This window comes from Rhodococcus ruber NBRC 15591, from assembly GCF_001894945.1.
In the GTDB taxonomy this organism is placed as follows: Bacteria; Actinomycetota; Actinomycetes; order Mycobacteriales; family Mycobacteriaceae; genus Rhodococcus; species Rhodococcus ruber.
The window spans coordinates 1-55,326 of the sequence record NZ_BCXE01000010.1; the positions used below are offsets into that span (position 1 = coordinate 1).

General features: G+C 71.1%; 57 protein-coding genes and 2 pseudogenes (1 of these 59 only partly in view). 35 read left to right on the top strand and 24 right to left on the bottom strand.

Going from position 1 to position 55,326, the window contains the following annotated elements; translation table 11 throughout:
* The first annotated feature begins 282 nt into the window (after positions 1–282).
* The 3 genes and pseudogenes from RR3_RS06655 to RR3_RS25115 all read left to right on the top strand — a co-directional run bounded on the left by RR3_RS06655 (position 283) and on the right by RR3_RS25115 (position 2,333).
* Positions 283–1,581 carry a citrate synthase gene (locus tag RR3_RS06655; RefSeq protein WP_040274279.1) on the top strand — a complete coding sequence of 433 codons (1,299 nt, stop codon included), beginning with the start codon at positions 283–285 and terminating at the stop codon, positions 1,579–1,581.
* Positions 1,582–1,607: 26 nt separating this feature from the next.
* Positions 1,608–1,958 (top strand): annotated as a pseudogene (locus RR3_RS25110) (FKBP-type peptidyl-prolyl cis-trans isomerase); the annotation flags it as partial.
* A gap of 21 nt (positions 1,959–1,979) precedes the next feature.
* Positions 1,980–2,333: an FKBP-type peptidyl-prolyl cis-trans isomerase gene (locus tag RR3_RS25115; protein ID WP_371851027.1), complete on the top strand. Its 354-nt coding sequence runs from the start codon at positions 1,980–1,982 to the stop codon at positions 2,331–2,333.
* 73 nt (positions 2,334–2,406) lie between these two features.
* On the opposite strand, the gene RR3_RS06665 is transcribed toward RR3_RS25115, so the two are convergent.
* The 4 genes from RR3_RS06665 to RR3_RS06680 form a co-directional block, all read right to left on the bottom strand.
* Positions 2,407–2,694, bottom strand: a complete 288-nt coding sequence (locus RR3_RS06665) for a hypothetical protein (RefSeq protein WP_010593137.1) — start codon at positions 2,692–2,694, stop codon at positions 2,407–2,409.
* An 88-nt stretch (positions 2,695–2,782) separates the two neighbouring features.
* The gene (locus RR3_RS06670; protein ID WP_010593136.1) at positions 2,783–4,105 is read right to left on the bottom strand and encodes a sensor histidine kinase; all 1,323 of its coding nucleotides are present in this window, start codon (positions 4,103–4,105) and stop codon (positions 2,783–2,785) included.
* Positions 4,102–4,797, bottom strand: coding sequence for a response regulator transcription factor (locus RR3_RS06675; protein ID WP_017679378.1), 696 nt, complete (start codon positions 4,795–4,797; stop codon positions 4,102–4,104). Before RR3_RS06675 ends, RR3_RS06670 begins: the two co-directional genes overlap by 4 nt.
* A complete protein-coding gene (locus RR3_RS06680) occupies positions 4,794–5,423 on the bottom strand; it encodes a TetR/AcrR family transcriptional regulator (protein WP_048772333.1) in 630 nt (209 codons plus the stop codon). Before RR3_RS06680 ends, RR3_RS06675 begins: the two co-directional genes overlap by 4 nt.
* A 104-nt stretch (positions 5,424–5,527) precedes the next feature.
* Here RR3_RS06680 and RR3_RS06685 point away from each other — a divergent pair, with 104 nt between their 5' ends.
* On the top strand, positions 5,528–7,327 hold the full coding sequence (locus RR3_RS06685) for an acyl-CoA dehydrogenase (RefSeq protein ID WP_017679380.1): 1,800 nt from the start codon (positions 5,528–5,530) through the stop codon (positions 7,325–7,327).
* 35 nt (positions 7,328–7,362) lie between these two features.
* Here RR3_RS06685 and RR3_RS06690 read toward each other — a convergent pair whose 3' ends face one another.
* Positions 7,363–7,950 (bottom strand): dihydrofolate reductase family protein, encoded by a 588-nt coding sequence (locus RR3_RS06690; protein WP_017679381.1) that lies wholly within the window; start codon positions 7,948–7,950, stop codon positions 7,363–7,365.
* 81 nt (positions 7,951–8,031) lie between these two features.
* Between RR3_RS06690 and RR3_RS06695 the strand changes: the two genes are divergently transcribed.
* The gene (locus RR3_RS06695; RefSeq protein WP_010593131.1) at positions 8,032–8,646 is read left to right on the top strand and encodes a TetR/AcrR family transcriptional regulator; all 615 of its coding nucleotides are present in this window, start codon (positions 8,032–8,034) and stop codon (positions 8,644–8,646) included.
* Here the strand turns inward: RR3_RS06695 and RR3_RS06700 are convergent.
* Positions 8,615–9,103 (bottom strand): CinA family protein, encoded by a 489-nt coding sequence (locus tag RR3_RS06700; protein WP_064065845.1) that lies wholly within the window; start codon positions 9,101–9,103, stop codon positions 8,615–8,617. The two genes, RR3_RS06695 and RR3_RS06700, sit on opposite strands and share 32 nt — an antisense overlap.
* An 80-nt stretch (positions 9,104–9,183) precedes the next feature.
* Here RR3_RS06700 and RR3_RS06705 point away from each other — a divergent pair, with 80 nt between their 5' ends.
* Entirely contained in the window at positions 9,184–10,224 is a 1,041-nt protein-coding gene (locus tag RR3_RS06705; RefSeq protein WP_010593129.1) for a carboxylate-amine ligase, read from the top strand.
* Here RR3_RS06705 and RR3_RS06710 read toward each other — a convergent pair.
* Complete coding sequence (locus RR3_RS06710) at positions 10,199–10,951, bottom strand: pyrimidine reductase family protein (protein WP_010593128.1); 753 nt, start codon at positions 10,949–10,951, stop codon at positions 10,199–10,201. The two genes, RR3_RS06705 and RR3_RS06710, sit on opposite strands and share 26 nt — an antisense overlap.
* A gap of 114 nt (positions 10,952–11,065) precedes the next feature.
* Here RR3_RS06710 and RR3_RS06715 point away from each other — a divergent pair, with 114 nt between their 5' ends.
* The 3 genes from RR3_RS06715 (at position 11,066) to RR3_RS06725 (ending at position 13,897) form a co-directional block, all read left to right on the top strand.
* Positions 11,066–12,610: a YhjD/YihY/BrkB family envelope integrity protein gene (locus RR3_RS06715; RefSeq protein WP_064065844.1), complete on the top strand. Its 1,545-nt coding sequence runs from the start codon at positions 11,066–11,068 to the stop codon at positions 12,608–12,610.
* Complete coding sequence (locus RR3_RS06720) at positions 12,607–12,846, top strand: DUF3618 domain-containing protein (protein ID WP_010593126.1); 240 nt, start codon at positions 12,607–12,609, stop codon at positions 12,844–12,846. Before RR3_RS06715 ends, RR3_RS06720 begins: the two co-directional genes overlap by 4 nt.
* A 157-nt stretch (positions 12,847–13,003) precedes the next feature.
* A complete protein-coding gene (locus RR3_RS06725) occupies positions 13,004–13,897 on the top strand; it encodes a hypothetical protein (protein ID WP_043822065.1) in 894 nt (297 codons plus the stop codon).
* A gap of 34 nt (positions 13,898–13,931) precedes the next feature.
* On the opposite strand, the gene RR3_RS06730 is transcribed toward RR3_RS06725, so the two are convergent.
* The 8 genes from RR3_RS06730 to RR3_RS06765 form a co-directional block, all read right to left on the bottom strand.
* Positions 13,932–15,824: a propionyl-CoA synthetase gene (locus tag RR3_RS06730; RefSeq protein ID WP_064065843.1), complete on the bottom strand. Its 1,893-nt coding sequence runs from the start codon at positions 15,822–15,824 to the stop codon at positions 13,932–13,934.
* Positions 15,825–15,951: 127 nt separating this feature from the next.
* Positions 15,952–17,454: a carboxyl transferase domain-containing protein gene (locus RR3_RS06735; protein WP_017679386.1), complete on the bottom strand. Its 1,503-nt coding sequence runs from the start codon at positions 17,452–17,454 to the stop codon at positions 15,952–15,954.
* A gap of 60 nt (positions 17,455–17,514) precedes the next feature.
* Entirely contained in the window at positions 17,515–18,705 is a 1,191-nt protein-coding gene (locus tag RR3_RS06740) for an ABC transporter permease (protein ID WP_010593122.1), read from the bottom strand.
* Positions 18,702–19,592 carry an ABC transporter ATP-binding protein gene (locus RR3_RS06745; RefSeq protein WP_017679387.1) on the bottom strand — a complete coding sequence of 297 codons (891 nt, stop codon included), beginning with the start codon at positions 19,590–19,592 and terminating at the stop codon, positions 18,702–18,704. The genes RR3_RS06740 and RR3_RS06745 overlap by 4 nt, the downstream gene beginning before the upstream one ends.
* A 33-nt stretch (positions 19,593–19,625) precedes the next feature.
* A complete protein-coding gene (locus tag RR3_RS06750) occupies positions 19,626–20,171 on the bottom strand; it encodes a hypothetical protein (RefSeq protein ID WP_082900278.1) in 546 nt (181 codons plus the stop codon).
* On the bottom strand, positions 20,168–20,458 hold the full coding sequence (locus RR3_RS06755) for a helix-turn-helix transcriptional regulator (protein ID WP_010593119.1): 291 nt from the start codon (positions 20,456–20,458) through the stop codon (positions 20,168–20,170). The genes RR3_RS06750 and RR3_RS06755 overlap by 4 nt, the downstream gene beginning before the upstream one ends.
* A gap of 112 nt (positions 20,459–20,570) precedes the next feature.
* On the bottom strand, positions 20,571–20,945 hold the full coding sequence (locus tag RR3_RS06760; protein WP_010593118.1) for an RNA-binding S4 domain-containing protein: 375 nt from the start codon (positions 20,943–20,945) through the stop codon (positions 20,571–20,573).
* Positions 20,942–22,579, bottom strand: coding sequence for an ABC-F family ATP-binding cassette domain-containing protein (locus tag RR3_RS06765; protein WP_064065842.1), 1,638 nt, complete (start codon positions 22,577–22,579; stop codon positions 20,942–20,944). Before RR3_RS06765 ends, RR3_RS06760 begins: the two co-directional genes overlap by 4 nt.
* Before the next feature lie 86 nt (positions 22,580–22,665).
* Here RR3_RS06765 and RR3_RS06770 point away from each other — a divergent pair, with 86 nt between their 5' ends.
* Together RR3_RS06770 and RR3_RS06775 are read left to right on the top strand one after the other, a co-directional pair.
* Positions 22,666–23,490 (top strand): aldo/keto reductase, encoded by an 825-nt coding sequence (locus RR3_RS06770; protein ID WP_017679389.1) that lies wholly within the window; start codon positions 22,666–22,668, stop codon positions 23,488–23,490.
* Between the two features lie 180 nt (positions 23,491–23,670).
* Positions 23,671–24,177, top strand: a complete 507-nt coding sequence (locus tag RR3_RS06775; protein WP_010593115.1) for a pyridoxamine 5'-phosphate oxidase family protein — start codon at positions 23,671–23,673, stop codon at positions 24,175–24,177.
* Between the two features lie 76 nt (positions 24,178–24,253).
* On the opposite strand, the gene RR3_RS06780 is transcribed toward RR3_RS06775, so the two are convergent.
* Both RR3_RS06780 and RR3_RS06785 read right to left on the bottom strand, forming a co-directional pair.
* A complete protein-coding gene (locus RR3_RS06780; RefSeq protein WP_017679390.1) occupies positions 24,254–25,318 on the bottom strand; it encodes a S1C family serine protease in 1,065 nt (354 codons plus the stop codon).
* Positions 25,315–26,415: an NAD(P)-binding domain-containing protein gene (locus RR3_RS06785; protein WP_017679391.1), complete on the bottom strand. Its 1,101-nt coding sequence runs from the start codon at positions 26,413–26,415 to the stop codon at positions 25,315–25,317. Before RR3_RS06785 ends, RR3_RS06780 begins: the two co-directional genes overlap by 4 nt.
* A 247-nt stretch (positions 26,416–26,662) precedes the next feature.
* Here RR3_RS06785 and RR3_RS06790 point away from each other — a divergent pair, with 247 nt between their 5' ends.
* The 5 genes from RR3_RS06790 to RR3_RS06810 all read left to right on the top strand — a co-directional run bounded on the left by RR3_RS06790 (position 26,663) and on the right by RR3_RS06810 (position 30,641).
* Positions 26,663–27,550, top strand: a complete 888-nt coding sequence (locus RR3_RS06790) for an SPFH domain-containing protein (RefSeq protein WP_010593112.1) — start codon at positions 26,663–26,665, stop codon at positions 27,548–27,550.
* 15 nt (positions 27,551–27,565) lie between these two features.
* Positions 27,566–27,766 carry a type II toxin-antitoxin system antitoxin gene (locus tag RR3_RS06795; protein ID WP_003936370.1) on the top strand — a complete coding sequence of 67 codons (201 nt, stop codon included), beginning with the start codon at positions 27,566–27,568 and terminating at the stop codon, positions 27,764–27,766.
* A gap of 70 nt (positions 27,767–27,836) precedes the next feature.
* Entirely contained in the window at positions 27,837–28,568 is a 732-nt protein-coding gene (locus RR3_RS06800; protein ID WP_010593111.1) for an enoyl-CoA hydratase, read from the top strand.
* Positions 28,569–28,667: 99 nt separating this feature from the next.
* A complete protein-coding gene (locus tag RR3_RS06805; RefSeq protein WP_010593110.1) occupies positions 28,668–29,783 on the top strand; it encodes an MBL fold metallo-hydrolase in 1,116 nt (371 codons plus the stop codon).
* Between the two features lie 93 nt (positions 29,784–29,876).
* Positions 29,877–30,641: a ZIP family metal transporter gene (locus RR3_RS06810; protein ID WP_017679394.1), complete on the top strand. Its 765-nt coding sequence runs from the start codon at positions 29,877–29,879 to the stop codon at positions 30,639–30,641.
* A gap of 6 nt (positions 30,642–30,647) precedes the next feature.
* Here the strand turns inward: RR3_RS06810 and RR3_RS06815 are convergent, their stop codons facing one another.
* Together RR3_RS06815 and RR3_RS06820 are read right to left on the bottom strand one after the other, a co-directional pair.
* Positions 30,648–30,992, bottom strand: coding sequence for a sporulation protein (locus RR3_RS06815; protein ID WP_010593107.1), 345 nt, complete (start codon positions 30,990–30,992; stop codon positions 30,648–30,650).
* A 51-nt stretch (positions 30,993–31,043) separates the two neighbouring features.
* Positions 31,044–31,967, bottom strand: a complete 924-nt coding sequence (locus RR3_RS06820) for a LysR family transcriptional regulator (RefSeq protein ID WP_017679395.1) — start codon at positions 31,965–31,967, stop codon at positions 31,044–31,046.
* A gap of 98 nt (positions 31,968–32,065) precedes the next feature.
* On the opposite strand from RR3_RS06820, the gene RR3_RS06825 reads away from it, so the two are divergent.
* The 7 genes from RR3_RS06825 to RR3_RS06855 all read left to right on the top strand — a co-directional run bounded on the left by RR3_RS06825 (position 32,066) and on the right by RR3_RS06855 (position 38,598).
* A complete protein-coding gene (locus RR3_RS06825) occupies positions 32,066–32,431 on the top strand; it encodes a YybH family protein (protein WP_048774094.1) in 366 nt (121 codons plus the stop codon).
* Positions 32,432–32,495: 64 nt separating this feature from the next.
* Positions 32,496–34,973 (top strand): HAD-IC family P-type ATPase, encoded by a 2,478-nt coding sequence (locus tag RR3_RS06830; protein ID WP_010593104.1) that lies wholly within the window; start codon positions 32,496–32,498, stop codon positions 34,971–34,973.
* Positions 34,974–35,098: 125 nt separating this feature from the next.
* A complete protein-coding gene (locus RR3_RS06835) occupies positions 35,099–35,383 on the top strand; it encodes an antitoxin (RefSeq protein WP_048774092.1) in 285 nt (94 codons plus the stop codon).
* 155 nt (positions 35,384–35,538) lie between these two features.
* The gene (locus RR3_RS06840) at positions 35,539–35,757 is read left to right on the top strand and encodes an antitoxin (RefSeq protein ID WP_225222245.1); all 219 of its coding nucleotides are present in this window, start codon (positions 35,539–35,541) and stop codon (positions 35,755–35,757) included.
* 89 nt (positions 35,758–35,846) lie between these two features.
* Positions 35,847–36,035 carry an antitoxin gene (locus tag RR3_RS06845; protein ID WP_010593101.1) on the top strand — a complete coding sequence of 63 codons (189 nt, stop codon included), beginning with the start codon at positions 35,847–35,849 and terminating at the stop codon, positions 36,033–36,035.
* Positions 36,036–36,200: 165 nt separating this feature from the next.
* Entirely contained in the window at positions 36,201–36,866 is a 666-nt protein-coding gene (locus RR3_RS06850; protein ID WP_225222247.1) for a universal stress protein, read from the top strand.
* 94 nt (positions 36,867–36,960) lie between these two features.
* Positions 36,961–38,598: a Na+/H+ antiporter gene (locus RR3_RS06855; RefSeq protein WP_010593099.1), complete on the top strand. Its 1,638-nt coding sequence runs from the start codon at positions 36,961–36,963 to the stop codon at positions 38,596–38,598.
* A 25-nt stretch (positions 38,599–38,623) separates the two neighbouring features.
* Here the strand turns inward: RR3_RS06855 and RR3_RS06860 are convergent, their stop codons facing one another.
* Entirely contained in the window at positions 38,624–39,133 is a 510-nt protein-coding gene (locus RR3_RS06860) for a DUF4385 domain-containing protein (RefSeq protein ID WP_064065841.1), read from the bottom strand.
* A 174-nt stretch (positions 39,134–39,307) separates the two neighbouring features.
* Here RR3_RS06860 and RR3_RS06865 point away from each other — a divergent pair, with 174 nt between their 5' ends.
* The 8 genes and pseudogenes from RR3_RS06865 (at position 39,308) to RR3_RS06900 (ending at position 48,719) form a co-directional block, all read left to right on the top strand.
* Positions 39,308–40,525 carry a sensor histidine kinase gene (locus tag RR3_RS06865; protein WP_064065874.1) on the top strand — a complete coding sequence of 406 codons (1,218 nt, stop codon included), beginning with the start codon at positions 39,308–39,310 and terminating at the stop codon, positions 40,523–40,525.
* An 88-nt stretch (positions 40,526–40,613) separates the two neighbouring features.
* A pseudogene (locus RR3_RS06870) lies at positions 40,614–41,428 on the top strand (LytR/AlgR family response regulator transcription factor).
* Between the two features lie 122 nt (positions 41,429–41,550).
* Positions 41,551–41,856 (top strand): hypothetical protein, encoded by a 306-nt coding sequence (locus tag RR3_RS06875; protein ID WP_225222349.1) that lies wholly within the window; start codon positions 41,551–41,553, stop codon positions 41,854–41,856.
* A 7-nt stretch (positions 41,857–41,863) separates the two neighbouring features.
* The gene (locus RR3_RS06880) at positions 41,864–43,675 is read left to right on the top strand and encodes a sodium/solute symporter (RefSeq protein WP_010593094.1); all 1,812 of its coding nucleotides are present in this window, start codon (positions 41,864–41,866) and stop codon (positions 43,673–43,675) included.
* Positions 43,676–43,835: 160 nt separating this feature from the next.
* Positions 43,836–44,198: a DUF485 domain-containing protein gene (locus RR3_RS06885; protein WP_010593093.1), complete on the top strand. Its 363-nt coding sequence runs from the start codon at positions 43,836–43,838 to the stop codon at positions 44,196–44,198.
* 20 nt (positions 44,199–44,218) lie between these two features.
* On the top strand, positions 44,219–45,853 hold the full coding sequence (locus RR3_RS06890; protein ID WP_010593092.1) for a monocarboxylic acid transporter: 1,635 nt from the start codon (positions 44,219–44,221) through the stop codon (positions 45,851–45,853).
* Positions 45,854–45,924: 71 nt separating this feature from the next.
* Positions 45,925–46,356 carry a type II toxin-antitoxin system Rv0910 family toxin gene (locus RR3_RS06895; RefSeq protein WP_010593091.1) on the top strand — a complete coding sequence of 144 codons (432 nt, stop codon included), beginning with the start codon at positions 45,925–45,927 and terminating at the stop codon, positions 46,354–46,356.
* A gap of 101 nt (positions 46,357–46,457) precedes the next feature.
* Entirely contained in the window at positions 46,458–48,719 is a 2,262-nt protein-coding gene (locus RR3_RS06900; RefSeq protein ID WP_064065840.1) for an ATP-dependent DNA ligase, read from the top strand.
* 32 nt (positions 48,720–48,751) lie between these two features.
* Here the strand turns inward: RR3_RS06900 and RR3_RS06905 are convergent, their stop codons facing one another.
* Positions 48,752–49,456 carry a MerR family transcriptional regulator gene (locus tag RR3_RS06905; RefSeq protein WP_010593089.1) on the bottom strand — a complete coding sequence of 235 codons (705 nt, stop codon included), beginning with the start codon at positions 49,454–49,456 and terminating at the stop codon, positions 48,752–48,754.
* 113 nt (positions 49,457–49,569) lie between these two features.
* Between RR3_RS06905 and RR3_RS06910 the strand changes: the two genes are divergently transcribed.
* From RR3_RS06910 to RR3_RS06920, 3 genes are all read left to right on the top strand, one after another.
* The gene (locus RR3_RS06910) at positions 49,570–50,787 is read left to right on the top strand and encodes an erythromycin esterase family protein (protein WP_064065839.1); all 1,218 of its coding nucleotides are present in this window, start codon (positions 49,570–49,572) and stop codon (positions 50,785–50,787) included.
* A gap of 297 nt (positions 50,788–51,084) precedes the next feature.
* Positions 51,085–51,852, top strand: a complete 768-nt coding sequence (gene mddA / locus RR3_RS06915) for a methanethiol S-methyltransferase (RefSeq protein WP_082900277.1) — start codon at positions 51,085–51,087, stop codon at positions 51,850–51,852.
* 69 nt (positions 51,853–51,921) lie between these two features.
* Positions 51,922–52,251: a YnfA family protein gene (locus tag RR3_RS06920; protein ID WP_010593086.1), complete on the top strand. Its 330-nt coding sequence runs from the start codon at positions 51,922–51,924 to the stop codon at positions 52,249–52,251.
* Between the two features lie 12 nt (positions 52,252–52,263).
* Here the strand turns inward: RR3_RS06920 and RR3_RS06925 are convergent, their stop codons facing one another.
* The 3 genes from RR3_RS06925 to RR3_RS06935 form a co-directional block, all read right to left on the bottom strand.
* Positions 52,264–52,722 (bottom strand): hypothetical protein, encoded by a 459-nt coding sequence (locus RR3_RS06925; RefSeq protein ID WP_010593085.1) that lies wholly within the window; start codon positions 52,720–52,722, stop codon positions 52,264–52,266.
* 149 nt (positions 52,723–52,871) lie between these two features.
* Positions 52,872–53,636: an amidohydrolase family protein gene (locus tag RR3_RS06930; RefSeq protein ID WP_017679401.1), complete on the bottom strand. Its 765-nt coding sequence runs from the start codon at positions 53,634–53,636 to the stop codon at positions 52,872–52,874.
* Positions 53,633–54,928 (bottom strand): lactate 2-monooxygenase, encoded by a 1,296-nt coding sequence (locus tag RR3_RS06935; protein WP_010593083.1) that lies wholly within the window; start codon positions 54,926–54,928, stop codon positions 53,633–53,635. Before RR3_RS06935 ends, RR3_RS06930 begins: the two co-directional genes overlap by 4 nt.
* A gap of 200 nt (positions 54,929–55,128) precedes the next feature.
* On the opposite strand from RR3_RS06935, the gene RR3_RS06940 reads away from it, so the two are divergent.
* On the top strand, positions 55,129–55,326 hold the 5' portion of the coding sequence (locus tag RR3_RS06940; protein WP_010593082.1) for a rhodanese-like domain-containing protein. It continues 117 nt past the right edge of the window; only the first 198 of its 315 coding nucleotides appear in the window; its start codon is at positions 55,129–55,131; the stop codon falls past the right edge of the window.

Sequence of the window (55,326 nt, forward strand, 5' to 3'; positions counted from 1 at the left end):
GTCCGCAGGACGGGATCCTGCACCGCCGGTGCGCCGCTGCCCGGACACGCGGACGGGTGCTCACCGCGCCGGCGGCGGGAACGTGATATGCAATATCGACGCAGGTGAGCGCCGTGCCGGAGGGGGCATTCGGACGCTCCGGCGTGCGCGCGGCGCGGCGCCGCGCCGGCCCGATCGGGGACCTTCGACGGACCCTCCCTGGGCACATGGCCTGCGCAAGGGCTAGGTTCTACGTGAATGTTCGGAAGAATCGCGTTGATCTGAGCTTGAGAGGGATCCTTCGTGCCCGCTGAGAATGACACCCGACCCACCCTCAGCTACCCCGGTGGCGAGCACACAATGTCTATCGCCAAGGCGACGGAAGGCAACGACGGCATCGAGCTGGGCAAGCTCCTTGCAGAGACCGGGTACACCACCCTTGACCCCGGTTTCGTCAACACCGCCTCCACCACGTCGGCCATCACCTTCATCGACGGGGAGAAAGGCATCCTGCGCTACCGCGGATACCCCATCGAGCAGCTGGCGGAGAAGTCCACCTTCATCGAGGTCAGCTACCTGCTGATCTACGGCGAGCTGCCCACCGCGGAGCAGCTCGAGGTCTTCACCGACAAGATCCGCCGGCACACGCTGCTGCACGAGGATCTCAAGCGCTTCTTCGACGGCTTCCCGCGCAACGCGCACCCGATGCCCGTCGTCTCCAGCGCCGTCAACGCGCTCTCGGCGTACTACCAGGATGCGCTCGATCCCGACGACCCGGAGCAGGTGGAGCTGTCCACCATCCGGCTGATGGCCAAGCTGCCGACCATCGCGGCCTACGCCTACAAGAAGTCGGTCGGCCAGCCGTTCCTGTACCCGGACAACTCGCTGAACCTGGTCGAGAACTTCCTGCGCATGACCTTCGGTTTCCCGGCCGAGCCGTACCAGGTCGATCCCGAGATCGCCCAGGCCCTCGACATGCTGCTGATCCTGCACGCCGACCACGAGCAGAACTGCTCGACCTCCACGGTGCGCCTCGTCGGTTCGTCCGACGCCAACCTGTTCACCTCGATCTCCGGCGGCATCAACGCGCTGTGGGGCCCGCTGCACGGCGGCGCCAACCAGGCCGTGCTCGAGATGCTCGACGCGATCAAGACCGGCGGCGGCGACGTCAAGGAGTTCGTCCGCAAGGTCAAGAACAAGGAAGACGGCGTCAAGCTCATGGGCTTCGGACACCGCGTCTACCGGAACTACGACCCGCGCGCGGCGATCGTGAAGAAGACCGCCGACAGCCTGCTCGCCAAGCTGGGTGGCGACGACGATCTGCTGCAGATCGCGCAGGCCCTCGAGGAGGCCGCGCTCACCGACGACTACTTCATCGAGCGCAAGCTGTACCCGAACGTCGACTTCTACACCGGCCTGATCTACCGGGCGATGGGCTTCCCCACCCGGATGTTCACGGTGCTGTTCGCGCTCGGCCGCCTGCCGGGCTGGATCGCGCACTGGCGCGAGATGCACTCCGACCCGAGCCTCAAGATCGGCCGCCCGCGGCAGATCTACACCGGTTACACCGAGCGCGACTACAGCAGCATCGACGCGCGCTGACCCGTCCCCTACCGGAAGACCGACACATGAGTAGCAAGCCCGAGATCGAATTCCAGGAAGGCCCCGCCCCGACCGGTCTGGTCGTCAAGGACCTCACCGTCGGCGACGGCGCCGAGGCGACGCCCGGGGCCAAGGTCGAGGTCCACTACGTCGGCGTCGAGTTCGACTCCGGCGAGGAGTTCGACTCGTCGTGGAGCCGGGGCGAGTCCATCACCTTCCCGCTCAGCGGCCTGATCGCCGGCTGGCAGGAGGGCATCCCCGGCATGCGGGTCGGTGGCCGCCGTCAGCTGACGATCCCGCCGGAGATGGCGTACGGCCCGGCCGGTTCGGGGCACCGCCTCGCCGGCAAGACCCTGGTGTTCGTCATCGACCTGCTCGACGTGGAGGCCAAGCCCGAGGTGCCGGAGATCGAACCGGCCACCGGGCCGGCTCCCGCCGAACTCGTGATCGAGGACATCACCGTCGGTGACGGCACCGAGGCGCAGCCCGGTGCGGTCGTCGACGTGCACTACCACGGCGTCGAGTACGACACGAACGACGTGTTCGACTCGTCGTTCGCCCGCGGCGAGTCCGTCAAGTTCCCGCTCGGCCGCCTCATTCCCGGCTGGCAGGAGGGCATCCCCGGCATGAAGGTCGGCGGTCGCCGCAAGCTGACGGTGCCCCCGCAGCTCGCCTACGGTCCGGCCGGGTCCGGGCACCCGCTCGGCGGCAAGACCCTCGTCTTCGTCATCGACCTCCTCGGCACCGAGTAGGTCTGCGCACGGCCGGAGCCCCGCACCGCTTTTCGCGCTGCGGGGCTCCGTCGCATCCGGGGGTCCCGGTGGGTCAGTGCCGGACGAAGGGAGTGGGGGCGATGTCGCCGCTGTCGAGGAAGTGCCACTGATCGTCGCTGCGGCAGATCCGCCCGTCGAACCGGGACCCGGGGCTGCGGAACTCGGTGCGCAGGAATTTGCCGTTCCGGTCGAAATGCGTGATCGCGCAACCACGGTCGCGACGGTCGTGGCGATCGTGGTCGTCGTGGTGGTCCGAGGACGCGGCCGCCGTCCCGGCGCCGCCGAAGACGGGCAGGGCGATCAGCGCGGCGGTGACGATCAGCTTGCGGCTCTTCGACATTCGGATCTCCTGGGATCGGTGGAGGGGATGCATACGATCCTGCGCCCGCCCCGTCCCGTGTCGTAGGGACCCGAGGGGTGGAATACGGTCACCCCGCGGCGAACCGCACCGTCAGCCGCGCCCCGCCGAGCGGGCTCTCCTCTAGCCGCGCCGTACCGCCGTGCAACGCCGCCTGCTGCGCCACGAGCGCCAGGCCCAGCCCCGAACCGCCCCGGGCGGCGCCGCTGCCCCGGCGGAACCGTTCGAACACCGCGCCGCGCTCACCGGCCGGCACCCCGCGGCCGTCGTCGTCGACGGTGAGCACGGTGTCGGTGCCGTCGGCGGTGACCGCCAGCCGGATCCGGCGGGCGCGGCCGTGCCGTACCGAGTTGGCCACGGCATTGTCGACGACGAGCCGCAGCCCGCTCGGCAGCGCCCGGATCTCGCGCCCCGTCTCGCCGACCACCTCGATCTGCACGCCGGGATGCCGGCTCGTCGCGTCGGCGGCCGCGGCGTCGCAGATCTCCACCGGGTCGGTGGGCACGAAGTCCCGCGAGGTGGACAGATCACCGCGGGCGAGCCGCTCGAGGTCGTCGAGCGTGGATTCGACACGGCTCTGCATCCGGGTGAGGTCGCCGAGGATCTCGGTGCGTTCCTCGGCGCTCAGGACGTCACCGGCCGGGTCCAGGGTGGAGAGGACCTCGAGGTCGGTGCGCATCGCGGTCAGCGGGGTCCGCAGCTCGTGAGCGGCGGCGGCCGCGAAGTCCCGCGCCGTGGCGAGAGCGGCGTCGGTGGCGGCCTGGGCGCGGGCGACGTCGCTGAGCATGTCGCCGGCTGCGGCAGCGAGTTCGTCGGCCTCGCGGATGCCGGAGCGCCGCGGCTCGAGGGTGGGTGCGCGGGCCACGATCCGGCGGGTGAGGTCGACCAGGGGTCGCACGGCGCGGCCCCCGAAGATCCAGCCGAGGGCCGTCGCGACCGCGACGGCGATCGCACCGGCGACGGCGAGCTGCCGGTGCTGCTCGGTCGTGATGTCCTGCGCCTCGGCATAGGGCACCGCGACGGACAGGAGCGAGGGCAGCCGGTCGGTCGGCGCGGTGTACGTCCGGTAGGCGGTGCCGCCGAGATCGACGGTGTGGGCGCCGGGGGAGAGGGCGGGTAGTTCGGTCGGGGTGCTGCTGAGCAGCCCTCCGGATTCGGTGCGGATGGTGACGGCGAAGGCTCCGGCGTCACCCAGCGCGGGCAGGAACAGGCCGGCGGTCCCGGCATTGGCGACCAGTACCTGCGTGGCCGTCTCGAGGCGGCGGTCGAGCTGCGCGAGGTTGTTCCGGGTGATGGCCAGGGCGACGAGCACACCCAGCACCGCGACGACGAGCGTGGTGCCGAGCGCGGTGGCCGCGGCGACCCGCGCCCGCAGCGAGAAGCGGTGCGTCACGCCGCATCCCGCAGCACGAAGCCCACCCCGCGCACGGTGTGCAGCAGCCGCGGCCGCCCCCCGGCCTCGAGTTTGCGGCGCAGGTACCCGACGAACACGTCGACGACGTTGGTGTCCGCGTCGAAGTCGTAGCCCCACACGAGGGCCAGCAGCCGGTCGCGGCTCAGGACGATGCCCGCGTTGCGGGCGAGCACCTCGAGCAGTTCGAACTCGCGCTTGGTCAGCTCCACCTCGGTGCCGTCGATGCGCGCCCGGCGGCCCGCGGTGTCGAGCTCGAGCCCGCCGGCCCGGACGACGGAGCCGGCGCCGGGGGTGCCGGGCGCGCTGCGCCGCAGCATCGCCCGGATCCGTGCCACGAGCTCGGCGAGCACGAACGGCTTCGTCAGGTAGTCGTCGGCGCCGGACTCGAGTCCCGCGATGCGGTCGCCGACGGTGCTGCGGGCGCTGAGCACACAGATCGGGATGTCGTTGCCGTTCGAGCGCAGAGCGGTGACCACCCCGGTGCCGTCGAGGACCGGCATGTTCATGTCGAGCACCATCGCGTCCGGCCGCCGGCGCGCGACGACCTCGAGCGCCTGTGTCCCGGTCGCGGCGGTGAGCACGTCGAAGCCGGACAGGCGCAGCCCCCGCTGCAGGGAGGACAGGACGTCCTCGTCGTCGTCGACGACGAGGACGGTGGCTGGTTCGATCACTCCTGCATTGTGCCCGCGCCGAGCATGCCGAGGACGAGCTCGACGTAGTTGCCGGCCAGGGCGTCGACGTCGATGCGGCCGGGCTGGTACCAGCGGGCGACGTCGATGCCGAGCGACAGGATCGCCAGGGCGGTGGTCGGCACGTCCCGGACGGCGAAGGCCCCGGCCGCGATGCCGTGCTCGATCTCGGCGCGGATCACCGCATCGGTGTCGCGGCGGATCGCGGCGATCGTCCGGTAGTGCTCCGGGGTGAGGGCGTGCAGTTCGTACTGCGACACCCGGCAGACGGTGTGGTGCACCGCGTGGGTGCGGACGAAGCCGTCCACGATCGCCCGCATCCGGCCGGCCGGATCGGTGGCGGAGGTGGCGGCGGCGACGACGGCGTCGAGGACGTGCTGGTGCCCGATGCGGCTGACCTCGAACAGCACCTCCTCCTTGGACTTGAAGTGCACGTACAGCGCAGCCGGGCTCAGGCCGGCGCCGACGGAGATGTCACGGGTGGTGGTGGCGTGGTAGCCGCGGCGGGCGAAGGACTCCACGGCCGAGCCGATGAGACGACGCGCGACGTCGGATTCGACCTCGGTGAAGATGCCGGCGAGGTCGTCGGTGATGGGCGTGTCGATCATGCTGGGTTCTCTCCGTCGCCGTGCTGGTCCGTTGACATCATGCACCGTCGTTGCTCTACTAAGTGAGCGCTTAGTGAATCTGCGGCCCTGTGAAAGGAACCTCCATGCCCGCTCCCGTCCTGTCCCGGCGTGACCTCGACTTCCTGCTCTACGAATGGCTGGACGTCGAGTCGCTCACCGCACGCGGCCGGTTCGCCGAGCACTCGCGGGAGACGTTCGACGCCGTCCTCGACCTCAGTGCGGACTTGGCTACCAAGCACTTCGCGCCGCACAACAAGAAGGCGGACGCCCAGGAGCCTCGGATCGGCGCCGACGGCAGGGTCGAGATCATCCCCGAGGTCAAAGCGGCCCTGGAGCTGTTCGCCAAGGCCGGGCTCATCGGCTCCTCCTTCGACGAGGAACTCGGCGGCATGCAGTTGCCGGTCACCGTGCTGCGGGCGGCGATGGCCTGGTTCCAGGCCGCCAACGCAGGCACCTCGTCGTATCCGTTCCTCACCGTCGGCAACGCCAACCTCATCGCCACCCACGGCAGCGAGGAGCAGATCGCCACGTACGTGCCGTCGCTGCTCGAGGGCCGGTTCTTCGGCACCATGTGCCTGTCCGAGCCGCAGGCCGGCTCGTCGCTGGCGGACATCACCACCAGGGCCGTGCCGCAGGACGACGGCAGCTACCGGCTCACCGGCACCAAGATGTGGATCTCCGGCGGCGACCACGAACTGTCCGAGAACATCGTCCACCTCGTGCTCGCGAAGATCCCCGGCGGCCCGGCGGGGGTCAAGGGCATCTCGCTGTTCATCGTCCCGAAGATCCTCGTCGGCGCGGACGGGCAGCTCGGTGAGCGCAACGACGTCGCCCTCGTCGGCCTCAACCACAAGATGGGCAACCGCGGCACCACCAACACGCTGCTGAACTTCGGCGACGGCACCTTCACCCCCGCGGGCCGCGCCGGCGCCGTCGGCTACCTGCTCGGCGAGCCGCACAAGGGCCTGTCGTACATGTTCCACATGATGAACGAGGCCCGCATCGGCGTGGGATTCCTCGCCACCTCGCTCGGCTACGCCGGCTATCTGCAGTCCCTCGAGTACGCCCGCACCCGCGCCCAGGGCCGCCCCCTCGGCGACAAGGACCCGTCGTCCCAGCCCGTACCGCTGATCGAGCACGCCGACGTACGCCGGATGCTGCTCGCCCAGAAGGCCTACGTCGAGGGCGCACTGGCGCTGGGGCTGTACTGCTCGCAGCTCGTCGACGAGCAGCAGACCGCCGAGGACGAGGACGCGCGCGCCCGAGCCGGGCTGTTGCTGGACATGCTCACACCCGTCGCGAAGTCCTGGCCGTCGCAGTGGTGCCTCGAGGCGAACAGCCTGGCGATCCAGGTGCACGGGGGTTACGGCTACACCCGCGAGTTCGACGTCGAGCAGTACTACCGGGACAACCGCCTCAACCCCATTCACGAAGGCACGCACGGCATCCAGGGGCTGGACCTGCTCGGGCGCAAGGTGGTCATGCAGGGCGGGGCGGGCCTGGCGCTGCTCGGCGAGACGATCGGACGCACCGTCGCGCGTGGTACGCAGGCCGGCGGCGACGCGGCTCGCTACGCCGAGCAGTTGCAGGCGGCGGTGACGCGGGTGGGCGCCACCACCGCCCGGCTGTGGGGTACCGGCGATCCCGAACTGGCGCTGGCCAATTCGTCGGTGTACCTCGAGGCCGTCGGGCACGTGGTCGTCGCGTGGATGTGGCTCGAGCAGCTCCTCGCGGCCGGGTCCCGGGAGGGCGACTTCTACGACGGTAAGCGCGCCGCCGCCCGGTACTTCTTCGCATTCGAACTGCCGAAGACCGGTCCGCAGTTCGATCTGCTCGACAGCCTCGACCGAACCACGCTCGACGTACTGCCCACCTGGTTCTAGGAGGCGGCTGCGCCGCCGGTGTGCCTTTTGGGCGGTCAGGACCGCCCAAAAGGCACACCGGCCGCGAAGCGGCACACCGTCACTCCGCTGTCGAAGGTTCTCGTCTCGAGACGGTCGAAGCGGTGCGGCTCGAAACCGTGCCGGAACAACGGGATTCCGTCCCCGGCGACGATCGGGTGGACCTTGAGCACCAGCTCGTCGATCGCGGGCAGCAGCGCGCCGGCGAGCGAACCGCCGCCGCAGAGCCAGATGCCCAGCCCGTCTTGCTGTTTGAGGTCGCGCACGTACTCGAGCGGGTCGGTCGCGACGAGGGTCACCGTCTCGTCCGGCGCCTGCGTCATCGTCGTGGTGAACACGTACTGCTGCAGGTGCCGGTAGCCGCTCGTCCAGCCGGCGTCCCGGGCCGGCTCCCACGTGCGCCGGCCCATCACGACGGCGTCGAAGTGTTTCGGCGGCCCCTCGATGCCGAGCGGCCCGCGGGCGGGCGTCGGGATCGTCTCGGGGAACTCCTGCACCTGGTAGTGCGCGTGGTCACCTTCGAGGGGGAAGAAGTCGTAGCCCCCGGCCGGGTCGGCGATGAAGCCGTCGAGCGTGGTCGCCACGTAGTAGGTCAGTTTTCGCACGGAAGCTCCTCGCGTCGTCGACTACAACACCTGTGGTGGTCAAACTACAACAGATGTTGTGTTCGGTGCTAGGGTTTTTCCGTGGCAGCGAATCCGGAGCGCCGAGCCCAGCTCGCGGACGCCGGTCTGCGCGTACTCGGCGCGGACGGTGCCCGCAAGCTGACCCACCGCGCCGTCGACCGGGAAGCCGGGGTGCCCCTGGGCACCTGCGCGAACTACTTTCCGACACGGGACGAACTCCTCGGCGCCCTCGGCGCGCGGATCTTCGAGCGGCTCGCCCCCGAGCCGGACCGGCTCGAGTCGCTCGCCGGCCGGACCCCGGATGTCGACCTCTACGTCGACTACATGCGCTACCTCGTCGAGCGCACGACCGCCCAGCCGGACCTGACCGTCGCCCTGATGGAACTGCGCCTCGAATCCCGCCGAAGTCCCGGACTCGCCGAGGTGCTCGGCGCGACGCTCTCCCGCAACTACCGGCTCGACGTCGAGTTCAACGACGCGGCAGGACTACCCGCCACCGCGCTCGACGTCGCCCTGCTGCACTTCGCGATCGACGGGCTCCTGCTGGATCTGCTGACCACCTCGATCGGCGCCGACGCCACCCCGGACCAACTCGTCACCGCGCTCGTCACCCGGCTGCTCGCCCGGCCGGGCACCGGCCCCCTCAGCGCCCCACCCGCTCCGCGAGCAGAGTGAGCGCACGGAAGACCGTCTCGGCCAGCACCTCCTCGGGCTCGCCCGGGAAGAACTTCTCCTCGGCGTGCGTAGGCCCGCGCCCGGCCACCCCGAACCACACCGTCCCCGGCTCCTGCCCGTCCTGGCTGTCCGGGCCGCCCGCGCCCGTCACCGCCACCGCGACGTCGGCACCGAGCAGGTCGACCGTCGACTCGGCCATGGCGCGCGCCGCGGACTCGCACACCACCGGACCCTCCGGCACCCGCAGCAGCGAGTGCTTCACGTCCCGCGAGTAGGCGACGACCCCGCCCCGGAACCACTCGGCGCTGCCCGGCGCCGCGCCGAGCCGCGCGGCCAGGGCGCCGGAGGTGAGCGACTCGGCGCACGCGACGGTCAGGCCGCGGTCGGCGGCGAGTCCGCCGATCCGCTCCGCGGTGGCGCTGGACCGCGCCGAACCTTCGGGAACGTCGTCGGGCATGGGGAACTCCTTCCGCCGGATGCTGTCCGGACTGTACCGGCCGGCGTGTCGTCGCCGGCGGCAACGGGTAGCCCGCAACCATGAACTCCGAAACCTCCCGCCCGGATCCGGGCGACGGCGTCACCATGGGCGTGGAGGAGGAGTTCCTGCTCGTGGACCCGGCGTCGGGCCGTCCCACACCGGGGTTCGACGCCCTGTACGAACAGCTTCCGCAGGTGCCCGGGGTGAACTTCGTCGGCGAGTTGCACCCGACCCAGATCGAGGCGGTGGGCGGGGTGTGCCGAACCCTCGACGACCTGCGGGCCCAGCTGACCGCGTCCCGGTCCGCCCTCCACGGTGCCGCCCTCCGCTGCGGGATGCGCATTGCCGCCACCGGGGTGCCCGAACGCGACGCCGGCCCCGGCACCGTCGTCGGGACGGGGCGCCGGGCCGCCATCGCCGACCGGTACCGCGCGCTGGTCGACGACTACCATGCCTGCGGCTGCCACGTGCACGTCGGCGTCGCCGACCGGGACACCGCGGCCGCCGTGGTGAACCATCTGACCCCGTGGCTGCCCACCCTCGTCGCGCTCGGGGCCAACTCCCGGCGGCACGACGGGCGTGACACGGGATACGCGAGCTGGCGCATCGTGCAACAGAGCCGGTTTCCCGGTTTCGGCCTGCCCCCGTACCTGCGTTCGGCCCAGCACGCCGCGGACCTTGTCGCACGCCTGGTCGGCGCCGGGGTGCTGCTCGACTCGCGGATGACCTTCTGGCTTGCCCGGCCGTCGGTGCACGTGCCGACGGTGGAGATCCGCGCGGCCGACACCGCGGCCACGGTGGACGGCACGGTCGTGCAGGCCGCCCTGGTCCGGGGTCTGGTCGGCGCGGCGCTCGACGATCTGCGCCGTGGTGTCGAGGCGCAGGCCGTCGAACCGGAGGTCGGTGCGGCGGCGGTGTGGAGTGCCGCCCGGTACGGTCTCGAGGGTCCGGCGGTGGATGTGCACACCGGCGCCCGGATCCCGGCTCGGGACCTGCTCACCCGTCTGCTGGACCGCGTCGCACCGGTGCTGCGGACCCACGGTGACCTCGACGTGGTGCGCACACTCCTGCCTGTCACGTCCCGCGTACCCACCGCGTGAGCACGGTGCCGTCGTCGTCGGCGAGGATGTGGGCGGGCCGCATCGACGTCGGCGCCGTCCGCGGGGCGGTGGCGATCCGGCCCGCCGGGCCGGCGGCGAGCAGCGGCGCCAACGTCAGGCACAGGTCGTCGACCACGCCGTCGGCGATCAGCTGACCGAACAGCCGTGGCCCGCCCTCGCACAGCGCACGACTCCAGCCCGCCGCCGAGAGGGCGTCCCGCACCGCGTGCCCGTCGATCGAGTGCTCGGCGACCAGTCGCACGTCCGCACCGGCGGCGGCGAGGGCCCGGCGGCGTTCCTCCGGTGCCGTCTCGCACGTGAGGACGACCGGCGCGACGGTGGTGTCGGTGAACAAGCGGCAGTCGGGGTCGAGGTCGCACGTCGCGGTGACGACCGCGACCGGCGGAATCTCCGGCAGCCCCGCCTCGGCGCGGCGCGCGCGCAGTCCCCCGCTCGTGCGGGCGCCGCCGTAGTTCTCGCTGCGGACCGTGCCCGCGCCGACGACGATCACCTCGGCCAGCGCCCGCAACAGACCGAACACCTTCTTGTCCGACGGCGTGCCGAGCCCACCCGAGCGTCCCTCCACGGCGACGGCACCGTCGAGGGACGACACGAAGTTCACCCGCAGCCACGGGGAGGACAGGTCCGGCGGGTAGGCGTAGAGGGCCCGCAGCTCGTCGTCGTCGAGTGGACGGGCCGGGCAGGTCGGATCGTCGAGGCGCCGCATCGCTCGATCACACCACGCTCCGCCGCGGTCCGGGGGCCCGGCACACCGCACCGGCGGCGGTCGCGTGCCGGCCGTGGCGTTTGGTCCGTCCGTGCCACGGGTACATCGGGAACCATGACCGCAGATCACCGGGTCCGCGACGGGTCGGAGGCCCCGGCCGACGATTCGCGCAAGCCCGACTCGCCGACCGACCTGACCACACCGTCGTGGAAGTACGTGCTGCGCAAGACCGCTCGCGAGTTCAGTCACGATCAGTGCACCGACCTCGCCGCCGGCCTCACCTACTACGCCGTCCTGTCGCTGTTCCCCGCTCTCCTCGTGGTCGTGTCGCTCCTCGGCGTGTTCGGCCAGGGGGGGACGACGGTGGACACGGTGCTGCAACTGGTCGAGGACCTCGGGCCCACCGACGCGGTGAACACGCTGCGCGGCCCCGTCGAACAGTTGGTGCAGGCACCGACCGCGGGCCTGGCTCTGATCCTCGGTATCGCCGGCGCCCTGTGGTCGGCCTCCGGCTACGTCGGTGCGTTCGGCCGGGCCATGAACCGCATCTACGAGATCGAGGAGGGGCGACCGATCTGGAAGTTGCGGCCCTGGATGCTCCTCATCACCGCGCTCGCCCTGATCGCAATGGGCGCGACGGCGCTCATGCTCGTCGTCAGCGGTCCCATCGCCCGGGCCGTGGGAGACGTGATCGGGCTCGGCGAGACTTCGGTGATGATCTGGAACATCGCGAAGTGGCCGGTCATCCTGCTGCTCGTGATCATGATCATCGCGGTTCTGTATTACGCGACGCCGAACGTGTCGCAGCCCAAGTTCCGCTGGATCAGCATGGGCGCGACCATCGCGATCGTCACGTGGATCGTGGCGTCCCTCGCGTTCGCCTTCTACGTTTCCAACTTCGGTAGCTACAACAAGACGTACGGCTCGCTCGCCGGCGCGATCGTCTTCCTCCTGTGGTTGTGGATCACCAACCTCGCGCTGCTGTTCGGCGCGGAGTTCGACGCCGAGCTCGAGCGCGGACGTCAGTTGCAGGCCGGTATCGAGGCGGAGGAGACGCTGCAGCTGCCGCCCCGGGACACCCGCAACATCGAGAAGAACGAGGAGAAGCGGCAGGAAGACATCGAGCACGGCCGCGAACTCCGGCTCGCGCACGCCGCGTCGGGCCGCGAAGGCGCCGACGATGCGGAGGGCGACAGACCGGCCCCAGACGTCGCACGACACGGAAAGGACTCGACGATGACCGCGTCCCCCGGCGGCACGCACAGTGCCACGGACCCGAGCGAACTGTCCACCGCGCAACTGATCGAGCGGCTCAGCATTCAGGTGCCGACCCTCGTGCGCACCGAGGTCACCCACGCCCTCGACGAGGTGAAAGCCAAGGGTACCCGCGTCGGCGTGGGCGTCGGCGTCGCCGGCGCCGGGCTGATGTTGATCTACCTCGGCGTCGGCGCCCTCATCGCGACCGCGATCCTGGGGCTCGCCACCGTGCTCTCCCCGTGGCTGGCCGCGTTGATCGTCTCGTTGATCGTCCTGGCGGTCGGCGGCACCCTGGCCGCTGTCGGCGCGTCGCGGGCCAAGAACTCGGCCCCACCGGTGCCCAGCGAGACGGCGGAGAGTGTCCGCAAGGACGTGAACACCGTGAAGGAGCATGTGCGATGACCGGTCCCGAACCCGTACCGTCCGTCGAGCAGCAGCGCGCCGAGCTCGCCGCAACCGTCGACGAACTCGCGCAGCGCGTGGACGTGCCGGCACGCACCAAGGCCGCCGCCCACGAGAAGGTCGAAGCCGCCAAGCAGACCGCTGCCGAGAAACCGCAGATCGTCGCCGCTGTCGTCGGCAGCGTGGTGGCCGCGCTCGCGGTGCGGGCGGTGGTGCGGCGCCGTCGCCGACGCTGACATCCGCTCACTACACAGTCATCCGCTGCGACGACGGTCGCAGCGGATGACTGTGTGCGAAGCGGGTGTTGTCCACAGGCGGGCGTTCCATCCACAGATTCGGCCGTTCGGTGGCACGAGCGGCCCGTTCCCGTCACCGTCGCGGCACGCTGAAGCGGTGACCGAACCATTGCTGCGACGTTCCGCACTGGCCGCGGGACACACCGACGCCGAGCTGCGGCGCGCGGTGCGACGCGGGGAACTCCAGCGCCTGACCCCGGGCGTGTATCTCGACGCCGACGGCGTGCAGCTCCTCGACGACGTCGGGCGGCACCGACTGCTGGCGCGGACCGTCGGCACCGGACTCCGTCCGGCCGCCGCGATCAGCCACATCTCCGCGGCGGTCCTGCACGAATTCGACGTGTGGCAGACCGATCTCGCTCTGATCCACACCACCAACGGGCGCTCCGCCGGTGGGCGCCGGGGCCCAACGCGCTACGTGCACGCGGCGGTGCTCGGCGGCGACGTCGTGCAGCTCGACGGCGTGCGGGTCACCTCACCGGCGCGCACCGTCGTCGACCTGGCGCGAACGCTGCCCGTGGAGGAGGCCGTCGTCGTCGGGGACAGCGTGCTGCGCCGATATCCCGACCTCGACTTCCGAGCTCACTTCGACGCGCCGCGCGCGGGGATCGCCGCGGCGCGACGCGTCGTCGGGTTCCTCGACGCCCGGAGCGAAAGCCCCGGCGAGTCCCTGAGCCGGCTGCGCCTGCGCGACGCGGGTCTCCCGGCCCCGGTCCTGCAGCGGACGATCCACACCCCGGGCGGTGTGTTCGTCGCGCGCGTCGACTTCTTCTGGGAGCAGTGGGGCCTCGTCGGCGAATTCGACGGGATGGTCAAGTACGGCACCGTCGACGACGTGCGCGCCGAGAAGCACCGCGAGGACGCGCTGCGTGACCTGGGGCTGCAGGTGGTGCGGTGGACGTGGCCGGAACTGTTCCGGTTCGACGTGGTCGTGGAGCGACTCCGGCGAGCCGTCCATCGCAGCCGCTCGGCCCCCAGTCATCCGCTGTGACGATCGGAAAAGCGGATGACCGGCGGGCGAGCGGTTATCCGCGCAGTTGCTGCTCGAGCGCCTCGAGCACGGACGGGTCCTCGATCGTCGACGGCACCGTGTACTGCTCGTGGTCGGCGATCTGCCGCATCGTCTTGCGGAGGATCTTGCCGGAGCGGGTCTTCGGCAGGGCCTGCACCACGGTGACGTCCCGGAACGTCGCCACCGCGCCGATCTGCTCGCGCACCATCGCCACGAGTTCCTGCCGCAGCGTCTCCGGATCGATCTCGACACCGGACTTGAGCACCACGTAACCGGACGGCCGCTGACCCTTGAGCTCGTCGCGGATGCCGACGACCGCGCACTCGGCGACGGCCGGATGCGACGCGACGACGGCCTCCATGCTTCCGGTCGACAGGCGGTGACCGGCGACGTTGATGACGTCGTCCGACCTGCCCAGGACGAACACGTAGCCGTCCTCGTCGACGTAGCCGGAATCGCCGGTGAGGTAGTAGCCCGGGAACGTCTCCAGGTACGAGCGCCGGTAGCGGTCCTCGTCCTGCCACAGTCCGGTCAGGGTGCCCGGCGGCAGCGGCAGCGCGATCACGATGTTGCCCTCGGTGTTCGGTCCGACCGGCTTACCCTCCGCGTCGACGATGTCGAGGCGGTAGCCGGGCACCGGCACCGTCGGCGAGCCGGCCTTGATCGGCAGGGGCTCGAGTCCGCGCAGGTTCGCCGCGATCGCCCATCCGGTCTCGGTCTGCCACCAGTGATCGACGACGGGCCGGTCGAGCACCTTCGTCGCCCACTCGTAGGTGTCCGGGTCGAGCCGCTCGCCCGCCGCGAACAGCGTCCGCAGGGAGGAGATGTCGTAGTTCTCCAGCTCCTTCGCCTCGGGGTCCGCCTTGCGGACCGCGCGGATCGCGGTGGGGGCGGTGAACAACGCGACGACGTCGTTCTCGTTGATGATCCGCCAGAACGCACCGGCATCCGGCGTGCCCACCGGTTTGCCCTCGTACATCACGGTGGTCGCGCCGATCAGCAGCGGGCCGTAGACGATGTACGAGTGGCCGACGACCCAGCCCACGTCGGAGGCCGTCCACCACACGTCGCCGGGGGAGATGTCGTAGATGTTGCGCATCGACCAGGTCAGGGCCACCGCGTGCCCGCCGTTGTCGCGCACCACGCCCTTCGGCTTCCCCGTGGTGCCGGAGGTGTAGAGGATGTACAGCGGGTCGGTGGCGGCGACGGTCACCGGTTCGGCGGGGGCCGCGTCGGCGACGAGCTCGTCCCAGTCGAACCACGTGGCCAGGGAGGTCTTGTAGTCGGCCGCCGTGCCCGGGATCATCTCCCGGGCCTTGACGATCACGGTGTGCGGCGGGGTCTGCGACAGCGACAGCGCCTGGTCGACCATCGGCAGGTATTCGACGGTGCGACCCGGTTCGAGTCCGCCGGAGGCGGTGACGAGCAGAACGGGCCGGGCGTCGTCGATGCGGGTGGCGAGCTCCTTGGCGGCGAACCCGCCGAACACCACCGAGTGCACGGCGCCGATGCGGGCGCACGCGAGCATCGCGATCGCCGCCTCCGGGATCATCGGCATGTAGATCACGACGCGATCCCCGGCGACGACGCCCTGATCGCGCAGCACCCCGGCGAATGCCGCGACCTCGTCCAGCAGCTCGGCGTAGGTGTAGGTGTGCTTGGCGGGGACCATCGCCGAATCCCAGATCAGAGCGGGCCGGTCGCCGTGCCCGGCCTGCACGTGCCGGTCGAGGGCGTTGAAGCTGGTGTTGAGCGTGGCGTCGGGGAACCAGCGGAACGACGGTGCCTGCGAGCCGTCGAGGGCCCGCGTCGGCGCGGCCACCCAGTCCACGGCGCGGGCCGCCTCGAGCCAGAATCCCTCGGGATCCTCCACGCTCTGCCGGAAGGCCTCCGCGTACGAGCTCATCGATTCGCATCCTCTCTGACCACAGCTTGTGACGCCGACCACCCTATTCGAGATTCCCCGCCGGAAGGCACTGCCCGTTCGGCCGGTGCGCCGGGCGGCGCCTCGGCGTCGGTGAGCGGGGTGGCAGCTACCGGGGCAGGCCCAGCTTCCGGTAGCGCTCGAGCCGCCGCCGGTACCGCAGCGTCGCGTCCTGACCGACCAGCACGCCGAGTTCGCGGGCGACGGCGGCCCCGACGCGTTTGGCGAACTCGGTGGGCTCCTCCGCGGCGTCGGGGAACTCGGGGATCACACCGTCGACGACACCGTCGCGCAGCAGATCCCGGGAGCGGATGCCCTGGGCCGCTGCCATCTGCGGGGCGTGCGCGGTGTCGCGGTGCACGATCGCGCTGGCGCCTTCGGGCGGCAGCGGGGCGAGCCAGCCGTTCTGGGCGCACAGCACCCGGTCGGCGGGCAGCAGCGCCAGGGCGCCGCCGCCGGTGCCCTGTCCGAGGAGCACCGACACCGTAGGGGTCGGCAGAGTCACCAGGTCGGCCAGGCAGCGGGCGATCTCCGGCGCGAGTCCGCGCTCCTCTGCCTCCTTCGACAACGAGGCTCCGAGCGTGTCGATCACCAGCACCAGCGGAAGGCGGAGCTCGTCGGCCAGCCGCATCGCGCGCCGCGCCTCACGCAGCGCGCCCGGACCCATCGTCCGGGCCGCGGACTGGCCGCTGCGGTCCTGACCGAACAGCACGCACGACGCGCCGCGGAACCGGGCGAGCGAGACCAGCACGGTGCGGTCGGACTCGCCCTGCCCGGTGCCCGACAGCGGAACCTGCGCGGATGCCGCATGCCGCAGCAACTGCCGGATGCCGGGACGATCCCGCCGGCGGGAGAGCATCACCGACTGCCACGCCGGAACGTCGGGCACGGCGGCGGCGGAGGTGACCGCGGGACCCGCCGACGCGTCGACGGTCGTCGGCTCGGTGAGCACGCGGAGCATCCGGTGCACGAGCTGGCGGACCGCGGCGAGGGGCACCACCCCGTCGATCACGCCCTTCTGGGACAGGTTCTCGGCGGTCTGCACGCCCTCCGGGAAGTCCTCGTGGTAGAGCGCCTGATAGACGCGAGGTCCCAGGAAGCCGACGAGGGCACCGGGTTCCGCGGCGGTGACGTGCCCGAGCGAACCCCACGAGGCGAACACCCCGCCGGTGGTGGGGTTGCGCAGGTACACGAGATAGCCGAGGTGCGCGGCCTTGTGGGCGGTGACGGCCGCTGCGATCTTGACCATCTGCACGAACGCGAGGGTGCCCTCCTGCATCCGGGTGCCGCCGGACGTGGGGGAGGCGAGCAGCGGCAGCTTCTCCCGCGTGGCGCGTTCCACGGCGAGGACGATGCGCTCGGCCGCCGCCACCCCGATCGATCCGGCGAGAAAGGCGAACTCGCAGGCGATCACCGCGATGCGCCGGCCGTGCACGGTTCCGACGCCGGTGATCACGGACTCGTCCACCCCGGACTTCGCCGCCGCGGCCTCGAGCTCCGCACGGTACTGCTCGTCGGGGTGCACGTCGACGGGGGCGGTGTCCCAGGAGTGGAAGCTGCCTGCGTCGAGCACGCTGTCGATGAACTCCTGCGCCGAGATCCTGGGGGCCATGGCACGACCCTAGCGGTGTGTCCTTCGGGCGCCTCCAGCCTCCCGAAGGACACACCGCCGCTACGCGCCCACGGCTTCCTTCCACGTGACGACGCGGCCGATGCGCAGGATGGACCGGCGGTAGATCCGCGCCCCGAGCACGCTCAGGGCGGCGGTCACGAGCAGCATCAGCACGATGGTGCCGACGATCTGCAGCGGTGTCGCCACGCCGGCAGCGATGCGCAGCGGCATCAGGATCGCCGAGAACGGCGGGATCCAGCTCAGCACGGTGCTCCACGTCGACTCGGGGTCGTCGACCGAGGAGAAGGCCGCGAAGAACATCGCGACGATGAGCACCATCAGCGGCGACGCCGTGGCGTTCACGTCCTCCTGCCGGGACACCATCGACCCGGCAGCGGCGTAGAGGACCGCGAAGAACGCGAACCCGAGGACGAACCAGCCCAGGGTGCCGGCGAGCGTGCCCAGGGCCGTGCCGGTCACGGTGAGCGTCCCGGTCGCGAGACCGGCACCGACCCCGGCCACTCCGTATGCGGTGAGTTGCAGCAGCCCCACGGCGCCGATGCCGACGATCTTGCCCCACAGCAGCTGCAGCGGGCGCAGCGTCGACAGCAGCAGTTCCACCACGCGCGACGACTTCTCCTCGACCACGCCCATCGCCACGTACATGCCGAACATCATGATCTGCATGTACAGCAGCACGACCGCGGCGATCGCCAGGGTGGTGCGCTGCCCCTGCTCCGGGTCCGGGGGATCGAGCGCTTCGACGGTCACGGTGGCGCGGGCGGTGTCCGCCGCCAGCGCCGACGGGTCGACGCCGCGCGCGGTGAGGGCGTCGACCTGGGCCTGCTGCGCGACGGCCGTGTCGATCGTCGCGCGCAGGGCCGGATCGATCTCCGATTCGGCGACGGCCGTGACCGAACCTCCCGGGCCCGGGATCAGCGCGACGTCGAGTTCGCCGTCGCGCACCCGGTCGCGACCGTCCCCGGCGTCGGGGACCTCGGAGACGTCGACGGAGCTGCCGGTGGCGTCCCCGATCGCGCTGATCGTCGCGCCGAGCGCCGGGTCGCCGACGACGCCGACGGTGGCGGCTTCGTCGTCGCCGGCGAACAGCGACACGGCGACGATGCCGCCGACGATGGCGAGCAGGACGATCGCGTTGCTGATCAGGAAGCTCTTCTTGCGGACCTGGGTGAGGAACTCGCGGCGGGCCACCAGGGCCACGGCGTGGACGGGACTCAGCGGGGCGCTCACGCGGCCACCACCTCTCGGAACAGGTCGGTCAGCGTCGGGCGATGGACGGAGAATTCGTGCACGGGACCGGTGGCGAGGGCGGCCCGGAGGATCTGCTGGTCGTCGGCGCCCTTCCCGAGCAGCAGAACGGTGCGGCCACCGCCGTGGGCGACGGTGGTGACGCCGGGCAGGTCGGCGGCCCAGCCCTCGGGGGCGTGCGGGGCGTGCACCTCGAGCCGGGCCGCGCCGTGGCCGCGCAGCTCGTCGACGGTGCCGACGGCGCGCATCGTTCCCTTGGAGATGATCCCGACCCGGTGGCAGAGCCGCTGCACGAGGTCGAGTTGGTGGCTCGAGAAGATCACCGGCACTCCGGTTTCGGCCTTCTCGATCAGCACGTCGCTCATGACGTCGACGGCGACGGGGTCCAGGCCCGAGAACGGCTCGTCGAGGACCAGCACCTTCGGATCGTGCACCAGGGCGGCCGCGAGCTGGACCCGCTGCTGGTTGCCGAGGGAGAGCGCGTCGACGGCGTCGTCCACGCGCTCGGCGATGCCCAGCCGGCTCGTCCATCGTGCGACGGCGGCGTCGGCCTCGGATCGTGACAGTCCGTGCAGGCGAGCAAGGTACGACAGTTGCGCTCCGACCTTCATCTTCGGGTACAGCCCGCGTTCCTCCGGCATGTACCCGATGGTGCGGCGCACGTCGAGGTCGACGGGCCGGCCGCCGAGCCGCACCTCGCCGGAGTCGGCGGCGAGGACACCGAGGACGATCCGCATGGTGGTGGTCTTCCCGGCGCCGTTGCTGCCGACGAAGCCGAACAACTCCCCGGGTCGCACATCGAAGGTGACGTCGTCGAGTGCGACGACGTCGCCGTATCGTTTCGAGACACCGTTGATCGTGAGCGTCACGTTTCCTCCGTCTTCCTCGGGTCGTTCTCTGCGTCAGTCGGTTTCGTCGGGATCGGGACTGTTCCAGGCGAGGATCATCGCGGGCAGGCACCCGCCGATCAGCGTCGCGGTCAGCGTCATGAGCCCGCCCGCATAGGCCATCCTGGGATGCATGCCGTCGGTCTGTACGCTGCCGACGACGAGATAGAGCACCGGAATCATCACCAGCGACTGGGTCACGGTCAGGGCGATCGAGCGAGCGCTGTTGCGTTCCTGGATCTCTCGTTCGTCGAGTGCCGCGCGCGGGGCGTCGCCCTGCCTGCCGGAGACGATCTGCAGTGAGATCCACAGGGGGAAGAACGCCAGGCACGCCGGCAGCCACAGCAGTGGTCCCCGTTCGAAGAAGTGGCACAGCACGCCCACGGTGAACATGAGGACGAACGTGGCGGCGAGGGCCACGACGAGGATGCGACGGCGTCGTCGAGTGCGCCAGCGCGGCAACATGTTCCGGAACTTCTCCTCGTTCCTCAGGAAGCGCCGGGTGCGGTAGGCCTCGTACCGTTCGAGGGGAGTGGGATCGTGGACGGGCATCTCGGTCACTGTGCGTCACGTCCTTCGGTTGCGGTGCGGATTCGGTACACCTCGGTGGACAGTGGCCCGAACTCGGTGCGGGAGAACACGGCTTCGACCGGGAGGCCGAAGACGTCGCAGATGCGGAAGGCGAGGTCGAGGCTCGGGTAGTGGTCGCCGCGTTCGAGGGCGCCGACGGTCTGGGGATTGACCTCGACGAGTTCCGCGAGTTGCGCGCGGCTCATTCCGCGTTCCGCGCGCAGGACGCGGATGCGGTTGTGGATCGGCAGGGTTTCCCCCCGACGTACCGGGCTCATGCAACGAATTGTTGTAAAAACCCAACGTTTCGTCAAGTGGAAGTTGCCGCAGAGTGCGCGAAACGGACATCGACAACCCTCGGTATGTTCGTGATGTCCGAGACGGATGAGGCTACTCGAGCAGCCCGCGGAGCCGGTCGATCTCGCGCCGGTCCCGCTTGGTGGGCCGGCCCGTGCCGCGGTCGCGGCGCGGGAGGGAGGCGAGGATCTCCTTGGGCGGGGGTGGGGGACTGTGGTCCTCGTAGGCCTGTGCTGCGATCGGTGCACCCACCCGCTTGGTGAGCAGCTGCGTCACCCGCACGATCCGTTCCGCCCCGGCGACCCGCACCCGCACCTCGTCGCCGACCTTCACCGCCTGCGACGGCTTCGCGGGGGTGTCGTTGACCCGTACGTGCCCGCCCCGGCACGCGGCCGCAGCCGCGGATCGCGTCTTGAACAGGCGTACCGCCCAGGTCCAGCTGTCCACCCGCACACTGCCCGGCGTCATGCCGGTTCCTCCGTCAGCCGCCCGCCGTCGAGGTGCCATCGGCGGGTCGAACGGGTGGTCGCGAGCATCCGGCGGTCGTGGGTGACCAGCATCAGCGTGCCCTCGAAGCTGTCGACGGCCTGCTCGAGCTGCTCGATCGCAGGCAGGTCCAGATGGTTCGTCGGTTCGTCGAGCACCAGCAGGTTCACCCCACGGGCTTGGAGCAGGGCGAGTCCGGCCCGGGTGCGTTCCCCCGGCGACAGGGACGACGCGGACCGCAGCACGTGGTGACCCCTGAGCCCGAACTTGGCGAGCAGCGTCCGCACGTCCGCGTCCGGCCAGTCCGGCACCTGCGCGGCGAACGCGTCGACGAGCGGCTCGTCGCCCTCGAACAGCGCGCGTGCCTGGTCGACCTCGCCGATCTTCACGCCCGACCCGAGGGTCGCGGTGCCGGCGTCGGGGCGGATGCGGCCCAGCAGCGTGCGTAGCAGGGTCGTCTTCCCGGCGCCGTTCGGGCCGGTGAGAACGATCCGGTCGCCCCACTGCAACTGCGTGGTGACGGGCCCGAGCACGAAGTCGCCGCGGTCGACGCAGGCGCCGTCGAGGGTGGCCACCACCGTGCCGCTGCGCGGTGCCGCGGCGATCGACATGCGCAGCTCCCACTCCTTGCGCGGTTCCTCGACCACGTCGAGGCGCTCGATGCGGCGCTGCGTCTGCCGCGCCTTCGCCGCCTGCTTCTCGGTGGCCTCGGCGCGGAACTTCCTGCCGACCTTGTCGTTGTCCTTGGACTTGCGCCGGGCGTTGCGAACCCCGTGCTCGAGCCAGTTGCGTTGCATCCGGGCGCGATCCTCGAGCTCCTGCTTGGTGTCCGCGTACTCCTCGTACGTCTCGCGGGCGTGCCGCCGTGCCACCTCCCGCTCGACCAGGTACGCCTCGTAGCCGCCGTCGTACACCGCGATCTGTTGCTGGACCGGATCCAGTTCGACGATCCCGGTGACCGTGCGGGCCAGGAACTCGCGATCGTGGCTGATCACCATCAGCGCGGTGCGGGTCTCGGCGACGAACCGCTCGAGCTGATCGAGCCCGGCCAGATCGAGGTCGTTGGTGGGCTCGTCGAGCAGCAGCACGTCGTACCGCGAGAGCAGCAGGGCCGCCAGCCCGGCCCGCGCCGCCTGCCCTCCCGACAGCCCCGTCATGGGCGCGTCCAGCCCGACGTCGAGGCCCACGTCGGCGACGACCTTCTCGGCGCGTTCGGCGAGATCCGCGCCGCCGAGCGCGAGCCACCGCTCCAGGGCGGGGGTGTAGTCGTCGACGTCGGTGCTCCCCAGCGCCTCGGCCGCCGCGTTCATCGCGTGCTCGGCCGCGGTGACACCCGTTCGACGGCCGAGGAAGCCGAGGATCGTCTCGCCCGGGACGCGCTCGGGTTCCTGGGCGAGATACCCGACCGTGGCGTCGGGCGGACCGAACGCGACCGTGCCGGTGACGTCGGCGGTGCCGACCCCGGCGAGCGTCGCGAGCAGGGTGGACTTGCCTGCGCCGTTCGCGCCGACCAGACCGATCACGTCGCCGGGCGCGACGGTCAGGTTCAGGTCGGTGAACAGGGTGCGTTCGCCCCGGGAGGCGGACAGGCCGCTGATGCGCAGTGTTGCAGTCACCTCTCGATTATCCCCACGCCCGCCGCGGGGTTTCCGGATGGTGGGATGCGGGGAACACCGGGCGGCCGGATCCGGTTGCGTCGATCATGACCGTTCCCACGATCACCCTCAACGACGGCAACACGATTCCGCAGCTCGGCTTCGGCCTGTGGCAGGTCGAGGACGAGCAGAGCTACGACGCGGTGACCGAGGCGCTGCGGGTGGGCTACCGCAGCATCGACACCGCGGCGATCTACGGCAACGAGGCGGGCACGGGCCGCGCGCTGCGCGACTCGGGCGTCCCCCGCGACGAGCTGTTCGTCACCACCAAGCTGTGGAACAGCGACCAGGGCTACGACTCGACGCTGCGCGCCTTCGACACGAGCCTCGCTCGGCTCGGCCTCGACTACGTCGACCTGTACCTGATCCACTGGCCGGCACCGGGCCAGGACCGCTACATCGACACCTTCCGCGCCTTCCAGAAGATCAAGGCCGAAGGCCGGGCCCGTTCGATCGGTGTCTCCAACTTCCGGATCGAGGACCTCGACCGGCTGATCGACACCGTCGGCGAGGTCCCGGCCGTCAACCAGATCGAGCTGCATCCGCGGTTCAACCAGGCCGAGCTGCGGGCCTACCACACCGGCAAGGGCATCGCCACGGAGGCGTGGAGTCCCCTCGGCCAGGGCACCGTGCTCGACGACCCCACGCTGACCTCGATCGCGCAGGCTCACGGCCGCAGCGTCGCGCAGGTGATCCTGCGCTGGCACATCCAGCTCGGCAACATCGTCATCCCCAAGTCCGTCACCCCCGAGCGCATCGCGAGCAACTTCGACGTCTTCGGCTTCGAGCTGACCGCGGACGACCTCGACCGGATCCGCGGGCTGCACGACGACAGCGGCCGCATCGGCGGCGACCCCAGCACGTTCTCCTGATCGGCGGCGGCGGCGGCGGTGGTGGTGGTGACCGAATGTGACACGCGTTCGATCTGATCGACGCAATGTGACATTCGGTCACCGCGTTCGGCCTGCACGTGCGGCCTGCACGATGAGTTCTCCCGGTCTGGCCGGTCCGTATCGATACGGGCTCCGGCCGGAGCCGGGAGAGGAGTCGTCGTGAGTACACCGGTCACCACCACCGTCGATGCGCGTTTCGGGGACGACGGGGAGCCGCCCCTGCCGTGGTCCGACACCGAGGAGCTGCTCGAGTCCGCACAGCTGTACTGGCTCAGCACGGTCCGGCGCGACGGCGTCCCGCATGTGACGCCGCTGATCGGACTGTGGCATGCGGGCGGATTCGTCTTCTGCACGGGTCCGGGTGAGCAGAAGACCCACAACCTGCGGCACAACGATGCCGTCGCGGTCACCACGGGTGTCGCGACCTGGGCGGCCGGCACGGACGTCGTCGTCGAGGGCCGCGCCCACCGGGTCACCGACGGCGACGCGCTACACGCCGTCGCCGAGGCGTACTACGTCAAGTACGGCCAGCAGTGGCGTTTCGAGGTCCACGGTGACGCCGTCGGTCCGGTGGACGATCCGGGCTGGGTCTTCCGCGTCGTGCCGAGCAAGGTGCTCGTCTTCGCCAAGGGCCCGTTCGGCCAGACCACGCACCGGTTCGCCTGAGCTGCCCGTGGGCCGAATGTCACATCCGGTCGATGTGATCGACTGAATGTGACATTCGGCCAAAGGGGTTCGGGGGTCAGCGCGGCGGGCCGACGTCCAGGACGACGCGGGCGGTGCGGTGCCGGCCGGTGACGTCGAGCCAGCCGATCTCCACGCTGTCGCCCGGACGGCGCGCCATCAGCATGTCCTCGAGGTCCACCGTGGTCGAGACGGGGCGCCCGTCGAACGCGACGATGACGTCGCCGATCTCGAGGCCGGTGCCGGCGGCGGGGGTGCCGTAGCCGACCCACAGCACTTCGGCGCCCGTTTCCTCGTTGCCGGTCCGGTCGGTGGTGACGCTCACGCCGAGCAGCGGGGTCGGGCCGACGTGCACCGTCCCCGCGCTCGTCCCGGTACGGACCTGGTCCACCACGTCGAGGGCGGTTCCGATGGGCACTGCGTACGCCTCGGGTGGATCGGGGACGGCGGCCGGGTCCGGTTCGACCGCCCCGGCGGTGTTGACCCCCACGACGGTGCCGAACGCGTCGACGAGCGGACCACCGGAGTCTCCGGGCCGGATCGCCGCGCTGACCTGCAGCATTCCGCGCAACCGACGTAGCGATCCGTCCATCGAGTCGCGCACCGACACCGTCTTGTCGACGGCGACGATCGTGCCGGGTGCCGGCACGACGACGCCGCCGCCGTCCGCGTTGCCGAAGGCCGTCACGGGCGAGCCCGGTTGGGGAAGGGGCGTCTCGGTCACGGCCGCGACGGGCAGACCGGCGGCGGAGCCGAGTTGCAGTACGGCGATGTCGAGGGTGGAGTCGTAGCCGAGCACCGCGACGTCGTAGCTCGCGCCGGTGTGGGGGCTCACCGCGCTGATGTCGGTGGCTCCGGTGACGACATGGTGGTTGGTGAGCACCGTGCCGTCGGCCGTGAGGACGATGCCGGTGCCCGAGATGCCGCGCCAGCCGCGGTTCGCGGTGAGGGTGACGACGGCCGGAGCGATCCGTGCCGAAACCTCCTCCGCCGTCGGCGGCACGATCGGCAGAGCGGGCGCCGCGGGCGGTGGTGGCGGCACAGCGATCTCGACCGTCGCCGGTGCGGTGAGCACCAGGCCGGCGGCCACCATCGCCAAAACGGCGCCGAGGCGGCGGATCACGGCCCCGGCGCGGTGGCCGCGAGGTGGTCGACGAGTTCGCGGGCGGCGGCGCGACCGGCGCGGTTCGCGCCGATGGTCGACGCCGAGGGCCCGTATCCGACGAGATGGATCCGCGGGTCCGCGGCGACCTGCGTCGCCAGCTTGCCCGTCATGGTGATGCCGCCGCCGGGATTGCGCAGGCCGAGGGGGGCGAGGTGGTCGAGGGAACTGCGAAAACCGGTGCACCAGAGGATGACGTCCACGTCGAGCGTGGTGCCGTCGGACCATCGGACGCCGGTCTCGGTGATCTCGTCGAACATCGGGAGGCGGTCGAGTGCGCCGCGTTCACGCGCCGCGCGGATCGCGGGCGTGACCGGCAGACCGGTCACCGACACCACCGATCCGGGCGGCAGGCCCCGCCGGACCCGGTCCTCGACGAGTGCGACGGCGGACCGCCCGAGCTCCGGCGTGAAATCCTCGTCACGCCAAGCAGGTTCGCGGCGGGTGACCCAGGTGGTGTCGGTGACGCGGGAGATCTCGTCGAGCAGCTGCACCGCCGAGATGCCGCCCCCGACGACGAGGACGTGCCGGCCGGCGAACTCGTCGGCGCTGCGGTAGTCCCGGGTGTGCAGCTGTCGTCCGCGGAAGCGCATCGCCCCCGGGTACCAGGGCACGAAGGGGTGTTCCCACGTGCCGGTGGCGTTGACCAGCCCGCGGGCGGAATACACCCCGTGGTCGGTCTCCACCCGCAGGCGCTCGCCGCGGTCGCACACCACGCCGACCTGGACGGGGCGGTGCACCGGCAGGTGAAAGCGCGCCTCGTAGGCGCGGTAGTACTCGGGCACCGCGGAGGAGGCCGGGACCTGTCCTGCGGTGGTGTCGACCGCCTCGGAGAACGGCCACCCCGGCAGGTCGTGCACTCCGTTGACGGTGCTCAGTGTCAGGGAGGGCCACCGCTGCTGCCATGCGCCGCCGGGGCCGAACGACCGGTCCAGGACGACGAACCCGGACTGCGGTTCGATGCCGAATCGTCGCAGGAAGTAGGCGGTGGACAGCCCGGCCTGACCCGCGCCGATCACGACGACGTCGACGGTGGTGGCCGGTGTGTCCGTCGTCATCACCGCTCTCCCTTCCGTGGGTCCGTCTTCATGATGCACCGACGTGTCCGTCGCATGATGCACCGACGTGTCCGTCGCATGATGCACCGACGTGTCCGTCTTCATGATGCACCGACGTGTCCGTCGCATGATGCACCGACGTGTCCGTCGCATGATGCACCGACGTGTCCGTCGCCGCTGTCCGGCCGGCCGATAATGTGATATCACTTTAATATCTCATTGGAGTCTCCGGAAAGGGAGTCCCGCCATGTCCGCCACCTCCTCCGTCGTCACGGAGCGGCCCGGAAGGTCCGTCAACGGCTGGTCCGTCCTCGCGATCGCGCTCACCGTGGACATCGCGGCCGTGGCGCTCGCCGTGTTCGGCGCGCTGAACCACAACGTCGCGCTCGTCGTGGTCGGCGCGGTGCTGGTCGTCCCGGCCACCGTCGCGCTCGCCGGCCTGGTCCTCGTCGAGCCCAACGAGGCGCGGGTGCTGCAGTTGCTCGGCAGCTCGTACTCGGGCACCCTCCGGAAGGACGGGTTGCGGTGGATGAACCCGCTCAACACCCGCCGCAAGGTTTCGACCCGGATCCGCAACCACGAGACCGGGATCGCGAAGGTCAACGACGCCGACGGCAACCCCATCGAGATCTCGGCGGTCATCGTGTGGCAGGTCGAGGACACCGCCCGGGCCGTGTTCGATGTCGACGACTTCGAGGAGTTCGTCGCCGTGCAGACCGAGGCGGCCGTCCGTCACATCGCCGGCAGCTACCCGTACGACGCGGGCCCGGAGACGTTGTCGCTGCGGCAGAACGCCGACGAGATCACCACGAGGCTGTCCGCCGAAGTCGACGAGCGGGTCGGATCCGCCGGCGTGCGGGTCGTCGAATCCCGGATCAACCGGCTCGCGTACGCGCCCGAGATCGCGCAGGCCATGTTGCGCCGGCAGCAGGCGGGTGCGGTCATCGCCGCGCGTGAGCAGATCGTCAAGGGCGCGGTCGGCATGGTCGCAACCGCCCTCGAACAGCTCGAGAAGGAACACACCATCGAACTCGACGAGGAGCGCAGGGCCGCGATGGTGAGCAACCTGCTCGTGGTCCTGTGCGGCGACCAGAGCGCGCAACCGGTGCTCAACACCGGATCGCTCTACGCCTGACGCGTCGTCGACACGATGGCCGAACGCAAGAAGCTGCTGCTCCGGCTCGACCCTGCGGTCCACGACGCCCTCGCACGCTGGGCCGCCGACGAGTTGCGCAGCACCAACGCCCAGATCGAGTTCCTGCTCCGTCGTGCGCTGAGCGAGGCCGGACGCATGCCACGCGAGGCCGGGCGCATCCGCAAGCCCGGCCGGCCGCGCGCGGACGAGGACTGACGCGGAGCGCCCTCGCGCCCGCCCCCGGCGGGTGCGATGATGCGTGCCGTCGACGAAAGGTGAAGCACACATGATGGGGATCAGCCGTGACGGCGACGTGGTCACGCTCGAACTGCGGCGCGAGGAGCGCCGCAACGCGCTCAACACCGAGCTGTGCGTCCAGGTCCGGGAGGGGCTCGAGGAGGCCCTCGACGGGGGTGCGCGTGCGGTCGTGATCACCGGGCGCGGCTCGAGCTTCTGTGCCGGCGCCGACCTGTCGGGCGACGTCTACGCGGAAGGATTCCTCGACAGCCTAGGGGAGATGCTCCGTGCGATCCAGGAGGCGCCCGTCCCGGTGATCGCCGCGATCAACGGCCCCGCGATCGGTGCGGGCACCCAGCTCGCTCTCGCGGCGGACCTGCGGGTCGTCGCCCCGGGCGCCCGATTCGCGATTCCGGCGGCGCGTCTCGGTATCTCGGTGGACCGGTGGACGGTCCGGCGGCTGGTCTCCCTGCTCGGCGGCGGCCCCGCGCGGGCCGTGTTGCTCGCCGCCGAACCGGTCGACGCCCACGAGGCGGTCGACCGCGGTCTGGCCAACCGGATCGGCGACCTCGTCGCCGCGCAGTCCTGGGCACGCGAGATCGCCGAACTCGCCCCGTTGTCGCTGCACGCGATGAAGCTGTTCCTCAACGACGACGGCACGCGCGACGAGCCGTCGCCCGAGCAGACGGCCGCGCTCGCCGCGGCGTGGCTCAGCGAGGACGCCCAGGAGGCGCGCCAGGCCCGCTCGGAACGCCGGGCGCCGGTCTTCCGCGGTCGCTGAGCGCGCCCGCGCTCGTGCAGCTGAGCGCGCCCGCGCTCGTGCAGCCGTGCGCGCCCGCGCTCGTGCAGCCGTGCGCGCCCGCGCCCCTACAGTGGTGGGGTGAGCGTCAAGCAGACCGCCTCGTCCGCCCTTGCCGGTGCCGGCTTGCTGTGGGTGGCGCGGGCCGCCCGCGGCGTCCCGGGCTCGATCGGCGCGACCCCGGCGGACATCCGTCCGTACGCCGCCGGCTCACCCCGGTATCGGAACGGGCGCTTCCACAACTCGGAGCCGAGCAGCACCGTGCTGCCCGAGGCCGGCGGCAGCCTTGTCAAGGACATGCTCACCCGCCGGTCCTCGGGTGTGCCGCGCGACGCGGTGCCGCTCGCGCCGCCGCTCGCGCCGGTGCAGGCCGCGGAGCTTGCGGTGACCTGGTACGGACACTCGAGCGCCCTCCTCGAGATCGACGGCCACCGGATCCTCGCCGACCCGGTGTGGAGCGAGCGGGTCTCGCCGTCGGCCGCCGTGGGCCCGGCCCGGCTGCACCCGTCGCCGGTCGAACTCACGGAACTGCCGCCGATCGACGCCGTCGTGATCTCCCACGACCACTACGACCACCTCGACCGCGAGACCGTCGAGGCGCTGGCGGCCACGCAGCCCGAGGCCCGGTTCCTGGTCCCGCTCGGTGTGGGCGCGCACCTGCGCCGGTGGCGGATCCCCGCCGACCGGATCGTCGAGCTGGACTGGGACCAGCACACCGAGGTGGGTGCGCTCACCGTCACCTGCACCGAGGCGCGGCACTTCTCCGGCCGCGGCCTGATCCGCAACATCACGTTGTGGTCCTCGTGGGTGATCGCCGGGCCGACGCGACGGGTGTTCTTCGGCGGCGACAGCGGCTACACACCCCGGTTCGCCGACCTGGGGGACCGCTACGGGCCCTTCGACCTGACGCTGCTGCCGGTAGGCGCGTACGACCCGCGCTGGCCCGACGTGCACATGAACCCGGAGGAGGCGGTGCGCACCCACACCGACCTCGGCGGCGGTGACCATCCCAGCCTGCTCGTCCCCGTACACTGGGGCACCTTCAATCTGGCGTTTCACGCATGGTCCGAGCCGATCGCGCGGCTCCTGCCGGCCGCGCGCGCGGAAGGGGTACCCACGGCCGTACCGATGCCGGGGCAGCGGATCGACGTGCTGCGGCCGGGCTCGCAGGTTCCGTGGTGGGTTCCGCTCGGCTGACTTCGGTGCGCCGGTAGGGTTTCCGGCCTGCCACACGGGGTATCCGGCCGTCCGTCGGGGCGAGTCGGAGGGAGGCCGGTCATCGTCGAATCGTTGATCTTCGGGATCGTCGCGTCGAGCGCACTGGTGCTCGGGGCGTTGGTGGGCGGCTGGGTAGAGATCCCCAAACGCGTTCTCGCGGCGATGCTGGCGTTCGCCGCCGGCGCGCTCATCACCGCCCTGTCGTTCGAGTTGTTCGAGGATTCGTACGAGAAGGGCGGCATCTGGCGCGCGGCGATCGGCCTCGCGGTCGGCGCGATCGTGTTCACCGCGCTCAGCGCGTGGTTGGACCGGGTGGCCGAGGGGCGGCGCGAAAAGGACCACGGCAGTGAGAAACTCGACGTCGATGCCGCCGCCGAGGGAACCGCGCCGTCGTCGTCCTCGGTCAGCGGGGCGGCCGGTCTGGCGCTGCTGGCGGCGGTCACCCTCGACGGGGTGCCCGAGAACGTGGCGCTGGGCGTGTCCCTGGGGGAGGGCACCGGCGGTCTCGCTCTGCTGGTCGCGATCTTCGTGTCCAACTTCCCGGAGTCGCTCGTCGGCAGCGCCTCCATGCGCGCCCAGGGCCGGTCCCGGAGGTACATCGTCGGGATGTGGGTGGCGTGCGCCGCACTGCTGACCGTCGCCGTCGTCGTCGGGGCCGGGCCGCTCGCGGTGACCCCGCCCGAGACGATCTCCCTGCCGTTGGCGTTCGCGGCGGGCGCGGTGCTGGCCTCGCTGGCCGACACCCTGATGCCGGAGGCCTACGAGAAGGGCGGTCCCACGGTGGCGCTGAGCACCGCCGCGGGATTCGTGCTCTCGTTCGTCCTCGCGACGCTGTGAGCGACGTCAGCTCGCCGCGGCGGCCCGCCTGCGTTCGACGAGTGCCCGCGTGACGAAGAAGGCGATCGCCACACTCGCGACGGTGCGCACCAGCCGATTGACATCCACGGCCGGCTGCCACGACAGCTTGCCGCCGCTGATGACGTACGCGCCCACCGGGCGAGCACCCACCCCGAAGCCGCCGCCTTCGCCGTTCTCCCCGTCGGGTGAGTAGCCTCCGCCGCCGCCGGCACCGCCGGAGACCACGGCCGCGGTGATGACGGTCAGGCCGTCCTTCTCGATCGGTTCCGAGTACACGCGCTTGACGGTCACCGTGTCGCGCGCCTTGGCCATCAGGTCCTCGAGATTCACTTCCGCCCCCTGTCCGTCGTGGATTCGACTCCGGCCGGCCGGCCGCGCCCCTCATTCTCGGCCGTGACCGGGCGCCGGGGAAGTGCCCAAGGTCCCTGCGAGCGCGAAGGCGCGGCGACTGTGCCGGACGAGTTCGCGCACTGCCGGCGCGCCGGTATCGGACCAGATCAGCGACAGCACCGCGGGCGCGGTGGCGTCGTCCACGGCGAGCCCGCACAACCGGTCCTCGACGTGCGCGGCCATCGAGCGGCTGAGGATCGCCACGCCCAGTCCACGGGCGGCCAGGTCGGCGACGGTGTCCGGGGAACTGGCCTGCAGGGCGATGTCGGGGCGCAGGCCGGCGGCGGCGCACGCCCGGTCGAACACGGTCCGGATCCCGGTGCCCGGGGGCATGGACACGACGGGATGGGCGCACACGTCCACGAGGGTGAGAGGTGCGCGTCCGGTCAGGGGGTGACCGGGCGGCACGGCGGCGACGATCGGTTCGCTGACGAGGGTGAGCGCCTCGAGGCCCGGGGGCGGTGCGGCGGCGGTGCCGACGAGGGCTAGGTCCACGGTGGCGGCACGTACCCGCTCGACGAGCCGGTCGGAGGCATCCTCGACAAGGGTGATCTCGACCCCCGGATGCGCGCGATGGAACGCGGCGAGCGCGTCGAACAGCCCGGTGACGGTGCAGGCGGTGACCATGCCGACCACCAGCCGTCCCCGGATCAGGGTCGTCACCTCCTCGACCGCCTGCCGGGCGGCCGCGGCGGAGGCCAACGCCGCCCGGGCGTGCGGCAGCGCCGCACGCCCGGCCGCGGTCAGGGTGGCAGCGCGGGTGGAGCGGTCGAACAGGGCGGCGCCGAGGTCGTGCTCGAGCTGGCGGATCTGGGCACTGATCCCGGACTGGCTGATGTGGACGCGGTGGGCGGCCCGGGTGAAGTTCGCCTCCTCGGCCACCGCGACGAAGTACGCGAGCTGCCGCAGTTCCATAAGCTCGGATTCTAGTTTCGATCAGAACAATCTGTTGGACTTCTCATTGCAGGAGTCGGAGGCTGGAGGAGTCCCACCCGTCCGTAGAGAGGATCGCCGTGTCCGATGCAGAGAAGGCCTGGCAGCCCGAGGATCTCACCCGCCTGTTCGTCGAGCGCTCCAACGCCGGCGACGCGGCGGGCGTCGCCGCCCTGTACGAGGAGGACGCCGTGATGGCCTACCCGCCGGGTAGTCGCACGGTGGGACGCGAGGCCATCCGCCGCCTGTGGGAGCAGGTGCTCGAGCACGCGCCCCGATTCGAGCCCGAGCCGTCGCTGCCGACCCTCATCAGTGGTGACCTCGCGCTGACCGCCACACCGCCGAAGGACGGCGCCGGCGCCCGGGCCCAGGTGGCCCGCCGCCAGCCCGACGGCAGCTGGCTGCGGGTGCTCGACCAGCCCGAGTTCGTCCGCCCGGACCGCTGAGCCGGGTCGCGAGCCGCGTCACGGTGTGGGGGTGGATCGCAACGGGTGGCTTAGCCTGTTTCCCATGGCAGCAGAGGAGCCCACCGCGGTCGCCGACCAGGCAGCTGTGCCCCCGACCGACGCGCGGCACGTCGCGCTGGGCCTGACCACCGAGCAGGTCGCCGAACGGGTGGCCCGGGGCGCCACCAACGACGTGCCGGACCGGGCGTCGCGGTCGGTCGGAGAGATCGTCCGCGCCAACGTCTTCACCCGCATCAACGCGATCCTCGGCGTCCTGCTGGCCATCGTCCTGGCCACCGGATCGATCATCGACGGCATGTTCGGCCTGCTGATCATCCTCAACAGCGCCATCGGCATCGTGCAGGAGATCCGCGCCAAGTGGACCCTCGACCGGCTCGCGATCGTCAGCCAGGCCAAGCCGCTCGTCCGCCGCGACGGGGTGGTGGCCGAGCTGCCGCCGCACGACGTGGTGCTCGACGACATCATCGAACTCGGACCCGGCGACCAGGCGGTGGTCGACGGCGTCGTCGTCGAGACCGAGGGACTCGAACTCGACGAATCGCTGCTCACCGGCGAGGCCGACCCCGTGCACAAGGAACTCGGCGCGCGGGTCCTCTCCGGCAGTTTCGTCGCGGCGGGCAGCGGCTCCTATCGCGCCACGAAGGTCGGCCGCGATGCGTACGCGGCCCGGCTCGCCGAGGAGGCCAGCAAGTTCACGCTCGTGCACTCGGAACTGCGCGCCGGGATCGACAAGATCCTGAAATTCATCACCTACCTGATGATTCCGGCGGGCCTGCTCATCATCTACAACCAGCTGTTCTCGAGCGGCCAGCCCCTCGGTCCCGCGCTCAGCGGCATGGTCGCCGCGCTCGTGCCGATGGTCCCCGAGGGGCTGGTACTGATGACGTCGATCGCGTTCGCCGTGGGCGTGATCCGTCTCGGTCACCGGCAGTGCCTCGTGCAGGAACTGCCGGCCATCGAGGGACTCGCCCGCGTCGACGTGGTGTGCGCCGACAAGACCGGCACGCTCACCGAGAACGGCATGCGCCTGGCCGACCTCGTGTGCGTCGACGGCAGCGACGAGGCCGCCGTCCGTGCCGCCCTCGCGGCGATGGCGGCCGACGATCCGCGTCCCAACGCCAGCGTCCTCGCCGTACGCGAGGCCCTGCCCGACGACCCCGGCTGGGGAGAGGCCACCGCCGTCGCCCCGTTCTCGTCGGCGAAGAAGTGGAGCGGCCAGTCCTACGGCACTCACGGCAACTGGGTGCTCGGCGCCCCCGACGTGCTTCTCGATCCGGCCTCGGCGACGGCCCGGCGCGCGGAGGAACTCGGCGCACAGGGACTGCGGGTGCTGCTGCTGGGCCGATGCGACCGGGCCGTCGACGACCCGCAGGCCCCCGGCGCCGTCACCGCGCAGGCCCTCGTCGTGCTCGAACAGCGGGTGCGGCCCGACGCCAAGCCCACCCTCGAGTACTTCGCGAGCCAGCACGTCGACGTCAAGGTCATCTCCGGCGACAACGCCGTCTCGGTCGGCGCTGTCGCGACGTCGCTCGGCCTGCCGCACGCCGAGCATCCCGTCGATGCCCGCGCCCTGCCGGAGGACCGCGACCGGCTCGCCGACACCCTCGACTCGGCCACCACGTTCGGTCGCGTGCGGCCGGACCAGAAACGCGCGATGGTCGGTGCGCTGCAATCGCGCGGGCACACCGTCGCCATGACCGGCGACGGGGTCAACGACGTGCTGGCGCTCAAGGACGCCGACATCGGGGTCGCGATGGGCTCCGGGAGCCCGGCCACCCGCGCGGTCGCGCAGATCGTGTTGCTGGACAACAAGTTCGCGACCCTGCCCTACGTCGTCGCCGAGGGCCGCCGGGTGATCGGCAACATCGAGCGGGTCTCGAACCTGTTCCTCACCAAGACCGTGTACTCCGTGCTGCTGGCCTTCCTCGTCGGACTGTCGGGTGCGTTGTCCCAGGTGTTCGACTACGAGCCGCTGCCGTATCCGTTCCTGCCGCGGCACGTGACGATCGCGGCCTGGTTCACCATCGGAGTCCCCGCGTTCATCCTGTCGCTCGCTCCCAACAACGAACGGGCCCGTTCCGGATTCGTCTCGCGCGTGATGCGCCTGGCGATCCCGTCGGGTGTGATCATCGGGATCAGCACCTTCGTCTGCTACCTGCTGGTGTACGCGGGGCCCGAGCAGACCGAGGCGCAGAAGATGCAGGCCGGCACCGCGGCGCTGATCACCCTGATCATGATCGCGTTGTGGGTGCTCGCCGTGGTGGCGCGGCCGTACGTGTGGTGGAAACTGGTGCTGCTGGGCGGCTCGGTGCTCGGCTACGTCGTCCTGTTCGCGTTCCCGGCCGTCCGCGAGTTCTTCGCGCTCGACATCTCCAACGTCGGCGCCATGGTCACGGCGTTCACGTGCGGGGCGATCGGCGTGGTCCTCGTGGAGGTCTCATGGTGGGTGACCGGGCGGATCCACGGTGAGCACCGTCGGTTGTTCGCCGCCAGTGAAGACCTGCTGCCCGGCGAGCACTGACCGGGGACGAGATCACTGCCCGGCCGCGGCCGGGGACGAGATCACTGCCCGGCCGCGGCAGGTTTGGGACCGGGCCTGCGGTGGCACGCTGAGGCATCGATCCCCCGAGCGGAAGGAGCAGGCAGATGGGCTTGAAGGATTCCATCAAGGGCCTCGTCGACAAGGGCAGGGCCTACGCGGAGAAGAACCCGGACAAGGCCGACCGGTTCGTCGACAAGGCGGGCGACGCCGCCGATGCCCGGACGGGCGGCAAGTACGCCCAGCACGTGGACAAGGTTCAGGACGCCGCGAAGAAGCACCTCGGTACCGCGGACAATCCCGTCCCCGGAACGACGCCGGCCCCCGGGGGACAACCCGGTCCGGAGTCGGATCCCGGTCCGCAGGCGCAACCGGGCCCGCGCACGCCGTAGGTGCGCACGTGCTCGGCGGGAGATCCCGGCCGGGGGTCTCCCGCTCGGCCGGTGGCACGGCCGCCTCGGCTGGTGGCACGACCGCCTCGGCCGGTGGCACGCTGGTGACGACCCACGAATGCACACGGAGAAGGGGTGAGCCTGCGATGCGATTCATGGATTCGGTCAAGGGGTTGGTCGACAAGGGCAAGGACTATGCCCGGAAGAACCCGGGCACGGTGAATCGCGCCATCGACAAGGCCGGCGATGTCGCCCGGACCAAGGGACCGCGCAAGTACTCCCGGCATGTCGGCAAGGCGCAGGACGCGGTGAAGAAGACCCTCGGCACCGAACATCACGGGCCCGGCCCGGATCCTGGACCCGGCGTCCGATAGCGACTCGGCGGACACGGCCCACGTCCGGTCGCGGCCTTGCTGTGTGGCAGGCTGGGCCCGCTCGCTCATTCGGACGAAAGGGATGCGACGTGGGCTTCATGGATTCGGTCAAGGGGATCGTCGACAAGGGCAAGGAGTTCGCGGCACAGAACCCCGACAAGATCGACGACGCGATCGAGAAGGCCGGGGACCTCGCGGACCGCAAGACCGACGGCAAGTACGCCGGCCAGGTCGACAAGGTGCAGGACGCGGCCCGGAAGGCGCTGCGCCCCGAATAGACCGCGCTGACCGAGTGCTGACCAGGTGGATCGCAGCGGATGGTCGGCACGACGGCGAATCCGGTCCTCATGGCTGCCGGATCGCGATCGCGGCAGGCACGTGTGTATATCGCCCGATTCGTCCGCAAGGTCGGACTCCCGGCTGGAATGTGTGACCATGGGACGATGCGGCCGGTAATTCTCGTCGTCTTCCTGATCGTGTGGGTGCTGATCGGCCTGGCGACCGGTCTGTGGATGGCCAGGCGCGGGCACGACCCGAGATGGACCCTGATCGCGGTTGCTCTGGGGCCGCTGTTCGTGCCGATCGCCTACGAACGCGTCGAGCGGCAGCCACGCTCCGCCCGTCCCGAGTCTCCGACAGCGCCGGTCCTCTCGGAGCCGGACGGCCTGCGGGTGCTGATCGGGTTCGACGGATCGCCCCACGCGGAGCAGGCGCTGCGGGAGGCCCGGGCGATCTTCGGTTCCCGGCTCGGCACGCTGAGCCTGGCGCAGGTGGTCTCGTTCGACACGGCGGACGAGGACTGCGCCGAGGCGACGGACGAGGTGTCCGGCCGGCTCGCGGCGGCAACCGCGGACGTCACCGGCGTCGAGGTCCGCCACGAAGTGCTGGCCGGGCCGCCGGGGGAGACGCTGTGCTGGTACGCCGCCGACGGCAAGGCGGACGTGATCGTCGTCGGCCGACGCGGCCGCGGCATGTCGCGGCGACTGCTGGGCAGCGTCTCCGCGCACCTCGTCGAGCACGCCCGGGTGCCGGTGCTCGTCGTCGAACCGGACGCACTCGAGTCGCCGTCCGCGCGACCGTCCGGCCGAGAGGCCCCGTCGCACCCCTGACGCGCACTCCTGACGCACACACGTGGACGACGCCTACGCCCGGCCACCGGCTCGTCCGACGCCGTCGAACCCCCACCCACGTCACAATCGACGGGTGAACGGGACCTGGATTCTGCTCGTCGTCATCGCCGCCATCGCCGTCACCGGTCTCGCCAACCGGAGCAACCTGCAGGCCCCACTCGTCCTCGTGACCATCGGCTCGCTCGCGTCCTTCATTCCCGGAATGCCGCGGCTCGAGCTCCACCCGCACGTCATCCTCGGGGTGGTGCTGCCCCCTCTGCTCTACTCCGCGGCACTGCGCTTCTCCGTCGCGACGTTCCGCAGGCACCTCACCCCGATCCTGCGGCTCGGCATCTTCACGGTTCTCGCGACGGCGTTCGCCGTCGCGCTCTCCGCGTCCTGGCTGGTCCCGGAGTTGACCCTCGGGGCGGCGCTGGTGCTCGGTGCGGTGGTGGCGCCGACCGACGCGGTCAGTGCCGTCGCCGTAGGGCGGAAGCTCGGCCTGCCCAAGCGGGTGATCGCGGTGCTCACCGGTGAGGGCCTGGTCAACGACGCGACCGCACTGACACTGTTCGCCGTCGCGGTGTCGGCGGTCGCCGGCACCCGGGTGTTCGCGACGGATTCCCCGCTGGCGTTCTTCGGGTACGAGGTGATCGGCGGCGTGGCGATCGGCCTGCTGCTTGCCACGGTTGTGCACCTGATTCGGGGCCGAATGTACGATTCTCCGCTGGAAACCGTGCTCGGACTGGTCCTTCCGTTCACCGCCTACCTCGCCGCCGAGGAGATCGGGGCCTCCGGTGTGCTCGCCGTCGTCGCGGCCGGGCTGTACATGGGGCACCGCGCCACCGACGCGTCGGTGGCCACGCGGATCCAGGAGCGGGCCGTGTGGGAGAGCCTCGACATTCTGCTCGAGATGTTCGTCTTCGCCTACATGGGTCTGCAGCTGAAGTTCGTCATCGACGAGGTCCGCGACAACGGCCTCGACGTCCACGTCGCCTTCCTCTACGGCTTCGCGATCCTCGGCGTGGTGATCGCCGTGCGCCCCCTGTGGGTGCTGCTGCACTGGGCGCGACGACGTCTCACGCGGAGCATCGGGCTGGACCGGCTGGGCCGGGATCAGTTCAGCGGACGCGAGTACCTGGTCATCTCCTGGGCCGGGATGCGCGGGGTCGTGACCCTCGCCGCTGCCGGCGGCATCCCGTTCGTCCTCGCCTCCGGTGAGCCGTTTCCCGGACGCGAGATCGTCCAGGTGATCGCCTTCGTCGTCGCCGTGGGCACCCTGCTCGTCCAGGGCGCCACGATGCCGGCGCTCATCCGCGCGCTGAACGTCGCCGACCCGTACGAGCGGCTCTACACCGAGCAACAGACGGAACTCGCGCGCACCATCTCGGCCGCGGCGGCACGACAGCACCTCACCGAACTCGCGGCGAATCCACCGGACGGCGTGGACGCCGACGACCTGCAGCGCATCCTCGACCGGGTGAACCGGTCGATGCAGTCCCGCGCCGAGGCGCAACAGGCGGAGGACGCGGGGGAGCGCGATCCGTCCGTGCTGCACGCGGCGGCGCTGTTCGAAACGTTCCGCCGCTCGGTGCTGCGCGCCCAGCGGCAGGCTCTGATCGCTGCGCGCGACGACGGCGACCTCGACGACGAGACCTTGCGCACGGTGCTGGAGGGACTCGACATCGAGGAGGCGGCCGCGGAGGAACGGATCAACCGTCGGCGGCGCTGACCGTTCGGCCCGGACGGGTGGACGATCAGCCGTACAGCTCCCGGTGCCGCCGCCGCTGTTCCACGTACCGGGGCTCCGCCGCGGCCAGGTCCCACGCCTGCTCGAACACCGCTGCGGCCGCAGCCTTCTCCGCGTCCTCGGGACCCCGGGGGAGCTCCGCGCGGCCGTGCGCGCCGCTGCGACCCCGGCGGTCCTGCGGGACGGGCCCGTCGTACTTGCGACCACCCGGACGAGCGGCGTACCGGCGTGCCCGCGTGTACCCCATCTGGAGGAACTTGCGGGCCATGTCCGCGCCCACGAAATCCCCCTCGTCGAGATACGAGAAGAACATCGTCAGGATCGTGCCGGCACTCGTCCGGGCCTGCTCGACCGTCGCGAACCGCCAGTGCGGCAGCAACTCCGACTTGTACGGCTCGACCTTCAGCACGCCCTGCTCCCCGCGGCCGACACGGTAGAGGTGCGGCTGCCGACGCAGGTCGAGATTCGCGTAGTCGAGCGAGTAGTCGAACGGGCGGGGCCCACGTCGAGCGGTCACCCCCGGGAGTCTCCCACGGCCGATTCGGCGCCGCGCCGCCTTCGGTGCTCTGCCCGCGCCGCGAATCGGCAACTCGTAGCGTGGAGCCATGACCGACCCGCTCGACCGTGCATGCGTCCACCCGTCGCCTCCGCCGCCGGCCGGGTGCGAGCATCGGCCGGAACCGGTGACGCGGTGAACGGCACGGTCGTCGCCCTCCTCGCCGTCGCGGTGCTCGTCCTCGCCGGCGTCGCCGCCCTGTGGCTGCGCACCCGGCGCGGCCTGACCACACCGGCCGAACGCGCCGTGCACGCCACCCTGCACACCGCATCGCTCGCCGCCCGGCCGCTGCGGCGGGGCCTCGACGCGACATCCGCGCAGGAGGCCGCCCCGCACCTGCGCTCCCTCACCGGCACACCCTCCGTCGCGCTCGTCGACGCGGACGGCACCTGCCTGGCGTGGAGCGGTCCCTTCGACGGGCTGTCCGAGCAGTTGCTCGCCGCCGCCCACCGCGCCGTCGCCGAGGATCGGCGCGTCCTCGTCGGTCACGGCGACCTCGTGCGCGGCGCCGACGATCAGGCGGCACGGGCCGTGATCGTGCAGCCGCTCGTCATCGACGGTGTCGGCGTCGTCGGCGCGCTCGGCGTCGTCACAACCACCGAACCCGGACCGGCCCTGCTCGGCGTGCTGACCGAAGTCGCCCGCTACGCCTGCAGCCAGATCGAACTCGCCGAACTCGACGCCTCCCGCGCCCGTCTCGACCGCGCCGAGGTACGGGCCCTGCGCGCGCAGATCAGCCCGCACTTCATCTACAACGCCCTCGGCACCGTCGCGTCCTTCGTGCGCACCGACCCCGAACGCGCCCGCGAACTGCTCCTCGAATTCGCCGACTTCACCCGGTACTCCTTCCGGGCAGCCGGGGAGTACACCCTGCTCGCCGACGAACTGCGCAACATCGACCGCTACCTCACGCTCGAACGGGCCCGCTTCGGCAATGCCCTCGAGGTGCGGCTGCAGGTCGCGCCGGAGGTCCTCAACGTGGTGCTGCCGTTCCTCGCCCTGCAACCCCTCGTCGAGAACGCGGTGCGGCACGGCATCGCCGGCAAGAGCACCCGCACCGGCACCATCAGCATCGTCGCCGCGGACGAGGGCACCGACTGCGTCATCAGCGTCGAGGACGACGGCGTCGGAATGGACCCCGAACTCCTGCGCTCGGGCGACCTCGACGCCGTCGCCGAGGGACAAGGTCGCACCAGCGCCAAGGAGGCGGCGCACGTGGGACTCGCCAACGTCGACGACCGCCTGCGCGCGGCGTTCGGCAACGACTACGGCCTCGTCGTCGAGACTGCCCCCGGGGCCGGGACGAAGGTCAGCATGCGGGTACCGAAGTTCCGTCCCGGGATCCGGGCATGACGCGACCCTTCCGCTACCCGGTCACCCTGGGCGCGAGTGGCCCGGTCCGCTCCGCTCGGACGGTCCGGCATGGCACGATGGACCGGCTGTGAACGAGACCACCGACACCCTCACCGTGCTGGCCGTCGACGACGAACCGCCGGCCCTCGACGAACTCGCGTACCTGCTGCGGCGGCGCGAGGAGATCGGCCACGTCCACACCGCGGGCGAGGCGACCACCGCCCTGCGGCTGCTGCGCGACGGCGGAATCGACGCGGTGTTCCTCGACATCAACATGCCCGGCCTCGACGGCCTCGAGCTCGCCGGCATCCTGCGCAACTTCGCGAACCCGCCCGCCGTCGTGTTCGTGACCGCACACGACGACCGGGCGGTGGCGGCGTTCGACCTCGGGGCCGTCGACTACCTCCTCAAACCCCTGCGCGAGGAGCGGCTCGCCGAGGCGGTGCGCCGCATCGCCGAGCGCCGCCGCACCCGCGAAACCGAATCCGCTGCCGCGGGTGCCGCGGCCTCGGACGAGGTGATCCCCGTCGAACTCGGCGGCGTGACCACGCTGGTGCCGCGGTCGTCCGTGCAGTGGGTCGAGGCCGACGGCGACTACGCACGCCTGCACACCGGCACCGGCTCCCACCTCGTGCGCATCCCCATCTCCACGCTCGAGAGCCGCTGGGCCGACGCCGGGTTCCTGCGGGTGCACCGCTCCTATCTGGTGGCGTTGCCCCTGGTGACCGTCTGGTGGCGTTGCCCCTGGTGACCGGCATCCGCAGCGTCGGTTCCGGCCTCGTGGTGTGCCTGCGCGCCGAGGAGGGCAAGCCGGCCGTCGAACTGCCGGTGAGTCGTCGTCACACCCGCGAACTCAAGGACCGCCTGATCCGCGGCCCGATGCAGACCTGGACGAGCAGATGAGTCCGTCCGGCGGCTCACCGTCGCGCAGCTCGGGGAGCGGTTCGGGCGGCCCGCCGCCGCGTGGTTCGGGCGGCCCGCCGCCGCGGGAACGGGTGGTGCTCGCCCAGCGCCGCGGTGCCCGCATGGTGCGCACCCGCGTGGAGGTCCAGGAACAGACCGAGGTCGGGGAGGCGATGGTGCGCGGCCTGGTCCGCGCCCAGCTCGGCCTCGCCACGCGGCTCGCGCTCGTCGCGGTGTGCCTGCTGTGCGCCCTGCCCGTGCTGTTCCACTTCGTGCCGCACCTGACGGACGTGACCGTGCTCGGCATCCGGTTGCCGTGGCTGCTGCTCGGCTTCGTCGGGTACCCGCTGCTGCTCGGCATCGGCCGGCTCTACGTCCGCCTGGCCGAACGCAACGAGCAGGACTTCACCGACCTGGTCGACGACTGAGCGGCCCATGGACACCGGTTCGATCCCCGTCGCCACCGTCGTCGGTCTCGTCTTCGCCGCCGCCGCCACCGTCGCGATCGGCATCTACGGAGTCCGGCTGGCCCGCACCACCTCCGACTTCCTCATCGCCTCCCGCAGCGTCGGACCCCGCTGGAACGCCGCCGCGATCTCCGGTGAATACCTTTCCGCTGCCTCCTTTCTCGGCGTAGCCGGACTCATCGCCAAGTACGGCGCCGACGCCCTGTGGTACCCGGTGGGCTTCACCGCGGGCTACCTGGGTCTGCTGCTGTTCGTCGCCGCCCCGCTGCGCCGGTCCGGCGCCTACACCGTGCCGGACTTCGCGGAGTTCCGGCTCGGTGCGCGATGGCTGCGCACCCTGTCGATGGTGATCGTCGCCGTCGTCTGCGTGCTCTACCTCGTCCCCCAGTTCCAAGGCGCGGGACTGACGCTGAACATCCTGCTCGGGGTTCCCGACTGGGTCGGCGTCGTCGCGGTCGCCGTCATCGTCGTCGGCAACGTCGTCGGCGGCGGCATGCGCTCGATCACCTTCGTCCAGGCGTTCCAGTACTGGCTCAAGCTCACCGCCGTCGCGGTGCCCGCCCTCGTGCTCGTCGTCCACTTCTTCGACGACGACCGCGCCGTCGGCCGGCCGGCGCCCCCGACGGTCACCGAGCGCACCACCGTCGACGTCACCACCGATGTCGTCGTCCAGGTCGGCGAGCCCCTCGCGGTCACGGCGACCGGACGGGTCGACGGACGGACCGTGGACGGCACCGTGCTGCTCGCGCCCGGTGAGCACGAGGTGGCCGCCGGCACGGCGCTGGTGCTCGAGCCCGGCGCGGCCGTGCCGGTGGTGGCCGGGGCACCCGCCACCAACGACGACTGGGTCGCTCCCGGCGGTGGGATCGGGGGCGCCCACCCCATGTTCCAGGTGTATTCGCTGATCCTCGCCACCTTCCTCGGCACGATGGGCTTGCCGCACGTGCTGGTGCGCTTCTACACCAACCCGGACGGGCGAGCGGCCCGCATGACGTCGCTCGCGGTGATCGCCCTGCTCGGCGTGTTCTATCTGTTCCCGACGCTGCTCGGGGTGTTCGCACGCCTGTACGTGCCGCAACTGCTCATCACGGGCCGCTCCGATGCGGCCGTGCTGCTGCTGCCGGGGTCGGTGCTCTCCGGACTGGGTGGCCAGCTGCTCGCCGCGCTCGTCGCCGCGGGGGCGATCGCGGCGTTCCTGTCCACGTCCTCGGGGTTGCTGGTCAGCGTCGCCGGTGTGCTGTCCACCGACGTGCTGCGCGGACGCGTGCGCGACTTCCGGATCGCGGCCGTCCTCGCGGGCCTGGTGCCCCTCGGCCTGTCGCTGGCGGTGACGTCGCTGGACCTGTCGCGGGCCGTGGGCCTGGTGTTCGCGGTGGCCGCCTCCACGCTGTGCCCGCTGCTGATGCTCGGCATCTGGTGGCGTGGGCTGACCGCGGTCGGCGCGGCCGCCGGCATGGTGACCGGCGCGGTGGTGGCCGGGGGCGCGGCCCTGGTCGTCGTGCTGGTGCGGATCGATCCCGAGGCCGGTGGCGGCTGGGTCGCCGCCGTCGTCGGCTACCCGGCCGCCGTGAGTGTGCCGCTCGCGTTCGCCACCATGATCGTGGTCAGCCTCGCCACCCGCGCTCGCGTCCCGGCGGACGTCGGGCGGGTCTTCTCCCGCATGCACGTGCCCGAGCGGCTCGGGATGGGCCGGGACCGGGAACTCGGGGCGTTCGAGGACACCGGCGTTCCCGCAGAGCCCCGCGGACCGGGCCAGCCGTCCCCGCGTGGGGAGCACTGAGCTGCCACTCGTCGCGCCCGGCAGACCGTTCGCCGCACCGGGCGACAGCTCACCGTGTGACCGGTGCCACCTTCTTTTCGTGTGACTCCGGTCTCACTACGGTATACTGGTAGTACGCCTCACAGGGGCGATCCCTGAAGCCACGACCAAGGAGTCGGCAGTGACCACAGCTCACCTCGGCAAGGGCGGGGCGCTCGAACGCCGCACGCCCGATGCGCAGGACTTCGTCGACATGCAGGCGAGTCCGGAGTTCCAGGACTTGCGCCGCCGGCTCCGGCGGTTCGTCTTCCCGATGACGGGGCTCTTCCTCACCTGGTACTTCGTGTACGTCCTGCTGGCCACCTACGCCGCCGACTTCATGGCGACCAAGGTGCTCGGCAACATCAACCTCGGCCTGATCCTCGGACTCGGCCAGTTCGTCTCGACGTTCGTCATCACCGCGCTCTACGTGCGGTTCGCCAATCGTGACCTGGATCCGCGGTCCGCCGCGATCCGCGAAGAGCTGGAAGGACCGGCCCAGTGACAACGAATGCGCTCGCGCATGTGACAGTTCTGGCTCAGGGTGCCACCGACGTCGGCAACCCGCTGTTCAACATCGCGATCTTCGTCGCGTTCGTCGTCGTGACGATGAGCCTGGTCATCCGGGCCAGCCGCTCGACCAAGAAGGCCTCCGACTTCTACACCGGCGGCGGGCAGTTCTCGGGCCCGCAGAACGGCTTCGCGATCGCCGGCGACTACCTGTCGGCGGCGTCGTTCCTCGGCATCGCCGGCGCCATCGCGGTCTACGGGTACGACGGCTTCCTGTACTCCATCGGCTTCCTCGTCGCCTGGCTCGTCGCCCTGCTGCTCGTCGCCGAACTGCTCCGCAACACCGGTCGGTTCACCATGGCCGACGTGCTGAGCTTCCGGCTCAAGCAGCGGCCTGTGCGCATGGCCGCCGCGCTGTCCACCCTCGCGGTGTCGCTGTTCTACCTGCTCGCCCAGATGGCCGGTGCCGGTGGCCTCGTCGCGCTGCTGCTCAACATCGACGGCCAGCTCGGCCAGGGCATCGTCGTCGCCGTGGTCGGCGTCCTGATGATCGTGTACGTGCTCGTCGGCGGCATGAAGGGCACCACCTACGTGCAGATGGTCAAGGCCGTGCTGCTCGTCGCCGGCGCCGGCATCATGTTCGTGCTCGTCCTGCTGGCTGTCCGCGGCAACTTCTCGCAGCTGCTGGCCGACGCGCAGGCCATGGTCAACAGCTCCACCAACGAGGCCGTCGCCGGTCGCGACGTGCTCGCTCCGGGCGCCAAGTACGGCATCAGCGACATGACCCGTCTCGACTTCGTCTCGCTCGGCATCGCCCTGGTGCTCGGCACCGCCGGCCTGCCGCACGTGCTGATGCGCTTCTACACCGTGCCCACGGCCAAGGAAGCACGTCGCTCGGTGACCTGGGCCATCGCCCTCATCGGCGGGTTCTACCTGTTCACCCTGGTGCTCGGCTACGGCGCCGCCAAGCTGGTCGGACCGGACGTCATCCTCGGCGCCCCCGGCAAGGAGAATTCGGCCGCGCCGCTGCTCGCCTTCGAACTCGGCGGCACCATCTTCCTCGGCATCATCTCCGCCGTCGCGTTCGCCACGATCCTTGCGGTCGTCGCCGGCCTCGCGATCACCGCGTCCGCGTCCTTCGCCCACGACATCTACGCCAGCGTGATCAAGCGCGGCAACGCCTCCGAGGAGGACCAGGTGCGGGTCTCCCGCATCACCGTCGTGGTGATCGGATTGGTCTCGATCGTGCTGGGCATCCTCGCGATGGGCCAGAACATCGCCTTCCTCGTGGCCCTGGCCTTCGCGGTCGCCGCGTCCGCCAACCTGCCGACGCTGCTGTACTCGCTGTTCTGGAAGAAGTTCAACACCACCGGCGCCCTGTTCAGCATCTACGGCGGCCTGATCAGCTGCCTGCTGCTCATCGCCCTCTCCCCGGCGGTCTCCGGCAAGCCGTCCTCGATGTTCCCGGACGCGGACTTCGCCCTCTTCCCGCTCGCCAACCCCGGCATCGTGTCGATCCCGCTGGCCTTCGTCCTCGGCATCGTCGGCACCTTCATCGGGCGCCGCAAGCTGGAGGATCCGGCCAAGCAGGCCGAGATGGAGGTCCGTTCCCTCACCGGTGTCGGTGTCGAAAAGGCTGTCGCCCACTAGGCAACACCCACGGAGCGCGGGTTCGGGGTCGATCACCCCGGGCCCGCGCTTCGGCGTCTACGCTGCCGGGCATGGCCAAACTCGAGGTATCGACCGACCTTCCGCTCGAACCGCACCTCACCTGGGTGCGCGCGTCGGACCTGCACGGATTCGACGAGTGGCTGACCATCCACGACGGGTGGCGCAGCGACCTGCCGAGCGAACTCGTCGTCGGCACCACCGCAGAGTCGGTCGTGTCGGTGAAGGGGATGCGCAACCGGGTCGCGTGGACCGTCCGCGAGATCGACTCGCCGCACCACCTCGTCCTGCACGGTTCCGGCAAGGGCGGCACCCGCTTCAAGTTGCGGATGACGGTCCGGGCCGTCGGGGTCGGTTCCGTGCTCAGCCTGAACATCGACCTGGGCGGGGCGCCGCTGTTCGGGCCGATCGGCTCGGGTGTCGCGCGGGCCCTGCACGGCGACATCGAAGCCTCGCTGCGCCGATTCGCCGAACTGTACGGCTGAGCCGCCCATGAGCTGCGCCGAGGATGCACTTTTCGCGGGCGACACGCGGAGGCCGGGGCGAGAACTGCACGCTCGCCGGCCGCGCTCGGCACAATGAGGCGATGACGACCCGCACGTTCGAAGGCCGTCGTCTGAACCTGACGAACCTCGACAAGGTGCTCTACCCGGAGACGGGCACCACGAAGGCCGACGTGGTCGACTACTACGTGGCCGTGGCCCCGGTGATGCTGCCGCACGTCGCGGGCCGGCCCGGCACCCGCAAGCGCTGGCCCGAAGGTGTCGGCGGCGAGTCGTTCTTCGAGAAGAACGTCGCCTCCCACGCGCCGAAGTGGCTCACCCGTAAGACGGTTCACCACAAGCAGCGTTCGGTCACCTATCCGGTCTTCGACTCCGTCGCGGCGCTGGCCTGGCTCGGGCAGCAGGCGGCACTCGAATTGCACGTGCCGCAGTGGCGGTTCGCGGCTTCCGTTCCGGGCCCTGCGACGCGGATCGTGTTCGACCTCGACCCCGGGGAGGGGGTCACCCTGGTCCAGTGCGCCGAGGTGGCCCGGCTGGTGCGCGACATGGTCGGCGGGCTGGGCTGGCCGGCCTACCCGGTCACCAGCGGCAGCAAGGGGATACACCTGTATGTTCCGCTCGACCGCGAACTCGCCCCGGGTGGGGCGTCGGCCGTGGCGAAGCAGGTGGCGATCAACCTCGAGACTCTGCATCCGGACCTGGTCACCGCGACGATGGCCAAGGCCGCACGCGGCGGGCGGGTGTTCCTCGACTGGAGCCAGAACAACCAGGCCAAGACGACCATCGCCCCGTATTCCCTGCGCGGCCGCGAGCAACCGTGGGTCGCCGCGCCCCGCACCTGGGACGAACTCGACGATCCCGGGCTGCGCCAGTTGCGGTTCGACGAGGTGCTCGCGCGACTGGACACCGCTCCCGACCCGCTCGCCGACCTCGACCCGCCGCGGCCCGAGCCCGACGCCCTGACCGAGTACCGGGGCAAACGCGACCCGTCCCGCACGCCCGAACCCGTTCCCGCCGCCGTGGGTTCCGGGCCGGGCAACGCCTTCGTCATCCAGGAACACCATGCCCGCCGGCTGCACTACGACCTGAGGCTCGAACGCGACGGGGTGCTCGCGTCGTGGGCGGTACCGAAGAACCTGCCGGACGACCCGGGCCGCAACAACCTCGCGGTGCGCACCGAGGATCATCCGCTCGAGTACCTCACCTTCCACGGCGTCATCCCCAAGGGGGAGTACGGCGCCGGCAGCATGACGATCTGGGACACCGGCAGCTACGAGACCGAGAAGTGGCGCGACGACGAGGTGATCGTGCGCCTGCACGGCGCGCGGGTGCAGGGCCGGTACGCGCTGATCCGCACGGCGGGCAACCAGTGGCTCGCCCACCGCATGAAAGACCAGGGCGGACAGGCGGGTCCGCCCTCGGGATTTCCGCGCGACCTCGAGCCCATGCTCGCGACACCGGGTGAGGTGACCGGTCTCGACGCCGACGAATGGGCCTTCGAAGGGAAGTGGGACGGCTACCGCGCCGTCGCCGAGATCGAGAACGGGCAGCTGCGGCTGCATTCGCGCTCCGGCCGCGACATCACCGGCGACTACCCCGCCCTCGCCGACCTCACCCGCGTCCTCGACGGACACGACGTCGTCCTCGACGGGGAGGTGGTCGCGTGCGACCCCGGCGGAGTCACGAGCTTTCCGTTGCTGCGGACCGGCGGCACCCCGCAGTACTTCGTGTTCGACGTCCTCTACCTCGACGGGGTGACCCTGTACCGCAAGCCCTACGCCGACCGGCGACGCGTGCTCGACGCGCTCGCGGCCGCGACCGACGGATTGATCGTGCCGGACATGCTGCGCGGCAACGGATCCGAGGCGCTCGAGGAGAGCACCCGGCGCGGCTGGGAAGGTGTGGTGGCCAAGCGGCGGAACTCGGTGTACGTGCCGGGCCGGCGCAGCCCCGACTGGGTGAAGTCGAAGAACTGGCTCACTCAGGACGTCGTCATCGGTGGCTGGCGCCTCGGGAAGGGGGCTCGTGCCGGCACCTTCGGCTCGCTGCTGGTCGGCGTGCACGGCGAGGCCGGGCTGGAGTACGTCGGCCGTGTCGGCACCGGCTTCGACGAACCCGAGCTCGCCGATCTGTCGGTCGCCCTGGCCGGTCTGCGGCGCCGCACCACCCCCTTCGCCGGTGACGTTCCGCGCGAGGACGCGCGGGACGCTGTGTGGGTGACCCCGAAACTGGTGGGGGAGGTGCGGTTCCGGGAATGGACCGACGCCGGCAAGCTCTGGCATCCGAGCTGGCGCGGGCTGCGCGACGACATCGACCCCCAGGACGTGAAGAGGCCCGCGCAGTAGAAACCGGATCCGTGGCCGCGCGGGGTCGTCGGCTACGTCTGCCGTGCCCGCTCGAGCATCGTGAGGTAGGTGTCGAGCTGGGCCGCGCCGGCGAGAAGAGCGCGGCTGCGCGTGGTCAGCCGGTCCTGCCAGGCGTCGAGAAAAGCCGTCGACGCGGCGGCGCCGTCTGCCGTGCGCAGGGAGTCGACGAACCGGGCGACCTGGGTCAGCGGATAGCCGCCCCGCCGCAGCTGCCGTGCGATCTCGGCATCGCGCACGCACTCCGGCCCGTATTCGCGGTAGCCCGTGGCCCGGTCGCGGTCGGGCCGCAGAATGCCGTGGGATTCCCAGGTGCGCAACGTGGCCGGGTGCACGCGGAGCCGGCGCGCGAGCTCACCCACCGTCAGCGGTCGACCGCGCACGGGGGTCGATGTCGCGGTGGCCAGGGCGTCCAGAGCGGTCGCCACCTCGATGCGGGTGTCACGTTCGGCGAGCAGCGCGGCGTGCGCGGCATCGACGAGCCGGTAGGCGGATTCGGTGTCGCCGCGATTGGTCGCGTGCATGATCTCCGTCGCCGGCCGGTGTCCGTGGCCCCCGCGCAACGCGAGGAAGGTGCGCAGCGCCTGTGCATGCAGGGGCGTGTAGCGCCGGTAGCCGGCCTCGCTGCGCTCGGTCGGGGGGAAGACTCCCGCGTCGTCGTAGTTGCGGATCGCCTGTGCGGACAACCCGTGTTGCCGGGCCAGGTCGACGGGTCGCACCGCGCACCTCCGGTTTGAAGGTTCGATCTGCCGATCGCAGGTCGAGTTCGCAGAAGCTTCACTCGATTCTTCAACGATAGCGTCGAGGGCAGTTCCTTCCGTAAAGGAGTGTCATGTCATCTGCCGTATCACTGCGCGGGATCGGCCGTCCGCTCGACGACCCGGCCGGCGTGGACCGTGCCCTCGACGAGCTGCTCGCCGCGCGGAGCGAGCCGCCGGTCCTGTTGGCCCTCGGTGAGCCGACCCACGGGATCGAGGCGTTCCCGCTGCTGCGTAACGAACTGCTCGCTCACCTCGTCGAACGGGGGTTCCGGTCGATCGTTCTGGAGACCGACTTCTTCGCCGCCTCCGTCGTCGACGACTACGCGGCCGGGGCGCCAGGAGAGATCGACACGGTGCTCGCGACCGGATTCAGCCACGGGTTCGGCGCCGTGCCGGGAAACCGGGAACTCGTGGAGTGGCTCCGCGCGCACAACGCCGGGTGCGCGCCGCAGGATCGGGTTCGCTTCCACGGCTTCGATGCGCCGGTGGAGTACTCCGGTGCACCGAGCCCGCGACACACCCTGGTCCGGGCCGGGGACTACCTGCCCGCGGCGCTGCGCCCCCGATCGGTCCACGACCTCGACGCCCTCCTCGGCGAGGACGCGGACTGGACCGACCAGGCGGCCATGTTCGACCCGGCGGCGTCCGTCGGCGATTCCGATCGTGCCCGCGCTCTGCGCGTCGTCGCCGACGACATCGCCGGCGCGCTGCGGCGCGCGGCACCGGCCCTGCGTGCCGCCGACCCGGCCGGTTACGACCGGGCCGTCGCGCACGCGCGCACCGCCCGGGGCCTGTTGCGCTACCACGCGGCCATGGCCCATCCCGCCCCCGACCGCATCGCCACCCTGCTCGGCGTGCGCGCCGAGATGATGGCCGAGAACCTGCTCGCGATCGTCGCGCAGGAGCGGCGACGCGGACCCGTCCTGGTGTTCGCGCACAACGTGCACCTGCAACGCGCGCAGTCCCGCATGCAGGCCGGCGAGGACGGGGCGCAGTGGGGAAGCGCCGGCGCGCACGTCGGGCTCGCCCTCGGCGAGCGCTACCTCGTCGTGGCGACCGACGCCGCCCCGCACAGCGAGCCGGGCACCCTTCAGCGTGTGCTGACCGAGGCGACGACCCGACGCGCCCTGTTCCCGGCGCCGGCTCTGCGCGCCGCGCTCGACCCGTCGATCGTCCCGGGCCCACCGATCGTGCCCGGCCACATCCCGCTGGGCCCGGCCGACCTGGACGGCGCCGACGCGATCGTCTTCGTCGCCGACACCGACGGAAAGCGGCACCGGTACTGGTAGCCATCGCAGCGGGCCTGCGGCACGCCGTCCGGACACCCTGCGCGGCAGAGCGTCTCGCGCACAGGCTCCGGCGCGCCCGCACGGGGAAGAACTCGCTCGCATCTTCGGAATTCGCCCAGGCCACGGCGTGGGCAGATACCGAAAGTGCGAGCAAGTCCGGGCGGTGGACGACCGCCGGGGTGCCGGAAAACTCACCCCGGGGTGCCTGTCCTCCTCCGCCGCGTCGGCGCACCGTGGTCACACGGCACATCCGCCGACTGTGGCACGGGCGCCGCGCCCGGAGGAGGAAGGTTCACGATGTTGCAGACGACCGACAGGGGTGGCCTGAGCCGTACCCTGATGACCGCGTACGGCGCGGTCGCCTACGCCGTGTTCTTCGCGGTGTTCCTGTACTCGATCGGGTGGGTCGAAGGTCTCGTGGTGCCCCGCACCATCGACGAGGGGCCGCAGACGCCCGTCGTCGTGGCCGTGATGGTGAACCTGGCCCTGTTGTCCCTGTTCGCCGTTCAGCATTCGGTGATGGCCCGGCCGTGGTTCAAGCGCCGGTGGACCCGCATCGTCCCGCAACCGATCGAACGCTCCACGTTCGTGCTGTTCGCCACCGCCGCCCTCGCGCTGGTGATGTGGCAGTGGCGTCCGCTGCCACAGGAGGTCTGGGACGTGGACGCGACCCCGGTGCGCGTGGCCCTGTACGCGGTGTCGTTCGCCGGATGGGGTCTCGTGCTCGCATCGACGTTCGCGATCGACCACTTCGACCTGTTCGGCCTGCGCCAGGTGCTGCGGAACTTCGCCGGGAAGTCGCCGGCCGAAGCCGAGTTCCGCACCCCGATGCTGTACCGGGTGGTGCGCCATCCGCTGTATCTGGGTTTCCTGATCGCGTTCTGGGTGGCGCCGACGATGAGCGTGGGGCACCTGCTGTTCGCCGCCGTCACCACCGGATACATCCTCGTCGCACTGCGGTTCGAGGAACACGATCTGACCGAGACGTTCGGCGACCGGTACCGCGACTACAGCGCCCGCGTGCCCCGGCTGGTACCGCGCCCGCGCGCGGTGAGCCGAACCTGACCATGTTCCGGGCCGGCTCCGGTGCGGGCGCCCCGCACCGGAGCCGTGCAACGCCGTAGGGTGCTTCGCGTGAGTATCGCGAAGTCCCTCGCCCTGTTCGCCGTGGCGGCGCTGTTCGAGATCGGCGGCGCCTGGCTCGTGTGGCAGGGGATCCGGGAACAGCGCGGCTGGATCTGGGTCGGGGCCGGGGTGATCGCGCTCGGCGCGTACGGGATGGTGGCAACGCTGCAGCCGGATGCGAACTTCGGCCGCATCCTGGCCGCCTACGGCGGAGTGTTCGTCGCCGGATCCCTCGGGTGGGCGATGATCGTCGACGGCTTCCGCCCCGACCGGTGGGACGTGGCCGGGGCGCTCGTCTGTCTGCTCGGCGTGGCGCTGATCATGTACAGCCCGCGCTGAATTCCGACGAAGTCAGCCGACGGTCACCGTCCCCACGGCCGGTGTCGAATTGCAGATCGGGCCGCTGCTCAGGTTCACCGAACCGAACACGGTGGTGAGCACGGTGCCCGGACCGGTGTTCACCACCTTCGCCAGGTTCGGGTACGTCCCCTCGAGGTCGACGATCCCCGCCTGGCCGGTGCTCTGATTGAGCCACGCGACCGACACCTGCCCGGCGGCAGGCATGGGACCCAGTCCCGGTGCGGTGGAGAACAGTACGTGCCCGGGTGGGATCCCGGGATTCGCCTCCGGTCCGGCCTGCGCGGTGACCGCCGTGATCGAGGCCAGGCTGCCCTGGTTGAGGCATCCGAAGGTCAGTGCCGTGCCGAGGGATTGGGGCGGTGCGGCGCCGGCGCTGCCGGCGAACAGGACGGCGGCCGCGATCGGCGCGGCGGTGGCGAGGATTGCTCGGGTGGTTCGGGCGGCGCTCATGCTGATGCTCCTGGGATCGGAATGTCACGTCCGGGTGCCGACCGCCGCGCCCCGCCGGCGGCGCGCCCCGCGCACCGAATGACGCCCCCGAGTGTAGATCGCGGACGGCGGAGCAGACGACGTTTCGCAGATCTTGGTTGCCGGGGATGTCAACGCACGCGGTAGAACTGCGCGGCATTGTCGTGGAGTGCCCGCGCGGCGAGTTCCGGGCCCAGGGTGTCGGTGACGATCTCGACGTCCGCGTCGAGGAACGGCCGCGGGGCCCGGGTGGACGGTAGATCGGTGCCGAACATCAGGGCGTGGGGATTCCGGTCGGCCACGGCGCGCAGCACGGGGGCGACGTCGAAGTCGACTCGGCCGAAACCGGTCGCCTTGACCCGGACCCCGCGGTCGACGAGTGCCGCCAGGTGGGGAAGTCCGGCGGCGGACAGGCCCAGGTGGTCGATGCTGACCGCGGGGAGGGCGGCGATCGTCCCGGTCAGGGTGGGCAGTGTGCGCGCGTCGACGTACAACTCGGTGTGCCAGCCGGCGACGTCGTGCACCCGGCGGGCGAGCGTGCCGAGGTGGTCGGCGGATTCCGAACCGCCGCGGCGCAGGTTGAACCGGATGCCCCGCACCCCGGCGTCGTTCAGCCGCGTGATCTCGTCGTCGGTCACGGTCGCCGGCAGCTGGGTGACTCCCACGAAGCCGGGTCCGAGCAGCGCGAGGGCGTCCAGCAGGTAGCTCTGGTCGAAGCCGTGGAAGGAGCCGGACACGACGACGCCACCGGTGACGCCGAGCCCGCGGACCCGCTCGAGATAGTCGGTCACCGTGAACGGCGGGGGCACGTATCCCTGGTTCGGGATCACCGGGAAGCGGGGATCGACGATGTGGAAGTGGGCGTCGAAGATCGGCATCCGGTGTGCACCGGTCACGTGCGGGTCACCGCGTCCGCGGTGATCTCCTTCACCGACGTCAGCCCGCTGAGCCCGAGCGTCAGGTCGAACTCGGCAATGATGTTCGCGACGGCGTCGCGGGCTCCGTCCCGGCCGCCGACGGCCAGGCCGTACAGGTGGGGGCGGCCGACGGTGACCGCGTCGGCGCCGAGCGCGAGCGCCTTGAACACATCCGATCCGGTGCGGATTCCGCTGTCGAGCAGTACCGGCACCCGGCTGTCGACGGCGGGGACGATGCCGACCAGGGCATCGAGGGCGGCGATCGCGCCGTCGACCTGGCGGCCGCCGTGGTTGGAGACGATGATGCCGTCGGCCCCGGCGTCGAGGGCACGGCGGGCGTCGTCCGGATGGAGGATGCCCTTGAGCAGCACGGGGAGATCGGTGCGTTCGCGCAGCGACTCGATCTCCGTCCACGTCAGGGAGGGTCGCGAGTAGATGTCGAGGAACGTCTCGACCGCGGCCCGGGGTTCGGGGGAGCGGAGGTTGTCGAGGAGGCGGCCGGGGTAGCGCCGGCTCATCGAGAGCAGTGACCTGATCGCGCCGAGGGTCACCTCCACCTCGGGACGGGCACCGGCGGCCGCCGCGATGCGGTCGCGGACGATGCGCACGAACGTCGGGTCCGAGGTGTACTGGGCGATCCCCTCGCCGCGGGCGAACGGCAGGGAACCGAGGTTGAGATCCTGCGGCCGCCAGCCCAGCAGGGTGGTGTCCAACGTGACGACCACGGCGTCCGCGCCGATCGCCTTCGCGCGGGCGAGCAGGCTGTCGACGAGGTCGTCGTCGCTGCTCCAGTACAACTGGAACCAGCGTGGGGCATCTCCCATCGCCGCCGCGGTGGCCTCCATCGGCGCGCAGCCCTGGTTGGAGAGGATGTAGGGCACACCGAGTTCGGCCGCCGCGCCACCGATCGCGACGTCGGCGTCGGGATGCGCGAGTTCGGCGGCGCCGACCGGCGCCAGCAGGACCGGGGCGGGCAGGGTGCGGCCGAACAGTTCGACGCTCAGGTCGCGGTGGGAGACGTCGCGCAGGACGCGGGGGACGATCTTCCAGCGGTCGAACGCCTCCCGGTTGGCGCGCATCGTCGCGCCTTCACCGGCGCCCCCGGCGATGTAGGCCCAGCCGCGGCGGCTCGTCTTCCGTCGCGCCAGACGTTCCAGCCCGGCGAAGTCGGTCGGCACCGGGGGAGTACGCCCGAGCACTCCGGCCCGGTAGATGACGTTCTGACGGGCACGGCCCGCGCCGGGCTGCGGCGCCACGGGTCCCTCGCTCATCGGCGATTCCTCCCAGGTGCATCGGGTCGGGGATCGTCTCGGACGCTACCGGAACGGTCGCGGCGCCGGACCCGGGCGGCCGTCGCCCGGGCGGGGACGGTGGACAGATCTGCATATACCCCCTAGGGTATGTAGTACCCCTCGGGGTATGAACCTCGAACGACGGCACGATGCCCACCGGTGTGGGCCGAGGAGTGGACATGAGGGAAATCGACATCACCGCATTCGCCGACGCGTGGAAGTCCGGCGCGACCGTGGTGGACGTGCGCGAGGACTACGAGTACGAGCAGGCGCACGTGCCCGGCGCCCAGTGGATTCCGCTCGGCGAACTCGGGTCCCGACTCGCCGAGATCCCGGGAGCCGACCTCGTCTACGTCGTCTGCGCCTCCGGTAATCGC

What these genes read in the sequence shown, in the direction of transcription:
- RR3_RS06665 (WP_010593137.1), bottom strand. Translation starts at nt 2,694, where the DNA reads ATGTCGAAGAGCCGCAAGCTGATCGTCACCGCCGCGCTGATCGCCCTG.
- RR3_RS06680 (WP_048772333.1), bottom strand. Translation starts at nt 5,423, where the DNA reads ATGATCGACACGCCCATCACCGACGACCTCGCCGGCATCTTCACCGAG.
- RR3_RS06685 (WP_017679380.1), top strand. Translation starts at nt 5,528, where the DNA reads ATGCCCGCTCCCGTCCTGTCCCGGCGTGACCTCGACTTCCTGCTCTAC.
- RR3_RS06700 (WP_064065845.1), bottom strand. Translation starts at nt 9,103, where the DNA reads ATGCCCGACGACGTTCCCGAAGGTTCGGCGCGGTCCAGCGCCACCGCG.
- RR3_RS06705 (WP_010593129.1), top strand. Translation starts at nt 9,184, where the DNA reads ATGAACTCCGAAACCTCCCGCCCGGATCCGGGCGACGGCGTCACCATG.
- RR3_RS06710 (WP_010593128.1), bottom strand. Translation starts at nt 10,951, where the DNA reads ATGCGGCGCCTCGACGATCCGACCTGCCCGGCCCGTCCACTCGACGAC.
- RR3_RS06715 (WP_064065844.1), top strand. Translation starts at nt 11,066, where the DNA reads ATGACCGCAGATCACCGGGTCCGCGACGGGTCGGAGGCCCCGGCCGAC.
- RR3_RS06720 (WP_010593126.1), top strand. Translation starts at nt 12,607, where the DNA reads ATGACCGGTCCCGAACCCGTACCGTCCGTCGAGCAGCAGCGCGCCGAG.
- RR3_RS06730 (WP_064065843.1), bottom strand. Translation starts at nt 15,824, where the DNA reads ATGAGCTCGTACGCGGAGGCCTTCCGGCAGAGCGTGGAGGATCCCGAG.
- RR3_RS06735 (WP_017679386.1), bottom strand. Translation starts at nt 17,454, where the DNA reads ATGGCCCCCAGGATCTCGGCGCAGGAGTTCATCGACAGCGTGCTCGAC.
- RR3_RS06755 (WP_010593119.1), bottom strand. Translation starts at nt 20,458, where the DNA reads ATGAGCCCGGTACGTCGGGGGGAAACCCTGCCGATCCACAACCGCATC.
- RR3_RS06760 (WP_010593118.1), bottom strand. Translation starts at nt 20,945, where the DNA reads ATGACGCCGGGCAGTGTGCGGGTGGACAGCTGGACCTGGGCGGTACGC.
- RR3_RS06770 (WP_017679389.1), top strand. Translation starts at nt 22,666, where the DNA reads ATGACCGTTCCCACGATCACCCTCAACGACGGCAACACGATTCCGCAG.
- RR3_RS06785 (WP_017679391.1), bottom strand. Translation starts at nt 26,415, where the DNA reads ATGACGACGGACACACCGGCCACCACCGTCGACGTCGTCGTGATCGGC.
- RR3_RS06790 (WP_010593112.1), top strand. Translation starts at nt 26,663, where the DNA reads ATGTCCGCCACCTCCTCCGTCGTCACGGAGCGGCCCGGAAGGTCCGTC.
- RR3_RS06795 (WP_003936370.1), top strand. Translation starts at nt 27,566, where the DNA reads ATGGCCGAACGCAAGAAGCTGCTGCTCCGGCTCGACCCTGCGGTCCAC.
- RR3_RS06800 (WP_010593111.1), top strand. Translation starts at nt 27,837, where the DNA reads ATGATGGGGATCAGCCGTGACGGCGACGTGGTCACGCTCGAACTGCGG.
- RR3_RS06820 (WP_017679395.1), bottom strand. Translation starts at nt 31,967, where the DNA reads ATGGAACTGCGGCAGCTCGCGTACTTCGTCGCGGTGGCCGAGGAGGCG.
- RR3_RS06830 (WP_010593104.1), top strand. Translation starts at nt 32,496, where the DNA reads ATGGCAGCAGAGGAGCCCACCGCGGTCGCCGACCAGGCAGCTGTGCCC.
- RR3_RS06835 (WP_048774092.1), top strand. Translation starts at nt 35,099, where the DNA reads ATGGGCTTGAAGGATTCCATCAAGGGCCTCGTCGACAAGGGCAGGGCC.
- RR3_RS06840 (WP_225222245.1), top strand. Translation starts at nt 35,539, where the DNA reads ATGGATTCGGTCAAGGGGTTGGTCGACAAGGGCAAGGACTATGCCCGG.
- RR3_RS06850 (WP_225222247.1), top strand. Translation starts at nt 36,201, where the DNA reads ATGCGGCCGGTAATTCTCGTCGTCTTCCTGATCGTGTGGGTGCTGATC.
- RR3_RS06875 (WP_225222349.1), top strand. Translation starts at nt 41,551, where the DNA reads ATGGTGCGCACCCGCGTGGAGGTCCAGGAACAGACCGAGGTCGGGGAG.
- RR3_RS06880 (WP_010593094.1), top strand. Translation starts at nt 41,864, where the DNA reads ATGGACACCGGTTCGATCCCCGTCGCCACCGTCGTCGGTCTCGTCTTC.
- RR3_RS06895 (WP_010593091.1), top strand. Translation starts at nt 45,925, where the DNA reads ATGGCCAAACTCGAGGTATCGACCGACCTTCCGCTCGAACCGCACCTC.
- RR3_RS06900 (WP_064065840.1), top strand. Translation starts at nt 46,458, where the DNA reads ATGACGACCCGCACGTTCGAAGGCCGTCGTCTGAACCTGACGAACCTC.
- RR3_RS06910 (WP_064065839.1), top strand. Translation starts at nt 49,570, where the DNA reads ATGTCATCTGCCGTATCACTGCGCGGGATCGGCCGTCCGCTCGACGAC.
- mddA (WP_082900277.1), top strand. Translation starts at nt 51,085, where the DNA reads ATGTTGCAGACGACCGACAGGGGTGGCCTGAGCCGTACCCTGATGACC.
- RR3_RS06925 (WP_010593085.1), bottom strand. Translation starts at nt 52,722, where the DNA reads ATGAGCGCCGCCCGAACCACCCGAGCAATCCTCGCCACCGCCGCGCCG.
- RR3_RS06935 (WP_010593083.1), bottom strand. Translation starts at nt 54,928, where the DNA reads ATGAGCGAGGGACCCGTGGCGCCGCAGCCCGGCGCGGGCCGTGCCCGT.